The sequence below is a fragment of the Mucilaginibacter dorajii genome, assembly GCF_024808255.1.
Lineage (GTDB): Bacteria > Bacteroidota > Bacteroidia > Sphingobacteriales > Sphingobacteriaceae > Mucilaginibacter > Mucilaginibacter dorajii.
Map to the genome: position 1 here is coordinate 1 of NZ_JANTYS010000038.1, position 43,426 is coordinate 43,426.

Annotated in this window: 43 protein-coding genes and 1 pseudogene; 25 read left to right on the top strand and 19 right to left on the bottom strand. The window is 42.0% G+C overall.

The annotated features are described in order from the left end of the window. Both FHS10_RS28210 and FHS10_RS28215 read right to left on the bottom strand, forming a co-directional pair. The coding region (locus FHS10_RS28210; protein ID WP_259097485.1) for a hypothetical protein at positions 1-250 on the bottom strand (250 nt) is incomplete at its 3' end. An 806-nt stretch (positions 251-1,056) separates the two neighbouring features. Continuing rightward, positions 1,057-2,271, bottom strand: a complete 1,215-nt coding sequence (locus tag FHS10_RS28215) for an IS4 family transposase (protein WP_259097487.1) — start codon at positions 2,269-2,271, stop codon at positions 1,057-1,059. A 554-nt stretch (positions 2,272-2,825) separates the two neighbouring features. On the opposite strand from FHS10_RS28215, the gene FHS10_RS28220 reads away from it, so the two are divergent. The 7 genes and pseudogenes from FHS10_RS28220 to FHS10_RS29365 form a co-directional block, all read left to right on the top strand. After that, positions 2,826-3,752 (top strand): outer membrane protein assembly factor BamD, encoded by a 927-nt coding sequence (locus FHS10_RS28220; RefSeq protein ID WP_259097488.1) that lies wholly within the window; start codon positions 2,826-2,828, stop codon positions 3,750-3,752. A gap of 39 nt (positions 3,753-3,791) precedes the next feature. Then, complete coding sequence (locus tag FHS10_RS28225) at positions 3,792-4,124, top strand: DNA-directed RNA polymerase subunit omega (protein WP_259097489.1); 333 nt, start codon at positions 3,792-3,794, stop codon at positions 4,122-4,124. Positions 4,125-4,242: 118 nt separating this feature from the next. Further along, positions 4,243-5,445, top strand: a complete 1,203-nt coding sequence (gene coaBC, locus FHS10_RS28230) for a bifunctional phosphopantothenoylcysteine decarboxylase/phosphopantothenate--cysteine ligase CoaBC (RefSeq protein ID WP_259097491.1) — start codon at positions 4,243-4,245, stop codon at positions 5,443-5,445. Next, on the top strand, positions 5,442-6,332 hold the full coding sequence (porD, locus tag FHS10_RS28235; protein ID WP_259097494.1) for a type IX secretion system protein PorD: 891 nt from the start codon (positions 5,442-5,444) through the stop codon (positions 6,330-6,332). Before coaBC ends, porD begins: the two co-directional genes overlap by 4 nt. A 447-nt stretch (positions 6,333-6,779) precedes the next feature. Beyond that, positions 6,780-7,157 (top strand): BlaI/MecI/CopY family transcriptional regulator, encoded by a 378-nt coding sequence (locus FHS10_RS28240; RefSeq protein ID WP_259097495.1) that lies wholly within the window; start codon positions 6,780-6,782, stop codon positions 7,155-7,157. Positions 7,158-7,163: 6 nt separating this feature from the next. Continuing rightward, on the top strand, positions 7,164-9,143 hold the full coding sequence (locus FHS10_RS28245; protein WP_259097496.1) for a M56 family metallopeptidase: 1,980 nt from the start codon (positions 7,164-7,166) through the stop codon (positions 9,141-9,143). A 443-nt stretch (positions 9,144-9,586) separates the two neighbouring features. Beyond that, positions 9,587-9,738 (top strand): annotated as a pseudogene (locus FHS10_RS29365) (Rpn family recombination-promoting nuclease/putative transposase); the annotation flags it as partial. On the opposite strand, the gene FHS10_RS28250 reads toward FHS10_RS29365, so the two are convergent. Continuing rightward, positions 9,735-10,130 carry a (R)-mandelonitrile lyase gene (locus FHS10_RS28250; RefSeq protein WP_259097498.1) on the bottom strand — a complete coding sequence of 132 codons (396 nt, stop codon included), beginning with the start codon at positions 10,128-10,130 and terminating at the stop codon, positions 9,735-9,737. The pseudogene FHS10_RS29365 and the gene FHS10_RS28250 overlap by 4 nt on opposite strands. A 53-nt stretch (positions 10,131-10,183) precedes the next feature. Here FHS10_RS28250 and FHS10_RS28255 point away from each other — a divergent pair, with 53 nt between their 5' ends. Next, a complete protein-coding gene (locus tag FHS10_RS28255) occupies positions 10,184-10,336 on the top strand; it encodes a hypothetical protein (protein WP_259097499.1) in 153 nt (50 codons plus the stop codon). Between the two features lie 345 nt (positions 10,337-10,681). After that, a complete protein-coding gene (locus tag FHS10_RS28260) occupies positions 10,682-10,906 on the top strand; it encodes a hypothetical protein (protein ID WP_259097501.1) in 225 nt (74 codons plus the stop codon). Positions 10,907-10,919: 13 nt separating this feature from the next. On the opposite strand, the gene FHS10_RS28265 is transcribed toward FHS10_RS28260, so the two are convergent. Then, positions 10,920-11,363 carry a DoxX family membrane protein gene (locus FHS10_RS28265; protein ID WP_259097502.1) on the bottom strand — a complete coding sequence of 148 codons (444 nt, stop codon included), beginning with the start codon at positions 11,361-11,363 and terminating at the stop codon, positions 10,920-10,922. A 105-nt stretch (positions 11,364-11,468) separates the two neighbouring features. Beyond that, positions 11,469-12,113 (bottom strand): uracil phosphoribosyltransferase, encoded by a 645-nt coding sequence (gene upp, locus FHS10_RS28270; RefSeq protein ID WP_259097504.1) that lies wholly within the window; start codon positions 12,111-12,113, stop codon positions 11,469-11,471. Between the two features lie 132 nt (positions 12,114-12,245). Here upp and FHS10_RS28275 point away from each other — a divergent pair, with 132 nt between their 5' ends. From FHS10_RS28275 to FHS10_RS28305, 7 genes are all read left to right on the top strand, one after another. Beyond that, positions 12,246-12,743: a GNAT family N-acetyltransferase gene (locus FHS10_RS28275; protein WP_259097505.1), complete on the top strand. Its 498-nt coding sequence runs from the start codon at positions 12,246-12,248 to the stop codon at positions 12,741-12,743. Positions 12,744-12,746: 3 nt separating this feature from the next. Further along, the gene (locus FHS10_RS28280) at positions 12,747-13,235 is read left to right on the top strand and encodes a MarR family transcriptional regulator (RefSeq protein ID WP_259097506.1); all 489 of its coding nucleotides are present in this window, start codon (positions 12,747-12,749) and stop codon (positions 13,233-13,235) included. Between the two features lie 398 nt (positions 13,236-13,633). Further along, positions 13,634-15,658 carry an excinuclease ABC subunit UvrB gene (gene uvrB / locus FHS10_RS28285; protein WP_259097507.1) on the top strand — a complete coding sequence of 675 codons (2,025 nt, stop codon included), beginning with the start codon at positions 13,634-13,636 and terminating at the stop codon, positions 15,656-15,658. A 148-nt stretch (positions 15,659-15,806) separates the two neighbouring features. After that, the gene (locus FHS10_RS28290) at positions 15,807-16,067 is read left to right on the top strand and encodes a DUF4834 family protein (RefSeq protein ID WP_259097509.1); all 261 of its coding nucleotides are present in this window, start codon (positions 15,807-15,809) and stop codon (positions 16,065-16,067) included. A gap of 6 nt (positions 16,068-16,073) precedes the next feature. Beyond that, positions 16,074-16,361, top strand: coding sequence for a hypothetical protein (locus tag FHS10_RS28295; RefSeq protein ID WP_259097510.1), 288 nt, complete (start codon positions 16,074-16,076; stop codon positions 16,359-16,361). A gap of 91 nt (positions 16,362-16,452) precedes the next feature. Continuing rightward, the gene (locus tag FHS10_RS28300; protein ID WP_259097513.1) at positions 16,453-18,942 is read left to right on the top strand and encodes a YfhO family protein; all 2,490 of its coding nucleotides are present in this window, start codon (positions 16,453-16,455) and stop codon (positions 18,940-18,942) included. A 111-nt stretch (positions 18,943-19,053) separates the two neighbouring features. Next, positions 19,054-19,224 carry a DUF433 domain-containing protein gene (locus FHS10_RS28305; protein WP_259097514.1) on the top strand — a complete coding sequence of 57 codons (171 nt, stop codon included), beginning with the start codon at positions 19,054-19,056 and terminating at the stop codon, positions 19,222-19,224. Positions 19,225-19,387: 163 nt separating this feature from the next. Here FHS10_RS28305 and FHS10_RS28310 read toward each other — a convergent pair whose 3' ends face one another. From FHS10_RS28310 to FHS10_RS28335, 6 genes are read right to left on the bottom strand one after another with little or no spacing between them, the layout of a single operon-like run. Beyond that, positions 19,388-20,140: a glycosyltransferase family 2 protein gene (locus tag FHS10_RS28310; protein ID WP_259097515.1), complete on the bottom strand. Its 753-nt coding sequence runs from the start codon at positions 20,138-20,140 to the stop codon at positions 19,388-19,390. Next, complete coding sequence (locus FHS10_RS28315; RefSeq protein ID WP_259097517.1) at positions 20,133-21,416, bottom strand: glycosyltransferase family 4 protein; 1,284 nt, start codon at positions 21,414-21,416, stop codon at positions 20,133-20,135. The genes FHS10_RS28310 and FHS10_RS28315 overlap by 8 nt, the downstream gene beginning before the upstream one ends. 43 nt (positions 21,417-21,459) lie before the next feature. Continuing rightward, positions 21,460-22,359, bottom strand: a complete 900-nt coding sequence (locus FHS10_RS28320) for a glycosyltransferase family protein (RefSeq protein WP_259097518.1) — start codon at positions 22,357-22,359, stop codon at positions 21,460-21,462. A 13-nt stretch (positions 22,360-22,372) separates the two neighbouring features. Continuing rightward, positions 22,373-23,146 (bottom strand): class I SAM-dependent methyltransferase, encoded by a 774-nt coding sequence (locus FHS10_RS28325; RefSeq protein WP_259097519.1) that lies wholly within the window; start codon positions 23,144-23,146, stop codon positions 22,373-22,375. Then, on the bottom strand, positions 23,146-23,889 hold the full coding sequence (locus tag FHS10_RS28330; RefSeq protein WP_259097520.1) for a class I SAM-dependent methyltransferase: 744 nt from the start codon (positions 23,887-23,889) through the stop codon (positions 23,146-23,148). Before FHS10_RS28330 ends, FHS10_RS28325 begins: the two co-directional genes overlap by 1 nt. Continuing rightward, positions 23,886-24,899, bottom strand: a complete 1,014-nt coding sequence (locus FHS10_RS28335; protein WP_259097521.1) for a glycosyltransferase — start codon at positions 24,897-24,899, stop codon at positions 23,886-23,888. The genes FHS10_RS28330 and FHS10_RS28335 overlap by 4 nt, the downstream gene beginning before the upstream one ends. Positions 24,900-24,953: 54 nt before the next feature. Between FHS10_RS28335 and FHS10_RS28340 the strand changes: the two genes are divergently transcribed. Further along, positions 24,954-26,429, top strand: a complete 1,476-nt coding sequence (locus FHS10_RS28340) for a lipopolysaccharide biosynthesis protein (protein ID WP_259097522.1) — start codon at positions 24,954-24,956, stop codon at positions 26,427-26,429. An 84-nt stretch (positions 26,430-26,513) separates the two neighbouring features. Here the strand turns inward: FHS10_RS28340 and FHS10_RS28345 are convergent, their stop codons facing one another. From FHS10_RS28345 to FHS10_RS28370, 6 genes are all read right to left on the bottom strand, one after another. Then, positions 26,514-27,494 carry a PLL family lectin gene (locus tag FHS10_RS28345; RefSeq protein WP_259097524.1) on the bottom strand — a complete coding sequence of 327 codons (981 nt, stop codon included), beginning with the start codon at positions 27,492-27,494 and terminating at the stop codon, positions 26,514-26,516. A gap of 176 nt (positions 27,495-27,670) precedes the next feature. Next, on the bottom strand, positions 27,671-28,681 hold the full coding sequence (locus tag FHS10_RS28350) for a LamG-like jellyroll fold domain-containing protein (RefSeq protein ID WP_259097526.1): 1,011 nt from the start codon (positions 28,679-28,681) through the stop codon (positions 27,671-27,673). 134 nt (positions 28,682-28,815) lie between these two features. Then, positions 28,816-30,627, bottom strand: a complete 1,812-nt coding sequence (typA, locus tag FHS10_RS28355) for a translational GTPase TypA (protein ID WP_259097528.1) — start codon at positions 30,625-30,627, stop codon at positions 28,816-28,818. Positions 30,628-30,720: 93 nt separating this feature from the next. Then, a complete protein-coding gene (locus FHS10_RS28360; RefSeq protein WP_259097530.1) occupies positions 30,721-31,104 on the bottom strand; it encodes a type II toxin-antitoxin system VapC family toxin in 384 nt (127 codons plus the stop codon). After that, positions 31,104-31,319 (bottom strand): DUF2281 domain-containing protein, encoded by a 216-nt coding sequence (locus FHS10_RS28365; RefSeq protein ID WP_259097531.1) that lies wholly within the window; start codon positions 31,317-31,319, stop codon positions 31,104-31,106. The genes FHS10_RS28360 and FHS10_RS28365 overlap by 1 nt, the downstream gene beginning before the upstream one ends. Before the next feature lie 40 nt (positions 31,320-31,359). After that, positions 31,360-32,148, bottom strand: coding sequence for an alpha/beta hydrolase (locus FHS10_RS28370; protein ID WP_259097532.1), 789 nt, complete (start codon positions 32,146-32,148; stop codon positions 31,360-31,362). A 161-nt stretch (positions 32,149-32,309) separates the two neighbouring features. Here FHS10_RS28370 and FHS10_RS28375 point away from each other — a divergent pair, with 161 nt between their 5' ends. From FHS10_RS28375 to FHS10_RS28390, 4 genes are all read left to right on the top strand, one after another. Continuing rightward, on the top strand, positions 32,310-33,017 hold the full coding sequence (locus tag FHS10_RS28375; RefSeq protein WP_259097533.1) for an alpha/beta fold hydrolase: 708 nt from the start codon (positions 32,310-32,312) through the stop codon (positions 33,015-33,017). Between the two features lie 113 nt (positions 33,018-33,130). Continuing rightward, on the top strand, positions 33,131-34,222 hold the full coding sequence (locus FHS10_RS28380) for an ATP-grasp domain-containing protein (RefSeq protein ID WP_259097534.1): 1,092 nt from the start codon (positions 33,131-33,133) through the stop codon (positions 34,220-34,222). A 206-nt stretch (positions 34,223-34,428) separates the two neighbouring features. Further along, a complete protein-coding gene (locus FHS10_RS28385; protein WP_259097535.1) occupies positions 34,429-35,526 on the top strand; it encodes a carboxylate-amine ligase in 1,098 nt (365 codons plus the stop codon). Positions 35,527-35,623: 97 nt separating this feature from the next. After that, the gene (locus FHS10_RS28390; RefSeq protein ID WP_259097536.1) at positions 35,624-36,448 is read left to right on the top strand and encodes a type 1 glutamine amidotransferase; all 825 of its coding nucleotides are present in this window, start codon (positions 35,624-35,626) and stop codon (positions 36,446-36,448) included. A gap of 147 nt (positions 36,449-36,595) precedes the next feature. Here FHS10_RS28390 and FHS10_RS28395 read toward each other — a convergent pair whose 3' ends face one another. Further along, positions 36,596-37,939, bottom strand: a complete 1,344-nt coding sequence (locus FHS10_RS28395) for an efflux RND transporter periplasmic adaptor subunit (protein ID WP_259097537.1) — start codon at positions 37,937-37,939, stop codon at positions 36,596-36,598. 43 nt (positions 37,940-37,982) lie between these two features. Further along, positions 37,983-39,431, bottom strand: coding sequence for a TolC family protein (locus tag FHS10_RS28400; protein ID WP_259097538.1), 1,449 nt, complete (start codon positions 39,429-39,431; stop codon positions 37,983-37,985). Between the two features lie 97 nt (positions 39,432-39,528). Between FHS10_RS28400 and FHS10_RS28405 the strand changes: the two genes are divergently transcribed. The 4 genes from FHS10_RS28405 to FHS10_RS28420 all read left to right on the top strand — a co-directional run bounded on the left by FHS10_RS28405 (position 39,529) and on the right by FHS10_RS28420 (position 43,287). Continuing rightward, positions 39,529-40,155: a polysaccharide deacetylase family protein gene (locus FHS10_RS28405; RefSeq protein WP_259097539.1), complete on the top strand. Its 627-nt coding sequence runs from the start codon at positions 39,529-39,531 to the stop codon at positions 40,153-40,155. Between the two features lie 68 nt (positions 40,156-40,223). After that, positions 40,224-40,433, top strand: coding sequence for a hypothetical protein (locus FHS10_RS28410; RefSeq protein WP_259097540.1), 210 nt, complete (start codon positions 40,224-40,226; stop codon positions 40,431-40,433). Beyond that, on the top strand, positions 40,424-40,813 hold the full coding sequence (locus tag FHS10_RS28415; protein ID WP_259097541.1) for a type II toxin-antitoxin system VapC family toxin: 390 nt from the start codon (positions 40,424-40,426) through the stop codon (positions 40,811-40,813). Before FHS10_RS28410 ends, FHS10_RS28415 begins: the two co-directional genes overlap by 10 nt. Positions 40,814-41,019: 206 nt before the next feature. Beyond that, complete coding sequence (locus FHS10_RS28420; RefSeq protein WP_259097542.1) at positions 41,020-43,287, top strand: aconitate hydratase; 2,268 nt, start codon at positions 41,020-41,022, stop codon at positions 43,285-43,287. Positions 43,288-43,426: the final 139 nt, after the last annotated feature.

Consider the following 43,426-nt stretch of genomic DNA (forward strand, 5'->3'; position numbering starts at 1 on the left):
ACTTAACTTCTTTCGCTCTCTCAAGCACCCTTCCGTTTGGGTCTGCAAAGGTAGCAATCCTTTCCATCTTTCCAAAACTTTTTTTTATTTTTATTCTTTCGAATTTTTTAAGTTTTGAACCCGTTTCCTGCAAGACTTTCGTCCTCCGTAGCGGGCTGCAAAGGTAGCAACCTTTTTCTATTTCCGAAATTTTATTTGAAGTTTTTTTCGTGGCTTTCGTTTTGCTTTCTCTCCTATTCCCTCTCTGCAAAAACCCCTTACTTCAATAACCTTTCTAAGAACAATCCCCGCGCTTCCTCGTTTGCGGGCTGCAAAGGTAACTACTTTTCGCATTCCTCCAAACTATCTTTAACTATTTCTTAACACTAACTCACAAATCGCTTAATATCAAAGAGAAAAAATGAAAACAGAGGAGAAGAATAACGATAACATAGTCCCAAAGCAGTGTTTTGGGAGCATTTTATAGGCACGCATGATAACTGCCCCGCTAAATCATGATATACCTTTATTAAAGGAATCTGGGATTTACCTTATCAAAGAAGCGTATCGCCTTTCAAATCCCGATAACTTTAATGGTTAAGAATAGGTAGCCGCTATGCGGCATGGTGTGTGGGGCATTGCTTTTGGCTACAAATAGGTAACCGCTATGCGGCAATAACCCACCTGAGCAAATAAGCTTACGCAGTATAACACCTATAATAAGATGGCTGGATGCGACATAACACACCTAACCCGATAATTATGCAGCATACTCATACCTATAATAGAATGCCCCTACACGGGATTATATAATAGGTAACATTATAAACAACAAAAGGCCCCAACATTCCTTTTGCTCCATAGCAGCTACCTTTGCCTGCATCAACCGAAAACGCTACCCTGGCTGCTTACCCCTAAGTTGTTGGGTTAACAAATCGCGTAAGGGATAGTAACGGATACCGGCCAAAGCGCGCAAGGCCCAATGTCATTAAGTTAAGATATATTTACAAAGCATCTCGTTGATTTTTAGTGACTTTTGGTTTGGTTTTATATCGATATTTTTCGACATTTCGAGGATTAGTGCGTCCCCCCCCTAATTGGAATAGTATGTTTCAGGAATAAGCCTTCCAACTCTTGATATATATCATCTAACGGTGCTTTCTGACAGAGCAAGTCAATTATTCTGTTTTTCAATAGTCCATAGGATACATTAGTGTTTACTTTATAATTGAGTTTCCGCTTTTCATTGATAACCTCAAGTTCATCATCAAGCCCGTTAACAATAACAGATTGAAGGTTGCTGATAAAAACGGCACAGAAGAGATCCTGGCGGACGGAGGTATCCGAATAGCCGGAGAAGTACTCGACCTTTAGCTTATTTTTAAGTTCATCATAAAAAGTCTCCACACCCCATCTCATGAAATAAAGCTTCATGAACATTTTGGCAGGATATTTACGGCTATCTAATAGGCTCGTTATCAGAATCTCTATTTCATTTCCGGGCAACTCGACGCGAATTAAGCGTACTGGAATGGTGTGTTTTCTCGTGTAAGGTTTCCCCTTGAACGATTTATCCTGATCAGGACGCATTAATGTTATTTCAGACTTTTTACCGCTGTCTACAAATGTTTTTATAAGTTCCGAGTGGCCTTTTTTTACTCTCATCAAGTAATCGATGCCGGCCTGAACATGTTCATTTATAAATCCGAAAGATGGGTAGCCCCTGTCGTAAATAATTAAGTCGTTAGTTTGCCAATAGCTTCGGTGTCGCAATGCCAGACTGCGTTCACAAAAGCGTGACTTATCTAAATCTATATCTAATACCAATTCGTTTAATACATCATACAGAACAGATATTTTAGCTTGAGCAACATCTAATGTGTTAACATTTTTAACCACCCCGTATCGTTCTTTAAATTCCTTGGTAAAGGGTAGTGTAATAGCCGAAGAATCGCAGGCCAGTATGCGAAATCCTTGTAATAGCTTTAATTCATCATTATCTTTTGTATAAAAATTTTTAATTATAACATCAGTTAAATGCTTAAAAACATCGGGATTGATCTTCTTCCTGTTTTGGATAAAGGCACTTGAAGTGAAATGTGATATTCCTGCAGAAAATCTACCATTGAAATAACGAACAAAGCCATCTATTTCAATAGCCAGACTCTTTCTTAATTGATTAATCATCAAAAGTAGAGCGGACAGAAACGGTTGCTTTCTGTTACGGGTAAAATCCTGCTTTTCCATTTTAAACTTAGCTATCAGTTCTTCCCCTAACAGCGTTTCCCTCAATTTTTCTACGATAAAATATGAGGTTTTTTTTCCAATTTAACTAATTGATTATGAGTTTAATATACGAAAAATAAATCGATTTTTCAAGTAAATAATTGATTGTCAGATATTTATATCTTAACTTAATGACATTGGCGCAAGGCCTGCAGGCGTATGAGTGAATAGCCCGCCCCCGGCTTCTACCGGCCGAGATACGCCATGGGGAAGAATCAAGAAGTAAGAGTCAAGAATTAAGACAAAAAGTAGTGTTGAGAAAAGACTCATCAACAAAGTTCAAGAAAAGCACAGCACATGTTATTATATAGTATATATACATTGCCTGCTAAACAGCACGAAAACCGGCACCTCTTAAAGAACAAAGCACCTGTGCGGCACACCTGATGCAGAAAGCACAAATCTGAAAAAGCACTTATGCTGTAAATACCTATTTAAAACCGCCAATAGTTAAAAGATGTTAAATGCTATACTATATATATAAGGAGCCGGAAACACGTTATATATTAGCACCCAAATAAATAATTGACTGATTTATAATAATCACCTATCTTTGCAAAATGTTTAAAAAACAACTAACGTTATTTACCTGTGTTTTAGCCCTGTTAATTATTACACTGGGAAGTTGTAAAAGCAAATACGAAAAGTTAAGAGCGAGTAACGATTACGCCAAAAAATACCAGGAAGCCATTAAGTACTATAATAAACAGGACTATGAAAAAGCCCTTGGTTTATTTGACGTATTGGTTGAACGCTATCGCGGCCGGAGTGCTGCCGAAGACCTGTTTTATTACTACGCCTTTACCAACTATAAATTAAAGGACTATACATCGGCAAGGTTTCACTTTAAAACGTTTGCAGATACTTATCCATCAAGCCCAAGGGCCGAGGAATGCCGTTTCTTCTCGGCTTATTGCTACTACCTGGATTCGCCAACTTACTCGCTTGACCAGGAGAATACTTTAAAGGCTATTGAAACATTACAGTTGTTTATTAACCTTTACCCTAAAAGCGACCGTGTTACCGAGGCCAGCAAGCTGATTCAGAACCTGCGCGATAAGTTGGAACAAAAAGCTTACGAAAACGCTAAGCTGTACCTGATTATTGGCGACTTTCAGTCGGCCGTTATTGCATTTAATAACGTACTGCGCGATTACCCCGATACCAAATACGGCGAAGAGGTTGAATACTTAACTGTAAAGGCACAATACCAATATGCCAGCCGTAGCTTTGAAACCAAACAGGTTGAGCGCTTTGAGCAGGATATTACTTATGCCGATCAGTTTAACGATAAATTCCCTAACAGCAAATACGGCAGGGAAGTTAAAGGTTATGCTAAAGACAGCCACAACGGCATAGCCGAGGCTAACCGTGTATTGGCAGAGGCTTTAACGGATAGAAAACTGGCAGAAAAATTAGCAAAAAAAGATACGGTTAAAACACAGCCATCATCTGAAAAAAACCAGAGTCAAAAAATTCCTCAATAGATAATATCCATAGTATATATAATAGTAAAAAATTAAGATATGACAGCAAATAACACCAACAAACCAGCAGTTGCCAGCAGCACTGTAACCCGCGATTTACGCGAGCTGGATGTAAAAACAAACAACATATATGAGTCGCTTGTGATCATGTCAAAAAGAGCGAACCAGATATCAAACAATATTAAAGAAGAGTTACACCAAAAACTATCTGAGTTTGCATCATCGAACGATAACCTTGAAGAGGTTTTTGAAAACCGTGAGCAAATTGAGATCTCTAAATACTACGAAAAATTGCCTAAACCATCATTGGTTGCAGTTCAGGAGTTTTTAGACGACAAGGTTTACTACCGTAACCCGGCTAAAGAAGCGTAAGCCCCCGGCCCCTAAAGGGGGAGCTAAGGTTAAAGAATTAAAAACTCCCTATTGGGAGTTTTTTTGTTTATTTTTAAATTTTCATCTAACATTTCCCCTTTAGGGGGGTAGGGGGCTTATGCTTGAAGGTAAAAACATTGTATTAGGGGTTTGTGGCAGTATTGCTGCTTATAAATCGGCATTGCTGGTTAGGTTATTGGTTAAAGCCGGCGCCAACGTGCAGGTGGTGATGACTAAAGATGCCACCAGCTTTATTACCCCCCTTACCCTATCAACCCTATCAAAAAAGCCGGCGCTGGTTGATTACTTTAAAGCCGAAACCGGCGAATGGAATAACCATGTGGAGCTTGGCCTTTGGGCCGATATGCTGGTGATAGCCCCCGCCACTGCCAATACCCTGGCAAAAATGGCCAATGGCCTTTGCGATAATTTGCTGACCGCGGTTTACCTATCGGCCAAATGCAAGGTTTATTTTGCCCCGGCTATGGACCTGGATATGTGGCTGCACCCGGCAACACGCCAAAACGTTGGCCGGCTACAGTCATTCGGTAATGTAATGATCTCGCCGGGTAGCGGTGAACTGGCCAGTGGTCTTTATGGAGAGGGCCGGTTGGCCGAGCCTGAGGAAATCATAGCGTTTTTAGCGGCCGCGTTAAAAAAAAAACATCTTTTAGCTGATCAAAAGATCATAGTAACCGCCGGGCCTACTTATGAGGCTATTGACCCGGTGCGCTTTATTGGCAACCATTCATCAGGTAAAATGGGCTTTGCCATTGCCGATGAACTGGCTGCCATGGGGGCCGGTGTTACCCTTATTACCGGCCCAACCGCGCAGGTAAGCAAGCAACAAAACATTAAACGGATTGATGTTACATCGGCAGCCGAAATGCTGGATGCGTGTTTAACGCATTACGAAACCGCCAAAGCCTGCATTATGAGCGCTGCCGTTGCCGACTATACGCCTGTTCATGTTGCCGGACAAAAGATCAAGAAAAAAGAAGCCAGCCTAAACATCGAACTTAAAAGCACTACCGATATCCTGAAAACCCTTGGCGACCATAAAGCTAATGGTCAGATCCTGGTTGGCTTTGCCCTGGAGACCAACGATGAAGAAATGAATGCAATAACCAAGTTGCAAAAGAAAAATTTGGATTTTATTGTGTTAAATTCGCTGAATGATGCCGGGGCCGGTTTTAAAAAGGATACCAACAAGATAACGATTATTGACCGCCGGCTGCAAAAAACAACCTTTGAATTGAAAAGTAAAGATGAAGTGGCCAAAGATATTTGCCTTAAAGTTGCTGAACTCATAAACGGATGAAGAAACTACTCCTTTTTATATTACTCGCTTTGCCTGGCTTTTACGCATCGGCACAGGATTTGAATGCCCGTGTATCGGTAGTATCGCCCAAGATACAGGTGAGCAATAAGCGCATTTTCCAAACTTTGGAAACCGCCATGAAGGATTTTTTGAACGGCCGCAAATGGAGTGCCGACCCGATATTACCCCAGGAACGTATAGATTGTAATTTTGTATTAAATATCACCAACTGGGATGGCGGCAGCACTTTTAGCGGCGAGCTCCAGGTACAGTCATCACGACCGGTTTATGGATCATCTTACAGTTCAACACTGATTAATATTAACGACCGCGATGTTGACTTTACCTATAACGAAGGACAAACGGTTGATTATACCGACCAAAGTTTCCAGGGAAACCTAAGTTCGGTAATGGCATTTTATGCCTATATTATAGTAGGTATGGATTATGATACCTTTTCGCGCTATGGTGGCAGCCCCTATTTTGCGGCCGCGCAAACGGTAGTTAATAATGCCCAAACCGGATCATACAAGGGCTGGAAAGCTTTTGACGGTAATATTAACCGTTACTGGCTATCCGAAAACCTTAACAACAAAATTTACGATCCCCTGCGTGGTTTCATGTATGATTATCACCGTGGCGGCCTTGATATTATGGCCGATAACGCCAGCAAAGGCCGCAGGTTCATTACCTCGCTGCTGCCAACGCTGCAACAGGTGGATAGGCAACGGGTAGGATCGATGTTCCCGCTGATATTTTATACAGCCAAAAGCGACGAGTTTGTATCGCTATACGGCAAGGCCGATCCGCAGGAGCGCGTCCAGGCCATGAACCTGCTCATGCAAACCGATCCATCTAACGGAAATAAATATCAGGCTTTGAAATAACAGGGGAGGAAGAATCAAGAGTCAAGACTTTTTTGAATGTGTTAATCTAATCCTTCTTAAATATATCCTTCCAATAGTCCTGGAATCCGACAGTCATAAAGTCTGCCAGTCCAAAAGTCCCCCATTCCGCCAGTCCAAAAGTCCTTACTCCCTGCTCCCAATAATGGTGTTGCCTGCGGCCCGGGCTTTACGCTTATACTGCACAGGCATTAGGCGCGGGGCCGGTATCCGCTGCAATCCCTAACACGTTGTCTGAAACCGAGATTTTTCGGATTAAGGGATTGATCAATCTGTTCAATCCCGGTTCAGACAAATCATCTGCACATCTGAAATCTGCATATCTGCACATCAAAAAATCTTGATACTAAAATAATTTTCGCATTTCATTTGGATATACGAAATCTATCGTAGATATTTGTACGAAGAAATTCGTATAACAAATTTAAGATGGATATCAAACCAACAGAAAGCGAGCTGGAAATTTTACAGGTGATTTGGAAAATGGGGCAATGTACCGTGCGCGATGTGCATGAGGAGCTTACCAAAACCAAAGATGCCGGCTACACCACTACCCTTAAACTGATGCAGATAATGCACGATAAAGGTTTGGTTGAACGCGATACCACCGCGAAAACGCATTTATATAAAGCTTTATTTAGCCAGGAGCAGGCGCAAAGCAACGCTTTGAATAAAATATTGTCTACTGTATTTAAAGGCTCAACATCCGATCTGGTGATCCAGGCCCTTGGTCAACACCGGGCGTCGGCCGATGAGATAGATGCTATTAAGAACTTCCTCAATCAATTTGATCAGCATAAAAAATAAAACATTATGGAAAGTGTGTTCTATAATATAAGCCAGGTTTTGGGCATCGCCATTATCCACTCGTTATGGCAGGGTTTGTTGGTTTGGTTTGCATTACGCGTGTTGCTTATTTGCGCGCCATCGCTCTCGTCCATTAAAAAGCATAACGCGGCCATGACGGCCATACTACTTATAGGCACCTTGTTTATTTACACTTTTGTAAACCAGGTACAGGCACACACCTGGGTAAATTTAGCCGCGGCCAATACCAAAGCTTTATTACCAGATATCAACTTTCCGCTGGTTAACATCCATTATACCGCTCAAAATAATTATTACTATTATGTAATTGAAGGCTATCTGCCTTATATATCGGCCATTTACTTTGTTGGCCTGGCATTCAATATTTTAAGGATGGGTTTAAACTGGCAAAAAATAGCCCATATTAAACGCAGCATGATCCCTGCCGATACACTGCAGGATTATGTAGATACGCTATGCCAACAATTAAAGATCAACAAATATGTAAGCGTAAACATCAGCCGCTTTGTTGATGTACCCTGCATGATTGGCTTTATCAGCCCCATCATATTACTACCCATTACTTTATCAACCCAGTTATCAGCCGAGGAAGTAAAAGCGATTTTACTGCACGAATTAACGCATATTAAGCGTAACGACTACCTGCTAAACCTGGTGCAGCAGTTTATAAGCATACTGCTTTTCTTTAATCCCTTTGCCCAGTTAATTAACAGGATAATAAACCAGGAACGCGAAAACCGGTGCGACGACCTGGTAGTACAAACAACCGCCCAACCCTTAGTGTATGCGCATGCACTATTAAAGCTGGAGCAAACAAGGCAGGTACGCCTACAAATGGCACTTGCGGCCACCGGTAAAAAATATCATTTATTAAACAGAATTGAACGTATCATGAAAACTCAGAAACCAATAGGCAACATGCGCCATTTTTTAGTGGCCGTTGCAATAATGGCTGCAGGCATCAGCAGCATAGCCTGGCTTAACCCTACCATTGCCAATGGTAAAATAGCCATTAAAAAAGTAAAGATCACCTACCCCGCCGTACTAACACACCTGCTTAACGATACTACCCACAAAAAAGCGGTAAAAGCTCAAAAGAGCGTAGCCGCGGTAAAAGCTGCCAAAAGCACAAAAGCCATCAAAGCAAAAAGAGCGGCCGAAGCCATTTACTCCTCAAATTTTAACGATGCCGAACTGAACAAGTTAACGGCCGAAGTAGAAAAATACTCGAACGAGGTTGGCAAATATTACCAAAGCGATGACTTTTTGAAACAGCAAAAACTGCTGGAAGAAAAGGGCGAAGCGATGCAGGAGTTTTACAACCGCCCGGAGCTGAAAAAAATGCAGGAGGAACAACAACAAATGAGTGAAGACTTCCAGAAAAACTGGGGCTCAACTACTGAAACTACCAAAATGGGCGAAGATATGGGCAAAATAGGCGAAAAGATAGGCGCTTATTATAATAGTCCGGATTTTAAACGCATGAATGAGGAGCTCAAAAAAAAGTATGGCATTAAAAGCGAATATCACGACGACCGCAAGGACGAGAATTACCAAAAATACCAGGATGAGCTACAAAGTAAAATACCAGGCGAGATAAAAGAGCAAACCGAGCAATTGAAAAAAATAGGCCAGGAAATGCGTAGCCATTTCAACTCACCGGAGTTTATTAAAAAACGCGATGAGTTGAGGATGATGAGCGATAGCATGAGAAAAGCCTATCATAACCCTGCCATAGAACAGCAAAAGGAGGAAATGAGAAAGCTAAGCCAGCAAATGCGTAGCTTTAGCAACAATCCTGAGTTGAAAAAAGCACAGGCCAACTTACGCCAGGCCAGCAAAAGGCTTAGGGAATATACCCAAAGCCCCGAGTTTAAAAAACGCATGGCCGAAGTACGCAGGCAGATTGAAGTAGCAGACGAAAGCGCTACCGAGGCTGATAAAAACACCGATAGCGCCAATTAAATAATTCAGCAACCGGCCATTAAATTTTAATTTAACGTGAGTTCGATATAAGAACTCCCAAATGTCATTTCGACGAACGGCGGATGGCTGAGCGGAGGGTGAGGAGAAACTATCTCTTGAGCGTAGCGAAAAATCTTATACGATATGCAATCCATCATAACATATCGTATAAGATTTCTCTTTCGCACAACCGCTCAATCCCGCCCTTGCTCAATCGAAATGACATCCTTTTTTTGATTTACGGATTTCCCTTTCTTATATCGAACTCACGTTAAGTTAAATAACCTTAATTCAAAATGTAGTATCCTTAATAAAATAAAGGATACTTTTTTTATGCAAAAAAGCGTTGTTGCAATCTGAGGGCATTCAAGTCCTGAACCCTTGCATATGTTTGCCCCGTCGTTGCGTAAAGCAATAAAACATTATATTTGGTTATTCCCAATATGAATCCACCCGTTCCCGGGAAATACATCGACCCTTTAGTAGACTTTTCCTTAAAAAAAACTTAGGAAACGAGCCGAATAAAGACCTGCCCATCGCTTTTTTAAACGAGGTTTTCAGGAGACAAAAACTTATTGTGGATTTAGTTTATCACTTCCCGTACTGCTCATCGGTTACCTGCTCCATCCAATCAACCGGCGAACCGTTTAATTTTTCCTGGATGGCAATATGGCTCATAGCCGTGGTTGCGGTGGCACCATGCCAGTGCCTTTCGCCGGGAGCAAACCACACTACATCGCCTTGTCTTATTTCCCGTATGTCCTCCCCTTCGCGTTGTGCCCAGCCAAAGCCTGCGGTTACAATAAGGGTTTGACCAAGCGGATGGGTATGCCAGGCCGTGCGGGCACCCGGCTCAAAAGTTACCAGCGCCATAGCCACACGGGCCGGATTCGGCGGCGCAAAAAGCGGATCTATCCGTACCGTCCCTGTAAAATATTCTGCCGGACCTTTGCCCGATGGCTGCGAGCCGTTGCGTTTAATTTCCATAGTTGTTGGGTTTGATAACAAGATACCAACGCTCCAATATACCACTGTGTTTTATGGAAAAGCTATTTCTTTTAATCATGATGGCATTCCCGCCGATAGAAGCGGGCCGCGCTTTCCGTTCATACGCGCACACGGCCTTAGGCGCGGGCCGGTATCCACTTCAATCGCTAATGCGGGGAGGCGGGGGAAGCAGCCTTACCGTTTAAAATGAACTTAAAAAGCGAGATTACAAGGTTAACATAACTTAACACTTTAAAAATACAACAAATTGATTATTAGATATTTATATCTATTTTTATATAAAAAGTGTTAACCCAATATTAGATTGAGATATAGTGTAACTGCTTACAGGATGAAACAACGTAGTTTTGATATATAAACATTCGCAAAATCCCAAGTCATCCGGCAGGTGGGGCAGTTGCACAAGACCTGCACCAGGGTGAGCTAAGTAGGCACCTCTAAACGTCATCATTTTAGCGGCTGAACCTTTTCCAGGTGACGATGCCAAACGTACCAAACTGTGTGTACCGGTACAGGTGATACACCTTGATATGACAAGGTATACCCTGGTACTGGGTGATACGCCCATAAATCTAACACTTAGATATAACAATACCTGTGATAACTTTTTTCAAGATTATGGCATTCCCGCCGATAGAAGCGGGCCGCGCTTTCCGTTCATACACGCACAGGGCCTTAGGCGCAGGCCGGTATCCACTTCAATCGCTAATGCGGGGAGTTTTGGGAAGGCACCCGACCGTTGGGTATGGGATTAAGTTTTTGAAGATGTCATGACGTTTTGCGGCTTAAGTTATCTATGCTCCACCTATAATACGGCAGCCCGGCCAATAAAAAAGCCGCTGCACTTGCGGCAAATACCGAGTAATTAAACGGCGCTTTCCATCCCGAAGCAAAAACCATGGCGAGCGCAAAAGTCAAGGTGAGTAAGCCACTGCCAATTGCTGTGAGTTTGGTTTTATAACCAATAATGAGTAACAGGCCAAATAAAGCTTCGGCTATGGTAGCCAGCCAGCCCATCACATCTGATAAAGGTTTTGATAAAAACGGGAGCAGCACTTGGGTATAACTTAAAAATGAAGCCCAATTGCCCCAGGCAATGTTTGGCTGCCCGACCTGGCCAACCAGGCCCAATCTATCTAACACGGCTGCAATAAAGCCTAAGCCAAGTGCAAGGCGTAAATATAACTGGCTGTAAGTGCTGTAATTTTTCATTGTTGATAGAGGTGATGAAGGCCAAATTTACTTAAAATCCTAAACCCTAATTCCGAAATTATAAATGCTAAAATTATAATTCCGAAATCCCAATCCCAAATCCCCCTACACTTTCTCCCCAAACGCCAGATCCCCGGCGTCGCCCAAACCCGGTACAATGTAAGCTTTGCTGGTCATTTCGTCGTCCACCGCGCAAACCCAAAGTTTGGCATGGGGCAGGTTGGCGCGTACATGGGCAATGCCTACGGTGCTGGCTATTACCGATGCAATGTGCAGTTCTTTGATGTTGTATTGCGCCATCAGTTCCTTGCAAACCGATACCAGGCTTTGGCCACTGGCCAGCATGGTATCGCAAAGGATGAGAATTTGCCCGTCAAGATTCGGGGTCGAGATATGATCAACCTGGATCATGAACGCGCCTCCCCTTTTAACCTTGCGGTAAGCGGTAATAAATGCGGAGTCGGACTGATCAAAATAATTCATAAATCCCTGGTGAAAGGGCAGGCCGGCGCGCAGAATAGTCCCCAACACCGGTCTGTCGGCGGGTATGTTGATATTGGCTATGCCTAAGGGTGTTTGCACCTCTATCGGCTCATATTGCAATGTTTTGCTCAACTCGTAGGCTAATATCTCGCCTAACTTTTCCTGGTTCCGCCTAAAACGTGCCTTATCCTGCTGAATGACAGCATCACGCAGTTCGGCCAAAAATTTATTGGCAATAGTATTGGTTTTGTTGAGGACGAAAATCATGCTTAAAATTAAAGTTTTTAAGTAAATGTGTCTATTTTATTTTTTGCCTCAAAAACACAAATTTGTCAAAAACAGATCTTTATTTGGATTATATGTAGTTAACTACGTAGATTTGTACATAAATAAAATATTATGAATACTACAATCCAAATAACCCCCTTAAACAACAGCTATTGCCAGCAGATAATTGACATCATTCTTCCTATACAACAAATAGAATTTAACGTACCCGTAACCCTTGAAGGCCAGCCCGACCTGCTGGATATTGAAAGCAATTACCACCAAACCGGCGGCAATTTTCTGGGCGCTTTCCATAACGGCGAACTGGTTGGTACCATAGCCATCATTGCCATAGGCGATAATGCCGGGGCGTTGCGTAAAATGTTTGTACGTAAAGAATACCGGGGCAAAGAACTGGGCATAGCGCAATTATTATTAGACACGCTGATAGTGTATTGCAAACAAAATGAGATAAACGCCATTTATTTAGGTACTGTTGATTTACTGAAAGCCGCCCACCGCTTTTATGAAAAAAATGGATTCACCCAATTGCTCAAAACAGACCTGCCCAAATCATTCCCGCTGATGGGTGCCGATAATATTTTTTATGAGTTACATTTGGGCAATTAACCAATGCAGCTGATGAACGTTATTGACGAATCGGGAATTTTAGCGATATCAACAAGGCTGCAACGCCTTGCCGATACGCTTCGCAAGGATGGGGTGCTTATTTACAAAGCCAATAATATCGACTTTGAACCCAAATGGTTCCCGGTTATTTACACCCTGCATTTTAAACCCGTTTTAAGCGTGGTTGAAATAGCCAACGAAATTGGTTATACGCATCCATCTACCATTAGTCTGCTTAAAGAACTGGAGAAAGAAAAGCTTATCCGTTCAAAAAAAGATAAAGCAGATGAACGCAAGCGACTCATTATGCTAACTGCCAAAGGCCAGGAACTGGTTGAGCGCATGAAACCCGTTTGGGAAATAATCAAAAGTGCCGCTGCCGAGCTCACCAACACTCAAAACAACCTCATGAAAGCCATTGCCGAGGTAGAGGAACAAATTAGCGAACAAAGCTTTTTTGCAAGGGCGCAACGGTTGAAGGCTGGGAGGTAAAAATAGTGATGGGTTCCGGATTTACTCACCTAACTAACGGAAAATGTCATTTCGATAGAGCGAAGGAGGGGTATGAGTGGGGTGCGAAAGAGAAATCTTCGACACCTTGCATAGCCGAATGTCCGCTTTTAAAAGATTTCTCCTCACCTACGGCGCACAATCCCTCCCCGGTTCGTTCGAAATGACATCGTTTTGGTTAGTGATAAGATTTCAAAAAATATGTGTACATGGTAGCCCGTTGGGAGGTCCCCCCCCCATCGAACATCCCCTCCCCTCCCTGTTGTAATTAAATATAAAAGATCTGCATTAAACCATTGTTGACATACTGTTGTCATTATCATTGGCTTATTTTGATCTGTGAACCCTATTGCAGGATTATTTGTATTTTTACATTACACATGGATTTTAATTTAACATCTCAATATTCTCCCACCGGCGATCAGCCTGAAGCCATCAGGCAGTTGGTTGAAGGTGTAAACAATGGCGATCCGTTTCAAACGCTTTTGGGTGTTACCGGATCTGGCAAAACCTTTACGGTGGCCAATGTTATCGCCCAAACACAAAAGCCCACGCTGATACTGAGCCATAACAAAACCCTTGCGGCACAACTTTACGGCGAGTTTAAGCAATTCTTCCCCGAAAACGCGGTGAACTACTTTGTGTCCTACTACGATTATTATCAGCCCGAGGCATTTATACCTACCACCAATACCTATATAGAAAAGGATCTGCAGATTAACGAAGAGATAGAAAAGCTTCGTTTGCGTACTACCTCTGCCCTCATGTCGGGCCGCAGGGATGTCATTGTGGTATCGTCTATCTCCTGCATTTATGGTATGGGTAATCCCGAGGATTTCGCCCAATCGGTATTTAAATTCGCGGTAGGTACCCGCATCAGCAGGAACGCGTTTTTACATCGACTGGTAGAGATCCTGTACTCACGCACCACTGCCGATTTTAAGCGCGGTACCTTCAGAGTAAAAGGCGACACGGTTGATATTTTCCCAGCCTATATGGACCATGCCTACCGCATTTCTTTTTTTGGCGATGACATTGAAGAGTTAAGCGCTTTTGATGTAGGCACGGGCAAAACAGTTGAGAAAATGACCCACATGGTGTTGTACCCGGCAAACCTTTACGTAGCCCCGCGCGAGCGTTTCCTGCAATCTATCTGGGCTATCCAGGAAGAATTAGAAACCCGCAAAAAGCAATTTATAGGCGATGGTCGTTTCCTGGAAGCCAAGCGCCTGGAGGAAAGGGTTAACTACGACCTGGAAATGATTCGCGAACTGGGCTATTGCTCTGGTATCGAAAACTACTCCCGGTTTTTTGATGGGAGGTTACCAGGCGCCCGCCCCTTCTGTTTGCTGGATTATTTCCCGGATGATTACCTGATGGTGATTGATGAAAGCCACGTAACGGTACCGCAGATCAGGGCGATGTACGGTGGCGACAGGTCGCGCAAAATGTCGTTGGTTGATTATGGTTTCCGTTTACCGGCAGCTTTAGATAACCGGCCGCTTAATTTCCAGGAGTTTGAAAAACTGGCCCCGCAAACGGTGTACGTGAGCGCTACACCCGGCGATTTTGAACTGGAAAAATCGGAAGGTGTGGTGGTTCAGCAGGTGATCAGGCCTACGGGCTTGCTTGATCCGGTTATTGAAATTCGCCCGGTAATAAACCAGGTGGATGACCTGTTAGATGAGGTAGACCGCACCATTAAAATGGGCGACCGTATATTAGTAACCACCCTCACCAAACGCATGGCCGAAGAACTGGCCAAATACATGGACCGCCTGGGCATCAAATGCCGCTACATTCACTCGGAAGTAAAAACCCTGCAAAGGGTAGAAATTTTGAGGGGTTTACGTTTGGGTGAGTTTGACGTACTGATAGGCATCAACCTGTTGCGCGAGGGCCTGGATTTACCCGAGGTATCTTTAGTAGCCATACTTGATGCTGATAAGGAGGGTTTCCTGAGGTCGGAGCGTTCATTGATTCAGACTATTGGTCGCGCCGCCCGTAATGACCGCGGCAGGGTAATTATGTATGCCGATAAAATTACCGATTCGATGCAGATCACGATGGATGAAACCAACCGTCGCCGGGAAATTCAGATTGCACACAATACGCTTCATGGCATTGTACCTACCACAGTAGGCAAATCGCGCGAGGAAATTATGGAACAAACATCCGTGGTTGATTTCCAGGGTGGTGTACAAAAAGCTTATGTAGAACCCGATTTTGCAACGCTTGCTGCCGACCCGATAGTACAATACATGACCAAACCCGATCTGAAAAAGTCTATCGACAATACCAAAAAAGAAATGCTTGCCGCCGCCAAAAACATGGACTTTTTATTAGCCGCCAAGCTGCGTGATGAAATGTTTGCGCTGGAAAAAATGATGGAGGAGAAATTTTGATTTGAAAATTTGATGATTTGAAAATTTGAAAATGGTACGTCACCACATCTTCAAATTTTCAAATTGCTTCATCTTCAAATCCCTAAACAATCATATTCAAACATTTTTACCGTTATATGCTTATATTTGTAAGCTTAAAATTAATCAGATGTTACTAATTCGTTTCCTGATCATATCAATTTGTGTTTTGTACATTATCCGCAGTTTAATGCGGTACCTGATACCTGCTTTATTTCAAAGTGTTATTAACAAAGCGCAACAGCAGGCACAGCAACAGCAAAATAATTACCAGCGTCAGCAAAACAGGCCCGATGGCGCTGTTAAGGTAGACTATATACCCGAAGGCAGTAAAAAAGGTAAACTCCCCGATACCGAAGGCGAGTTTGTTGATTATGAAGAAGTAAAATAAACCCATATGCTGCCAGACCAGGTATATAAACGTCGCCCTAACCACAACAACACCCCCGAATCAATCACGCTGATCATTGCGAACTTTATTGTATTTGCGGCGGCTACACAGCTGTTTGTTACCTGCAATAAAATCAGTACACCTTTTTGGGTCATTGTTGGCGCGCTGGCGGTTTATAACTTCTTCAACGTTCGCAAATACCGCGAAGACTATGGAAAAGGCCAAATCATAGCCTATGTTTTAAGCCTGGTTATTATGGTCATTTTCTTTTTTGTGATGCGTAGCCGGTGCTAAAAAGGCCGTGTAATTCCTTTGTAACTTATAATTCCTATTCTCAACCAATTTTCTATTTTTGAGGATTATATTATCCATTCAAAAAACTTAAATGAATAACTGGTTCAAGCGTAATAGTGTTCACCTCATTATTGTAGCAATTTTAGTAGCAATTTCCTTTGCCTACTTTTTCAGCCCCCTGATACAAGGAAAAGCCCTAATACAAAGTGATGTATTACAGGCTCAATCCATGCAAAAAGAGATCAACGATGTTAAAGCAGCAACCGGCCATGCCCCATTGTGGACAAACCAGATGTTTGGCGGTATGCCCGCCTACCAGATCTGGGCAGCATTTCCCTCAAACATCACATCGCATGTCATCAATATTTTAAAGGCGGTTTTCCCTAATCCGGTTGATACGGTTTTACTGTATCTGCTTGGCGCATATCTGTTGTTCAACGTATTAAAGTTAAAACCCTGGCTGGCGGCAGCGGGTGCTATCGCTTTCGCTTTTTCATCGTATAACTTTATTTACATTACCGCCGGCCACGCTAACCAGGCATATGCCATTGCTTTTTTTGCGCCTATACTTGCAGGTATCATTTTAACCTTAAGGGGCAAATACCTGCTTGGTGGCTCTATAACAGCTTTTGCGCTTGCTATGGAGATCAGGAGCAACCACGTACAAATGACGTATTACCTGCTGCTGGCTATCGCTATTTTATTGGGTATCGAGCTTTATCATGCTATAAAAGATAAACAAACCAAGCCGTTCCTTAAAGCCAGCGCTTACCTGGTTGGCGCTGTTTTATTGGCCATAGCAGTAAATGCCAGCATACTTTGGACCACCTTTGAATATAGCCAGTACACCATACGTGGCAAAGCAAACTTAACCTCAAAAGGCAGTACTGCCGGGCCAAACCACGGTTTAGATAAAGATTATGCCTATACCTGGAGCCAAAGTGTAGGCGAATGCCTTACCTTCCTGATCCCGAATGCTTACGGCGGTGGCACAAGCACCGTAGTTGGCGACGATTCAAAAGCAGTAAAAATCCTTACAGATGCCGGTGTTGACGCAGGGCAGGCTAATGGCTTCGTATCGCAGCAATTATACTTCGGCAATAAGCCAAGCACGTTTGGGCCATGGTACTTTGGCGCGGCGGTATTTTTCCTGTTTGTGTTAGGCTTATTGATTGTTAAAAACCGCATAAAATGGTGGTTGTTAAGCGCTGTTATACTAAGCATGCTGTTATCCTTCGGTAAAAACCTGCCCTTCCTGTCTGATTTCTTTTTCAACTACGTGCCTATGTACAACAAGTTCAGGGCGGTTGAATCAACGTTAGTTATAGCGGCTTTTTGCTTCCCTATACTGGCTTTACTTGCCGTAAACGAAGTTATTACCAACACCGATAAAGCATTAATGTTTAAACGTGGTAAAATAGCCTTCTTTATAACGGGCGGCTTGTTATTGATTATGATAGCCATCCCCGATGTTATTTTAAGCTTTAAAACAGACGATAACTTAGGCTTTATCAACAACCTTACCCAAATGTTTAAGGGCAACAGCGATCTTGCCAATAAAGTGGCCGGTTCATTGATAGAAGACAGGATAAGTCTTGAACGTGCTGATGCCATCCGCTCATTGATATTTGTATTATTAACTACAGGCTTACTGTGGTTAGTTATCAAAGAAAAGATCAAAGCAAACATGGCAGCATGGATTTTGGCAGCTATTATTTTGTTTGATATGTGGGGCGTTGATAAACGTTACTTAAAAGACGGCAACTTTGTAGATAAATCAGAATTAGCGCAGCAATACACCCCGCGCGAAGTTGATGAATTTATCATGAAAGATAATGACCCTAACTTCAGGGTGTTTGACATGACCGGCGGCGATCCTTTTCATGATTCACATTCATCTTATTTTTATAAAACCGTTGGTGGTTTCCACTCGGCCAGGTTAAGAAGGTTTGATGAACTGATTGAAAATCAGTTCATCAAAAGTGTAAACCAGGATGTATTGGATATGCTGAACACCAAATACATCATTACTGCCGATCCTAAAACAGGCAACGCAGGCATGCGCACCAACCAAACCGCCTGCGGTAATGCATGGTTTGTAAAAAGCGTAAAATTTGCAGATAATGCCGACCAGGAAATGCAGGCAATCAGCAGCTTTTCCCCAAAAGACGAAGCCATTGTTGATAAGCAATATAAAAGCTTTACTGATGGCCAGTCTATCGGATCGGATCCGACATCGACAATTAAATTAACAAGCTACGCTCCTGAACACCTTGTATACCAAAGCGGGTCAACCTCAACGCAAATTGCCGTATTCTCTGAGATCTACTACGATAAAGGCTGGACAATGACCATCGACGGTAAGGAATCACCATACTTCCGTGCAGACTATCTGTTACGCGCAGCAGTGATTCCGGTTGGTAACCACACTATAAAGTTTGATTTCCACCCGACATCGTATTATGCCGGCGAAAATATTTCTTTAGCAGGATCACTTTTATTGGTGCTTGCCCTTGGCGGCGCGGTTTATACCGAAACCAAAAAGAAGCCGTCAGTTAAACCGGCGGGTAAAAAATCTTAAAAATTCCTCTTAATATAAGAAAGGCGATGGGTTGTTACTCATCGCCTTTTTTTGTGGCCGCTTGTAGCTTAAGTAACAAGTATTATGTAAATTTACATATGAGCAATTTACTTGAACGAATTACGGTTGATTCAAACGTATGGCAAGGCTTGCATTCGTCATATGCGCTGGCCTGTTGAGGTGATCATCGATTTGATTGCTTCGGGTATGTCATTTGACGAAATTATAAGCGATCACCCGGAATTAGAGAAAGAGGACATACTGGCATCGCTTTCCTACTAAAGCATGTGCCTGTGGTCGGTGTTTTCACCGCACCACTCCTAATATAGTACATACGTAAGGCCTGTGTAGTAGCGACAGCATTGCCGTGGTGCGGTGAAAACACCGACCACAAGCTTAATATCGAGATTAGTAGGAAGAGGATTACTTATGACGATTATGACACTTAATCATTAGTACGCCTGTTTTTTAGCCAATACCATCCCAGGTTAAAGGCGATTACAAAATGGTTGAAGACAGTGGGCACCAAACCGTAATTTTCCTTCATGATGTTAAACCGCTCCTGCAGGCTTTGGCGATGTTTGGTTTTTGACATGCCGCCCACCAGGTATTTGGCAACGTAGCGGTTTACGTTCACAATAGTTTTAGCTTTCTTTGCCGCGCGGATGATCCAGTCGATATCGGCACTTAAATGGTACCTGCTATCATAAGGTTCTGCTAAAGTGCGCCTGATATATATAGCCTGGTGGCTGATGCTCATGCCATATTTAAAACCACGCCAAGTAAATTGTTGAGGAGCTTTATGCCTGCGCTGCCCAAGGCTCTCGCCTGCATCATTCATCATTTCGGTTTCACCGTAATAAATATCGGCATCAGCAGTCGTGGCAAAAACATATTTCACAGTATCGGCATCGTAAAACCCATCGCCCGAGTTCATGAAGATCACATAATCGCCGGTGGCTATGGCAAGCCCTTTGTTCATGGCGTCATAAATCCCCTTATCTTTTTCACTGATGAATTTGCTAACGCGATCTTTATATTTTTCAATTACCTGTAAAGTACCATCGTTTGATAGCCCGTCTACAATAATATATTCAATGTTGTTATAGGTTTGGTTTAAAACCGAAAGCATGGTACGCTCAATATCGAGCACGTTATTGTACACAATGGTGATAACGCTTAGCCTGGGATTAAACATCGGCACCTCCGGCTGGTTTAAGCAGGCTTCTATAAAGATCGATATGTTTTTGGGCAATAACCGTTTCGCTAAAAGTATCCATTACCGTTTGGCGGGCCTGTTGCTGCAATTGTTTATGATCAGCATGATTAATAACCCACTCCATACCCTCTGTAAAGCTCTCTGACGAACGATAGGTGGCCAGGTATCCATTATATCTATGTTGTACCATATCCGGGATACCGCCCGTTGTAAAGGCTATAACTGGGGTACCACAGGCCAGGCTTTCCATTACGGTGTAGGGCAGGTTATCTTCCAGCGATGGAATTAAAAATGCATCCGCGGCAGCATAGTGCAGGGCCAGTTGCTCATCATTATTAATAGTACCCAAAAAACTGGTCTTAAATGGAAATTCGGGTACGCCTTCGGTACCACGGTTACCAAAAACCACCAGCTCAACTTTATCCGCATCGGCACCTAAACGCTGCTTCAACAATTCCATACTTTCCAATAAGTATTGGGTGCCTTTATGCAAATCTTTACGCGATGGCATAAAACCACTCAGGAAGATGAATTTATCTACCGGCAAACCGGCCTTTTCTTTTGCAAGCTTTTTGTCGATCGGTTTAAAGATGTCTGTTTCTAAAGTGTTGGGGATTTGATGCACAGCTTTGTGTTTCATGAGGCTACTGGCCTCAACCGATCTCTTCATCCATGAACTCGGAGCAGCTATGGCAAAATCCAAAGCCTGGTAAGCCTTATTTTTTTGTTGCCAGATGGTGTGCGAAATATCATCATCTGACGACTTGATGAGCAAGGGGCAATTACCGCATTCTCTCATAAAATGATCGCAGGTGTAACGCACATGGCAGCCACCGGTAAACGCGTTGCTATCGTGAAAGGTCCAAACCACCGGCTTGTTTAATTTAGCGATTTCGGCTATGTGTTTGGGATCGAGAAAGCCATGATTGATCCAGTGTAAATGGATCACATCGGCATTTATCACATCGGGGTGGTGAATAACCGAGCGGCCAAACCAGGCAAAGGAAAAAGGGGTACGCAAGGGTTTCAGAAAACGCCTGGCAAAAACACGCTCCAGTATGATCTTAAAAGCAGCAACTGATTTTTGAACCTTGTTAGCGTTGAAGGTGCCTATCTGCGGGTTGGTGCCGAATTTATAATGAACAATCATTTTAGAATCGACCCCACTATTAAGCAACGCACGGTTCAAACGCATACAACCACGGCCTGCCCCACCATTACCATCATAAGTATTCAGATGCACTACTTTTAACATGCCTCAAAAATACATTTATTCATATTAACCTATACGATGCAAATTATCCTACCCGCTGTTTTACAAACCTGACAGCCCGTTGCAATAAACTGCCTTTACGGTGTGCCAGGAAATGTTTTATGGCGTGATAAGCTTTTTCATTCTCCTCAACTACATTAGGATATGTTTTTACGGGTTGTTGCGAGATGTGCACTTCATACATGTTTTCTTTATTGCTATGTACGCCGGTGCCATCGTGCCCTATGTTGTTGATTAACGAGCGGGCCGGGTTTAGCGTTAACCCACCCTTCAAAAATATAGAAGCATACCAGCGAATGGCCCATGAGTTATTTTTGCCTGCTTTAAACTCCTGGATCTGTTTCCAGAAATTCATTTTACCCTCTATAGAAAACCTAAGAATCTTCAGCGGATCAAATTGCGCTATCAGCTTATCAATATCAGGTTCAAAACTATCCCAGGCACGTGCCCAGGTTGCCCAGCCCCAGCTGCTGGCTGCACGGTAAAAAAAAGTTTCGGGAAGGTCTTTTTCTTTAAGGTTATACATGTAGGCCCCGATATGCATCACCTTATCCTGGTTGGCATAGCGGGTTAAAGCCTCATTGAAGTATTGAAGGGTGTAAGGCGACGAAAGCAAATCATCCTCAAAAACAATCACCTTACCATATTCATAAACCAATTGGGTAACCCCGCTAATTATGGATTCGGCCAGGCCGAGATTATGATCGCGCAGGATAACTTTTACAGCTTTAAAACCTGTGGTTTCTTTGGCAACCTGCCTTACCTGTTCAACTGCACTTCGGTCGGTCTCTGTTTTGGGGGCATCGCAAAATATATACAGTCGCGATTCATCTGCCAGTACATTTTTTTGCAAATGAATAATGGTACGGCGCATATGATCGGGCCGGTTGTATACAAACAGGGCAATAGGGGCAAGTTTTTGCATTGATCAAAAAAAATCAGAATAACTCGGGTTGCTTTTCGGCTTTATTACACAAAACGGTATAAGCGTTTGCAAATTGTTCGCTTATCTTTTTTCCCATCACTTTGCTCAACAACTGCTTTACGCCAAACTCGGCAGCAATGCGTAAATCTTTCAAAACGCTCTTTGCCTTTTTCTGATTAACGTAGCTGTTAAATTTAGTTACCTCGGGCTCAATCATCGAAGTAAGATCGTTTTCAACCACAAAGCCTTCTGTGCTCAGCAGGTAGCGTAACGATGTTGGCGTATACACATTGATGTGCCCATAAGCCAAAAAGTGTTTTATACGGGTATCCACACCTGTTTTATAATCACGGGGCACTTCAATTACGCAGCGTTTGGCTACGCGCTTTATTTCGCGCAGCAAAATACGTTCATGCTCTACATGCTCCAATACGTGGGATAGGATGATCAGATCAAAACTATCATCCTCAAAAGGCAGTTTATAGCCATCAAATACCTGTACCGATTTTAAATTTTTGATAGACCTTGACTGGATGTATTGCACACCACTTTCAGAGATCTCAACGGCGCTATACTCGGGGGCAAAATTATGATCGGATAGTATCTTCAGGATACTGCCATCTCCCGCGCCCACTTCAAGCACCGCGTTAAAAGTTAAGCCTTTGCATACATCAATAATATGCTGTGCTTTATATTTTGCGCCAAGCATGCGCCAGGCTTCATCGTGTTTTTGATAAAATTGATCGTACGCGGTCTTATAATCGCCGCCTATAATTGAATCCTGCATTATTTAAACTCCTTCTCCAACTCCTTAACAAAAGAAGCAAATGTTTCGGGCGATTTAAGATTCAAATAAGTTTCGCGGTTGTTATCAAGGTCGGCGTAGGTTAGTTTATCCATATCCCCTTCTTCAAAAGAAAATGCCTTTTCGGGTACGCCGGGCCTGATGATGCCAACACCATGATCACTGTTGATTACGGTTATATTAAGATCTTTTCTTTCTGACCGAAGCTTTACAATAGCTTTCCAAACGTCGCCATTCCATTGGTTGATCCATTGCGGATGCGAACCCACCAATACCGCGGCTTCTTCCGAAGTGTAGGCCCTTACAGCGGCAGGCTCTGATAAAGGGTTACAATCATGAACCAGTATCACCCCGCCTTTATTTAAATACTTAAGCGAGTTTTCAATATCCTTAACCACCTGCTCATATAAATGCAGGCCGTCAATAAATATCACATCAATACCACCAATTTTTTTGATATAATCGCTTTTTTGCTCAAAAAAATCATCACTGGTAAGCTCAAAAAAGCGGTTATTGAAATTAGATAAGTTTCGGTAATATGCTTTTACCTTTTTGGTGATCTTGATTATAAAATTAGGGTCTATCGCAACTTTCCGTTCGGCTTTGATCTTAAAAAAACAAAAACCGGTTTGTACCCCAATTTCAAAATAATTAACTTTTTTCTTCTTTTTTTTGATCACATCGATACAAGCCTGTATCATGTGGTACCTCTGTAATTCACTCATTGAAATTTTTCCGCGTTTGCTTTTCCCAGCTTTCCGTTAATGCCATCATTAACTGCCGATACCAGCATTTTATATTGTTGTGTTTTTGAAGTCGACAAACTTACTATAAATAAATAGCCTAAATATAGCCCTTTATTTATTTTGAACATTAATTTATTTGAAACCGCTACTCTGGTATAAAAATACATCCTGTTTCTTACCGAGTAGTAGGTACGAAAGCTCCACTCATCAAGTAAATGAGAATGAAAAGGCTTGCTTTTGTAGCCTATTCCCTGCGATTGATCAACATCACTTATCCTGCAGGAAGGCACCAGCCATATAGCCCCGCCATTTTGAGTAATGCGATAAGTGTATTCAGAATCGTCTACATAAACAAAGAAATCCTCATTGGGTAAACCTATCACATCAACCATCGATTTGTGAAACAATAACCCGCCGTAAGGCACATAAGGCATTTGCACGTACTTTTTGAGCTCTCTTTGATCCCTGCGTTTATCGCGCAGCTTATAGTATTGATTAAGGAAGATCCGGGATATACTAAAACCCATAAAATTATCCTTTACCAGGTAATACCTGTAGGGGTCTTCGCCTTTTGCAATCCTGAGGTGAACTGCCCTATCCGGCCGGAGGCAAAACAATGCCTTTTTATTATCCTCTCCGGTTATTTCGTCCCACATGTGCAGTAAGCCCTGTAATGCGCTTTCCCCGGGTACGTTATCATCATCAAGTAGCCAGATAAAATCGGCATCTATATTTTTGTACGCATAATCAATAGCCTGTTTATAACCACCGGCCGAGCCCACATTTTCCTCGTTATTTAAAACAATGATCCTATCATCGGTCAGTTGGGCAACTTGGCTGCTTACATTATAAACCGATGCGTTATTAACAACCACAACCCGGGCTACCTGTGCTAAACCCAGCACCCGTTTCAATACCTGGTTTAAAAATTGCCCCCTATTTGCGTAGGTAACCGTTAACACACACACTTTATATTTTATATTTGCCATGTACAGTTCAAAATTATCATTTTACTTCATACAACACAGCGGTTAAATAACTGAATGGGCATAATAAAGCAACAAACCATTAAAGGTTCTATCTACTCCTACCTTGGTATATTAATTGGTTTTCTTACGGTAAGTATCATTCAACCCCACGCCCTTTCAACCGAGGGAATTGGCCTCATTACCCTGTTAGGCTCGTTATCGCTCATGTTTGCGCAGTTTTCCATATTAGGTTTTAACGGAACAGCCAGGTATTTTCCCTATTTCAGAAACGAAGAGAAGAAACATAACGGTTACTTATTTTTATCATGCGCGATTTCGGCTGTGGGCAGCTTACTGTTTATAATAATTGCGTATGTATATAAAGACGAGTTAGTTGGCCGTAATCAAAAAAGCGTCCTTTTTGAGCAGTACTATTGGTACCTGGTACCGCTTACCATCTTCACCCTGTTTTTTAACGTATTTGACTTGTACGCCCGTATGCTATATAACATGACAACCGGGCTTATACTCAGGGAATTTACTAAAAGGATCTTTGTACTCGTCACAGTGCTGCTTGTCTATTTTAAACTGGTAAGCTTCAATACCTTTATGGTACTTTGGTTTTTTGCCAACATCATACCAACAGGGCTAATCATTATCCGGCTAATTAAAGACAAACAATTTTCACTTAAACCCAACCTTCATTTTTTGGATAAGGAAATGGTGCGCAAGTTGGTAGGTATTTGTTTTTTTACCATACTGACAGGTGCATCGCCATTAATTATTCAGAATATAGATAACATTCTTATTACCAAAAAACTGGGGTTGGACCATACCGGCGTGTACTCACTGGCGTTTAACTTCGGTATAATTATTTCATTACCTTCCCGGGCATTATACAGCATTGCATATACTGTTATAGCAGAATCATGGCGAAAAAACGATTTGGCCAATATCAGATCTGTTTATGAAAAAAGCTGCGTAAACCAGCTCATCAGCGCGTTGTTTTTGTTTGTGCTGATCTGGGCAAATGTTGATAATATCTTTGCAATGCTTCCACCGGAATTTAAAGCCGGGAAATACGCCATATTCTTTGTTAGTCTTGGATTTTTTATCGACTCGGCTACGGGTATTAATTTGGTAATATTAGCCACCTCTAAATATTTTAAATACGACTCTTTATTTAACGTACTGTTGGTTGGTGTAATAGTTATCGCCAATTTAATATTGATTCCCATATATGGCATTACAGGAGCTGCCATAGCTTCAGCGCTTACTTTTTTTATTTTTAATCTTTTCAGGTATTTATTTATTCTGATAAAATTCAAAATGCAGCCTTTCAAAATTCAAAGCCTGCTGGCTATTATAAGTGGTGTAATAGTTTATTATTTTTCGGTGTGGATAATCCCGCATATCGATAATTTTATTATGGATACCATAGTGCGAAGCGCATTCATCACCCTTATTTATATCCCGGCAGTTTACTTTTTAAAGCTATCTGACGATATCAACATCATCATAGACAACCTTATCGGTAAGTTAAAAAGATAGAAAGGCGATTAAGTTGAAGTCATAAAAAAAGCAGGGAGTCATTTAAACTTCCCTGCTTTTTTTATGGCTTAAATACAAGCAAGCTTATTGAGGCATGTTAAACCATGAAGTCCATCCGCCGGCTGAAGTCCAGTAAATTTGCTGCAATGTGCCATTTGATAAAGCAAATATATTGATGGCATCTACCGAACGAGCATCGGCCGCAGGTGCTGTAGTAATGCTACCACCAAGATCTATCCATGCCGACCAGTTGCCGCTAAGCGTCCAGTATATTTGCATTAGCTGACCTGATGCGCCTTTTGCGTAAACATTGATATCATTTTGTGTGCGGGTTACAGCAGTAGGTGCCGAAGTAATGCTTCCGCCCAGGTCTGTCCATGCCGACCAGGTACCGCTTGTGTAATAAATTTGCGCAAGTGTATTAGTTGCGCTTTTTGCATAAACATTAATAGTTGTAGCACTCCTTGAGATTGCCGCAGGTGCCGATGTAATATTGCCACCATGGTCAATCCATGACCCCCAGCCACTACCAGAAGTCCAGGTAAGCTCTATCAGGTTATTATTGGTCCCCTTGGCAAAAACCGACAGATCGTTGGTTGTTTTTGATGCAGCAGTAGGTGCAGAAGTAATTGTACCACCAAGATCAATCCACTGCGACCAGCCCTGTCCATCTACCCAATAAATTTGCATTAAATGGCCATTTGATCCCTGCGCATAAACATTTATAACATTTGAGCTTCTTGAAGTTGCTGCCGGTGCAGATACAATGCTGCCACCAAGGTCTTCCCAGGCTGTCCATCCGGCGGCACTGGTCCAGCTTTTGTGCAACAAGGTATTGGTTGTGCTTCTGCCAAATAAATCAATAGTGTTGGTTCCTTTTTTACTTGCAGTACCTACTTCTACCGCTGTTAATGTAGTCAGAGAATTGGTTTTCAGATTTGCTGCCGACAAGTTTTTTAGGGTAGGGTCAAGATTCTTGTCGTTGTTTTTTTGACATGAGGCAAAGCTGCCAACCATCAGCATGCCAACTACAGCATGTGTAACGTTTTTCTTTAAGGTTTTCATTTTTTATATAGGTTTTTATATATTGCATATATACATATATTATATTTAATATATGTTATTTTTACATTAAAATAAATACCAGCCTATATAACATATAAAAAAATACATAAAAAAGCCTCCTGAGACAATCTCAGAGGCTTTTTTATGTATACCAAGGATTTAATTTATAATTTTAACTAATAGGATAACTTATAAAGTTTTGTTATTTCATGCGAAGGTATAATGTGATTATATATCCTGATATCATCCATTTTTCCTTTAATATAATATGCCGGCGTTAAGCCAGAGGGATCTATATAGCTATTTTTACCTATGAAAAGATTAACAGCGGTGTTTGGATTTGGGGTAGGTATACCACCTGTTGCATGATCAAATACACCATTAATGTAAAAGCTTATCTGTTGTTGGGCCAGGTTATAGGTAATAGTAACCATTGTCCATTTACCTAAGCCAATAACCGTATTACCAAAGGCGTGAGGATCATCGCCGCCTGATACGTTATAAAAAGCATTGCCGATACCGGTATTTGTTGTGCCTAAACCGGTAACAGAACAATTCCAACCATTTTGATACGGACCATTACCTTTCGCCAATAAAGCGCTTCCGGATGAGCTGTTATATCCATCAAGGTTCATCCACATATTTAGCGTAAAATCTGTATTATTTAAACGCAATACCTGCTTATCCTGCACTACAATATAGCTGCTTGTACCGTTGAAGCCATAGGCCGAGTTAGGCTTTCCAAACCTATCGGCAGCGCTTGTTAAATCGGTACCTATACCATTGTAACCATGCCCCGTGGCATCAATCGCGCTGTTATTAAATGGATAATAAGCGATTAAACCTATGCTCAAACTATCTTTAACAGTAACCGCGCAGCTAACCGACTTGGTTTTATCGGCATTACTCACCGAAACTACAGAGGTACCCGGATTTTTCGCGGTGATCTGGCCTCTATTGGTAACAGCAATAACCGAAGTATCTGATGAACCCCAAATAAACTTTGTAGTATCAAATGATGCCGGTTTTACTTGTATATCCAGGCTTACAACATTACCTGTATACAGGGTAAGGGTGTCTCTTAACGAAATTGATTGAAGGGTATCAGGTGAAGGATCGGCTATTTTATTGCAGGAGCAATACACCAATGCTGCTAACGCCACAAAAAGCGAGTAGTATTTATTCATAATAAGGTTTAGTAAATATTAAATCAATTAAGTTAATTTCTTGTTATAAATATCATTATAATTTGCCAAAATCACAACAATAAAAAAGCCCTCCGAGATACTCGGAGGGCTTCATATTTTAATTTACCAGACTATTATTGGCTTGTAAATTTTTTAGCGTTGATTCGGCGTTCGTTTTCGTTAAGGAAAATTTTACGTAAACGGATACTTTGTGGTGTTACCTCAATGTACTCATCTGCCTGGATATACTCCATTGATTCTTCTAACGAGAATTTGATAGCAGGTGCAATCCTAACGTTGGTATCGCTACCTGATGCACGCATGTTGGTTAACTGCTTGCCCTTGGTTAAGTTGATAACCAAATCATTATCGCGGATGTGCTCGCCTAATACCTGTCCTTCGTAAACATCAACTCCCGGATCAATGTGGAACCTGCCACGATCCTGTAATTTATCAATCGCGAAAGCCGTGGTTTTACCAGTATCCATAGATACCAATACACCATTTAAACGACCAGGGATAGTACCTTTCCAAGGCTCGTATGCTTTAAAGCGGTGAGCCATGATAGCCTCGCCACCTGTAGCGGTTAATACGTTGTTACGCAAGCCTATGATACCACGTGCAGGGATATCAAATTCTAAGTGTTGCAAGTCGCCTTTTGGCTCCATGATCAACAGATCGCCTTTACGTTGTGTAACCAGCTCAATTACTTTACCTGCAACATCACCCGGTACGTCAACAATAAGGGTTTCAACCGGCTCACATTTAACACCGTCAATTTCTTTAACGATAACCTGTGGCTGACCAACCTGCAATTCATAACCTTCACGACGCATGGTTTCAATCAATACCGATAAATGGAGAATACCACGACCATACACCAGGTATGAATCAGGCGATTCGGTTTCAACAACCTTAAGCGCCAGGTTTTTTTCCATCTCTTTGTATAAACGATCACGTAAGTGACGTGAGGTAACAAATTTACCTTCTTTACCAAAGAAAGGAGAAGTATTGATAGTGAACAACATGTTCATTGTTGGCTCGTCAATTTTGATAACCGCCAATTGTTCTGGTTTTTCAAAATCGGCAATAGTATCGCCAATATCAAAACCTTCAATACCAACTACAGCACAGATATCGCCCGAGCTAACTTCAGTAGCACGTACTTTACCTAAACCTTCAAAAGTATACAATTCTTTGATCCTTGATTTTTGGATAGTGCCATCGCGTTTTACCAAAGATACCGGTTGGTTTTCTTTAATAGTACCGCGGGCAACACGACCGATAGCGATACGACCTACAAATGAAGAATAATCTAAAGAGGTGATCTGCATTTGTAAAGTACCTTCGGCTATAGGTGCAGGAGGGATGTTAGCTAATATAGCATCCATTAACGGGAAAATATCCTCGGTAGGTTTTTGCCAGTCGGTGCTCATCCAGCCTTGTTTTGATGAACCGTAGATAACCGGGAAATCCAGCTGGTCTTCAGTTGCTTCAAGGTTGAAGAATAATTCGAAGATCTGTTCGTAAACTTCTTCCGGGCGACAGTTTTCCTTATCTACCTTGTTTACAACCACAATTGGTTTTAAGCCTAAAGCCAAAGCCTTTTGGGTTACAAAGCGGGTTTGAGGCATGGCGCCTTCAAATGCATCGCAAAGTAATAATACACCATCTGCCATTTTCAACACACGCTCAACCTCGCCACCAAAATCGGCGTGACCAGGAGTATCAATAATGTTGATCTTAACGTCTTTATACATTACCGAAACGTTTTTTGATACGATGGTTATACCTCGCTCACGTTCCAGGTCATTGTTATCCAATATTAATTCACCAGTTTCCTGACCATCACGAAAGATGGCGCAACTGTGTAAAATTTTGTCAACCAAAGTAGTCTTACCGTGGTCAACGTGAGCGATAATCGCTATGTTTCTTATTTTTTGCATGAAAATGCGCCTCTAAATTTTGCGCAAAGGTACGTTTAATATATGAGAACTTAAAGCTTTGTCAAGTTATACGCAAAGATTTATGCAATTAGATTACCAAAGGGTATGTACGGTATAAGCCTTAAAGTGCTGATCAGCCGAAATAATGGTCAAATTTTCGGTGATAGCTTGTGAAATGATGAGACGATCAAATGGGTCGCCATGATGATGAGGCAAGCTAATGATCTTATTAAGATGAGATTGATTAATATCCAAAATATCAAACCGACTTGCTCTTAAATAATCATGCAAATTTTCATAGCCTATTTCAATTTGCAGTTTATTTAAGGCCACTTTAATTGCCATCTCCCACATTGACGCGATACTAACGTAGCATCGATTATTAGGGTCGTCTATTAACTGTTTAGCTTGTTTTGATAATCTATCATCTGACGCCTGAAACCAAAGAATTGCCTGCGTATCTATAAGCAATTGCATTACATATAGTCTTTAAAAGACTCCAACGACTCATCAAAATCGTCAGACATCCAGATTTTATCCTTTAAAGATCCATATCCTCTAACTGAAGTTTTATTGTCAACCAATTTAAGTTCAGATTCTTCTTTTAACCATACATCAATCTCCTTCTCAATTTTATTTTGTTGAGCGAGCGATAATTTCTCCAGCTTCTTTTTAAGTGCTACGCTAATCATACCCTTAAATTTTACATTAGCTAATTTACAAAAACAAATCCTATCTCCCAAACGCCCAACATAAAAACTTACCCATCACCTTGCCCCAGGTTTCTGTATTGTGGCTACCACCAACTACCTCTACATATTGAATGTCTGCTGGGCGGGTGTACCCTTTGGCCTCTAATTCTTTGATCAGGTCAATGGTATCATCAATGGCATCTATAATGCCATTTTTATTACGGTCGCTGGTTTCATCTTTAGTACCGGTTTGCAGCCAGAATTTCAGATCGGGTTTACCGCGGGTTTCTCTTACTACAGCATGGGCTATTCTATCATTATCGGTGTAGCCCCTGGCCAGATCTTTACTTCTCCACCAAAACGAACCCGAGAATACCCCCACCTTATTAAACACATCGGCATTGTTCCAGGCGATATCAAAAGCAGATAATCCGCCTAATGAAAAACCAGCGTAAGCTGTAGTTTCAAATTCAGTAATACCTATTTCCTGCTTAATATATGGTAACAGTTCTGTTGTAATAAATTGTGTGTAGACATCGGCCTTCGCACCGCGTTTTTTAAAATCGGGCTTACCTGCAACACCGTATTCCTGCAGGCGGTCTTCACCGGCATTTATAGCAACTACCAATATTGGTTTTATGCGGTTATGATTGTATAACTGTTCAAGTGTTTGTGTCAAAGCAAGGTTTTCCAGCTCTTGACCATCGTTCAGCAGAAGCAAGTTTAGCGGCTCAGCAAGCGTATCTTCATCCGGCATTAAAAAGGTGCACGTCACCTCCCTTTCAAGCAAGGCAGAATTTATAGTTATATTTTTTTCGATTATCGTCATCTCAGTTTCAGCCCAGCCCAAATACATCTTTTGTTAAATTTTAAGGGCACAAAAGTACGCTATGTTTTCTATTTATTAAGCTTATGTATTAATTTATCAGTTAGTTGTCTTTTTCACACAAACCACTTAACTTACAACTTTGAAAACATAAACCATTCATTTTGACAGAAAAATATCATCGTTGGTACTCGCCAAATTTGAACGTTCACCTCGAAATGTTGGTATTTGGCGATAGGGGGTTTCCCCTTATCCTTTTCCCTACAACCAAGGGGCGATACCACCAAAACAAAGATTTTGGGCTGATAGACAGCGTGAAATGGTTTATTGATGAAGGCCTTGTAAAAATATACTGCCCCGATACACTTGACCACCGCACCTGGTACGATAAAGGGATCTCCCCGGCCGACCGCGCCCGTAACTATAGCTGGTACGATAAGATGCTGTTAAACGAGCTTGCGCCCTGGGCCATACATGAAACCGGCGTAGGGAAAGTTGCCGTAGCGGGCTGTAGTTTCGGCGGCTACCATGCGGCCAACTTCGCCCTTAAACATCCCGAAAAAGTGGCCCACCTGTTTACCATGGGTGGCGCATTTGATATTAAAATGTTTACGGATGGCTTTTACAACGATGATATATTTTACAACAACCCGGTGGACTACCTGCCGGGAGACAATAAGAGCGAATTATGGCAAATGAATATCATCCTGGGTACCTCTGAACATGATATTTGTAAGGATTATAATATCCAGCTATCAAACATTTTAGCACAAAAAAATATTAATCACTGGTTGGATATCCGCCCGAATGCCAATCACGACTGGCCTATCTGGAAAGAAATGTTCCCGCATTATTTATCAACCATAAAATAGAATCAAGAATTAAGAGTCAGGAATCAAGACAGAAAAAATATCTACACCCAATATAAAAACAACTGGAGCCCGGCACTGCGAACCCCGCAACTGGCACCTCAAACAAAACTACTATGAAAAAAATAGGCATCTTATTTGGACAGGAGAATTCATTTCCGCAGGCATTTGTGGATAGGATAAATCAAAAGGCCGAAAAAAATATAACTGCCGAGTTTGTACGTATTGACAAAGTAATGCAGGCCGAACCTTTGGACTACGCGGTAATTGTTGACAGGATCTCGCAGGATGTCCCGTTCTATCGTGCGGCATTAAAAAACGCGGCTATCTGTGGTACCGCCGTAATTAACAACCCCTTTTGGTGGAGCGCCGATGAAAAGTTTTTTAATAACGCTTTGGCTGTTAAACTTGGGGTACCGGTGCCCAAAACCGTGATCCTACCGTCGAAAGAACTGCCCGATGACACTACCGATCGCTCCTTCCGTAACCTGGCCTACCCATTGGATTGGGATGGTATCTTTAATTATGTGGGCTTCCCGGCCTATATGAAACCCTTTGATGGCGGGGGCTGGAAAGAAGTATATCAGCTACACAACAAGGGAGATTTTTTTGATAAATACGATAAAACCAAGCAATATGTAATGATGCTACAGGAAGAAGTTATTTTTGACGACTATTTCCGCTGTTATTGCATTGGCGGCAAGCATGTACGCATTATGCAGTACGAGCCGCGCAACCCGCATCACCTGCGTTATGAACATGGCAAGGCACCGGCGTCAAAAAAGATCTTAGATAAAGTTAAAGAATACGTAATTAAACTTAACCAATACCTGGGTTATGATTTCAATACCGTTGAGTTTGCCATCCGCGATGGCATCCCCTATGCTATTGATTTTTGCAACCCGGCCCCCGATGCCGAAGTAACCAGCGTTGGCCAGGAAAACTTTGAATGGGTAGTTGAAACCGCTGCCGATTACGCCATCGAACGCGCCAAAAAACAGAAAGATGGTTTAGATAACCTTACCTGGGGCGAATATGTAAAAACATCGGCAGCAAAAACACCGTTGGTGAACGCAAAAGCTAAACCTGCAAAGGCAGATGTATCCGTTGGCGTTGTTGATCATGCTATTGAGACCGAGGGGAAAGTGAAGAGAGAGAAGGTGGTAAAGGCGAAGAAAGTTGAAGAACCGAAAAAAGCCAAAAAATAAACAAATGTCATTTCGAACGAGGTACGAGGAGAAATCTTATGCGACGTGCTAAGACAGCTTTGTATGTTGCAGAAATGGCGTACAAGATTTCTCCTCACGCCTGCGCTCATAACCAGCCCTGGCTCGTTCGAAATGACAATTGTTATTAATGCACATAGAAATATTCGAGATGGGAACTGAATGTACTTAATATAACCTAACCAATTATGAACGAGTTTACCTTAGGTGTTGAAGAAGAATTTATGGTGATTGACCCTGTAACCAGGGAACTAAAATCGCATGAGCAAAAAATTGTGGATAGCGCCCAAAAGATCCATGAAGACCAGGTGAAGGCCGAAATGCACCAGGCCGTGGTTGAGGTAGGCACCCATATTTGCAAAAATACCGGCGAAGCGCGTAAGGAAGTAAGCAAGCTCCGAACAACAGTTGCCATGTTGGCCGGCGATATCGGCCTCCGCATAGGCGCTGCGGGAACGCACCCGTTTTCGCATTGGCAGCATCAATTGATTACCGATCATCCAAGGTATTTTGAAATTGTGGATGAGATGCAGGAGGCTGCCCGCTCTAACCTCATATTTGGCTTGCATGTTCACGTAGGCATTCAATCGCGTGATATGGCTATTCATATAGCCAACCAGGTACGTTATTTTTTGCCACACGTTTACGCTTTATCTACCAATTCGCCTTTTTGGGAAGGGCGCAATACCGGGTTTAAATCGTTCCGTACCAAGGTGTTTGATAAGTTTCCGCGCACCGGTATCCCCGATTATTTCAGCAGTATTGAGGAGTACGATAATTATATAAAACTGCTGGTAAAAACCAACTGTATAGATAATGCCAAGAAGATCTGGTGGGATATCAGGGTACACCCCTTCTTTGAAACCATCGAGTTCCGCATTTGCGACTGCCCGATGCTGGTTGATGAAACCATTGCCTTTGCAGCTCTATTCCAGGCGCTGTGCGCCAAGCTATACAAGCTAAGGCTGCAGAACATGAATTTCATCACCTACTCCCGTGCCCTGATCAATGAAAACAAATGGCGTGCTGCCCGCTATGGCATTGACGGCAAAATGATTGATTTTGGTAAAGAGATGGAAGTAAACACGAGATCATTGGTGTTGGAGCTTTTGGATTTCGTTGATGACGTGGTTGATAACCTTGGATCCCGTGATGACCTGCAATACGTACACAAAATATTAGAAACCGGTACCGGTGCCGACAGACAGCTGGCCGTTTACCAGCAAAATAATAACTTTGCAGATGTGGTTGATTACATTACATCACAAACGTTGAAGGGGCTATAAGCCCCACCCAAACCCTCCCCGGTAGGGAGGGCTTTATAAAACTAAAAAAACAGAAGTCTCCCCTACCGGGGGAGATTTAGAGGGGGCCAATGGGTTTATGAAACCGGAAATAAAAGTAGCCATACTTGATTTGTACAATGGGATAGCAAACGAGGGTATGCGTGGTTTCCAGGAGATTTTAAACAGGTATAAAACACATCACAATTTAAATATTACCTATAAAATTTTTGATGTACGCCGGGGCGGTGAAGTCCCCGGCCTCGATTTTGACATTTACTTATCAAGCGGCGGGCCCGGTAGTCCGCTGGATGAGGGTACAGAGTGGGAAAAGAAATATTTCAGATTGACAGATAGACTGGAAGACCATAACTTATCAAACACTACCGATAAAAAGCACGCGTTTTTTGTATGCCATTCTTTTCAGTTGATGTGCCGCAAATACGAGTTGGGCGATATCAATACCCGCCGGTCGGCATCCTTTGGCGTTTTGCCGGTTAATAAAACAGAGGCTGGCTTTACGGAGTCGTTATTTGAGGGCCTTGCCGAACCTTTTTACGCCGTTGATTCGCGCAGCTGGCAAGTGATCAACCCAAATGAAAAACGCTTTAAGGAATTGAATATGCAGTTGGTAGCTATCGAAAAGGAGCGACCGCATATTGACCTCCCCCGGGCCTTGATGGCTATCCGTTTTAACGATTACTTTTTCTCAACCCAGTTTCACCCCGAAGCCGACGCCAATGGCATGCGTAACCTGCTGCTTAAAGAAGAAAAGAAAGATGAAGTAATAAGTGAGCACGGCGATGTTAAATACAAAGAAATGCTCACGCGCCTTGCCGATCCGGATATGATAACCCTTACCCAGGCAACCTTGATCCCTAACTTTTTGGATCAGGCTGTGATGAGTTTGCAGGGCGTACAGTGAAGAGAAGGAAGACTTACGAAGTTTTAAAAACTTCGTAAGTCTGGGTCTGCAATTTGCCAGGGGCATTAGAAACAACAAAGCCGCAACCTTTAACAGACTGCGGCTTTGTCATTATAAAATATCTTCTATTTAGTTACCCTTATTTATTTAGTTACCCTTATTATTATCGGTATTAAACAATTTCGATTTATCAACTTTTTCAACCACCATTCCATCAGCTAATGTTTTTGAGATAGCTGCATAAGGTGCCGATACCACTTCGTCTCCACTTTTCAGTCCGCTTAATACCTGGATGTAGCTATCGTTCTGGATGCCCGTAGTAACCTGTACTTGCTTCAGTTTGTTGCCATTTAGCACAAATACATATTCTTTTGTGGGTTGGCTAATTGCCGGCTTGCTTTTATCGTCATCCTTTTTTGGCGGGCCGTTCTGATCTTTTTTCTCTTCGCGGGTAGTTACAGATTGAATAGGTACCGATAATGATTTCACCTGGTTAGTGCTGATATCAACCGTAGCGGTCAATCCCGGGCGGAACGGTGAAGGATTATCGGCCGATTTTTTAAGTAAGGCCATGTATGATTCAGCATTGATCCTTACTTTAACGGTAAAGTTAGTAACCTGGTCGGCAGTGGTACCTACAACATTGGCCGAGCTTCCGATTTCAGAAACCACACCTGTAAATTTCTTGCCTAAAAACGCGTCGACCTCAATGTTTGATGAATCGCCCAAAGCTATACGGTTAATATCGTTTTCGTTTACATCAACGTTAACATCCAATTTGCTCAGGTCAGATATGGTCATGATCTCGGTACCTGCAAACTGCTGGGTTCCTAAAACACGTTCGCCTAACTCTATCGATAGTTTAGACACCACACCATCAACAGGCGAATAAATGGTAGTTTTAGCCAGGTTATCCTGCGCTTCCTTTACCGAAGCCTGTGTTTGTACCAAACCGTATTGCGAACCGATAACATTTTGTTTGGCGGCTTCTAACGATGCTTTGGCACCTTCATAAGCGGCCCTTGCGTTTTCATATTCAGATACCGTAAGTACCTTACTTTTGTAAAGCGCTTCGCTACGTTTAAAAATACCAGCCTGGTTATCAAAAGTAGCCTGGGCTTGCCTCAACAGCTGACCAGAATTGCCTACGCTTGCTTTTTGGGTATTATACGATGCAACAGCACGGTCATAGCCAGATTTTAAAATATCGGGCCTGATCTTACAAAGCAACTGGCCTTTTTTTACCACATCACCTTCTTTAATTGGTAGTTCAACAACCTCGCCAGATACCTCGGGGCTAATTTTAACCTCAATATGTGGTTTTATTTTGCCGCTGGCAGATACGGTTTCGTTAATTACGCGTACATCAGCCTTTTCAGTAGCAACCTGTGTAAGCGGCGGTTTGCCAATCAAACCCGTTGCTTTGGCAATGATCAGCAGAACGATCAATGCGCCAAGACCTATCAGAATATATTTAGTAGTTTTTCCCATGATTATGAGTTTGTATATTTTACGGTTTTAGATTGTTTTATGCTTAAAGTGTTATAGGGTTGCCCAGGTAATAATCAATCACTTTGGCCCTGAATATAACCATATATTGTGCTTCGATCATATCAAACTGCGATTTGTTCAAGTTGGTTAACGAGGTATTATAATCCAAAGAGTTAACCAGTCCTACCGTATAGCGCTGTTGTATAATATTAAAGGCGTCCTTGTTAGCCAGGTAGGTTTGCGTTGATGACAGGTATGATTTCTCGGCCGATTTTACATCCAACACCGCCTGGTAAATAATTTTGCTTAGGTTATTGCGGGCCAGCTGCGAGGTCACCTTGGCATTTTCATACTGTATTTTAGCCTTGCGTACAGATGTACGGGCGCTGAACCTGCCGAATATCGGGATCTGTAAACTCACCCCTACAGATTGGTTAAAGTTGTCGCTTAACTGATTAAAAAATGGATACTTATTAAATACAGCGCTGTATACCGGCGTTGTTACTGGTTGGCTGGTATTACCATTTACGTAACCTATAGTTTGACTCCCCCCGGTTGCGACAGCGCCGCCGGATAATTCACGTGCATCTGAATAGTTTGAACCTAACTGGCCAAATAGCACCAGGCTTGGGTAATAATTACCCTGCGCTACTTTAATACCTTGCTGGGTAGCTTTTTCGCGTTGCTCGGCCAATAACACGTCCGGGTTAACAGCTACCGCTGTTTTAAGCACATCTTCGGCATTGTACAAAGTGTTGATATCGGTTAACTTGCTGATATCCGGTTTTTCTACCGCTATGTTGGTAGCCGGACTCATTTCCATATACTGCTTTAAAGTCAATAAAGACAACTCATATGAATTTTCGGCATTGGTATAATTCAAATCGGCAGTTGAAACAGATGCTTTAGCTTGCGACAGATCGGCCAGGGTTTGATTACCTACATCAAAGTTCTTTTGCGCCCTATCCAATGTTATTTTCGAGATATCTATTTGCTGCTGTGCCGCTTTCACCAAATCCTGGTTGGTTAATACCTGCAGGTAAGTGGTAACCACGTTTAATATCAGGTCGTTTTTAACTTTAGCCGTAGCAGTTTTATCAGCATCGAGCAATAACCTGTTTTGAATAATAGTGTTGCGCAACTGCCCGCCCTGAAACAATGTGATCTGGGTTTGGATAGTTCCGTTCAAGGCAAAAATACGCTGATTAATGAACTGATTGGTTGAAGGGTCGATATTACGGCCAAAGTTGAATGACGCCTGCGGTCCGGCGGTAAGGTTTGGCAATATATTGTATTTTGATTGCTTTAAGCTTTCATCATCCAAAGCCTCCGTAAACTGCGATTGTTTGATAGTTAGGTTGCGGTCAAGCGCCAGATCAACAGCCTTTTGTAATGATATTACCTCCTGCGCATGAGCATTAAAGGTAACCGCCGAAAACAGGATGCTGCAAATAACAGTTGCTTTAAATGATAGTATTAATTTTAGTTTCATAAGGTTTTTCTATACAATGGTAAGCAACTGATGATTACATTGCGACGTTGTTTTCTATCTGTCGGAAAATTTAATAACATTTATCTTTAGTTTGAATATGTACCTGGTTAAAACTCCCTGGCTGCTTAAAAAGCTTTATCCCGAGCTGATTTGGAATGTAAATCAAACTAACCGTTGCATTTATCTCACTTTTGACGATGGACCCATACCTATTGTTACACCATTTGTTTTAAATATTTTAAAACAGTACAATGCTAAAGCCACCTTCTTTTGCATCGGCGACAATGTAGGCAAACATCCTGATATATTCCGGCAGGTGGTAGATGCCGGGCATGCTATAGGCAACCACACTTATAATCACCTTAAAGGTTGGAAAACAGAAAATAAAACCTACCTGGATAATTTTTTGCTGGCTGATAAAATTTTAGACACAGAATTGTTCAGACCTCCTTACGGGCGAATCAAAAAACAGCAGGTAAAAGACCTAAAATCTGCGAGGCCAGATATCAAAATCATTATGTGGAATGTGCTTAGCGGCGATTTTGATATCAACCTAAAACCAGAAGATTGCCTAAAGAACGTTATGAAATATACCGAAGCAGGTTCAATGGTGGTGTTTCATGATAGTTTGAAGGCTTTTGACAGGCTGGAATATGTTTTGCCACGGGCGATGGAGACTTGGAGTAAGGAGGGATACTCTTTTAATTCGCTAAATGCTCGATAAAGTCAGCATTAATAAATGAGCTTTATTAGGGAAATTATTTTTCTTAACTTTACGTAAATACATTTAAAATGAGAACAGTAACGCTCGATATCCTTAAAGATGAAGCTTATGACTTGTTGAAAGATCTTGAGATGCTAAAAGTAATCCGTATACAAAATGATACCGGTGAAAAACAAGTAGCTAAAAATTTATCTGCAAAATATAACGGGGCAATGTCTAAACAATCTGCCGAAGAAATAGATAGGCAATTTAATGAGCTTCGTGACGAATGGAACTAAAATATCTTTGGGATACGAACACTGTTATTTATTATCTCCAAAAACAGTTCCCGGAAACCAACGAAATATTAATGAATGATATCATTAATAACTATCAACCAGCAATATCTGCCATTACCGAGATTGAACTTTTATGTTGGAAAACAGCAAACGAAAATGATCTCGACGTTTTAAAAAGCTTCATTTCTGATAGTATTGTATTTGAATTAGAAAACGAAGTAAAAGTACAAACGATTGAAATACGTAGGTTATTCAATCTTAAACTACCTGATGCCATAATTGCCGCCACGGCTATTACTTCAAAATTGATATTGATAAGCAATGATAGAGATGGTTTTACCAAAATACCATCCTTAAAGCTGATTAACCCTTTCAAGTGATAATGGTAAGCTTGGTTAGCTTCACCAATTTGAAGAAGTGCCCGCCCCACAATCACCTACCCACTTATTTAGAACATATCCAAATAAGAATTGACGAAACCTTGATTATTAAATAGATGTTATATTTTGTAAATTCGCCGCACTAAGTTTCTGACAATTAATTTAGTGTCAATTTCTTTTACTTTTCACCTAAAAATCAAATACAAATGGCTTTTGATTTAGATATGATCAAAAAGGTTTACGACCGCTACAGCACCCGTGTGGATGCTGCCCGTAAAGCGACTGGTAAACACCTTACTTTAACTGAGAAAATTTTATACGCCCACCTTTCTGAAGGTGATGCCCAAACTGCATTTGGCCGTGGTGTTGACTATGTTGATTTTGCACCAGACCGCGTGGCCATGCAGGACGCAACAGCGCAAATGGCTTTATTACAGTTTATGCAAGCTGGCCGGCCGCAGGTTGCAGTTCCTTCTACAGTACATTGCGATCACTTGATACAAGCAAAAGTTGGCGCCGTTGCCGATTTAAATACAGCTATTGACATTAACCGCGAGGTTTATGACTTCCTGGCTTCCGTATCTGATAAATATGGTATTGGTTTCTGGAAAGCCGGTGCAGGTATCATCCACCAGGTTGTTTTAGAAAACTACGCCTTCCCGGGCGGTATGATGATCGGTACCGATTCACATACGCCGAACGCCGGTGGTTTAGGTATGATTGCTATTGGTGTTGGCGGTGCTGATGCCTGCGACGTTATGGCTGGCTTACCTTGGGAACTAAAATTCCCAAAACTGATAGGTGTTAAGTTAACCGGTAAATTATCTGGCTGGTCATCTGCAAAAGACGTTATTTTAAAAGTGGCTGGTATCCTTACCGTAAAAGGTGGTACCGGTGCTATTGTTGAATATTTTGGCGAAGGCGCGCGTTCATTATCTGCAACAGGTAAAGGAACCATCTGTAACATGGGTGCCGAAATTGGTGCTACCACTTCTGTATTTGGTTACGACGAAAAAATCGCTACCTATTTAACAGGAACCAAACGCGGCGACATTGCCGAATTGGCTAACGCTATTGCCGAACACTTAACCGGCGACGAAGAGGTTTACGCTAATCCTGAGCAATACTTTGACCAGGTTATCGAGATCAACCTATCTGAATTAGAGCCGCACATTAATGGCCCTTTCACACCCGATTTGGCCTGGCCTATCTCTAAATTTGCTACCGCTGTTAAAGAAAACAACTGGCCTGCAAAATTAGAAGTTGGCTTAATTGGTTCATGTACCAACTCATCATACGAGGATATTACCCGTTCTGCTTCTATAGCAAAACAGGCTATCGACAAACACCTTACTACCAAGGCTGAGTTTACCATTACACCAGGATCTGAACTGGTACGCTATACGGTTGACCGTGATGGCTACCTGGATACCTTTGCTCAAATGGGTGGTGTGGTATTGGCTAACGCTTGCGGACCATGTATTGGTCAGTGGGCACGTCATACAGACGATCCTACCCGTAAAAACTCTATCATCACATCGTTTAACCGCAACTTTGCAAAACGCCAGGATGGTAACCCAAATACACACGCGTTTGTAGCATCGCCAGAAATTGTAACTGCTTTAGCTATTGCAGGTGATTTAACTTTTAACCCATTAACTGATACATTAACCAACTTAAATGGCGAACAGGTAAAACTTGACGAACCATTGGGTATTGAAATGCCGGTTAAAGGTTATGCTGTTGAAGATGCCGGTTACCAGGCCCCTGCCGAAGATGGCAGCCAGGTACAGGTATTGGTTGATCCAAAATCGTCACGTTTGCAATTACTGGAGCCATTTACCGCGTGGGAAGGCACCGATATTAAAGGTTTGAAATTGCTGATCAAAGCAAAAGGCAAGTGTACTACCGATCATATTTCAATGGCTGGTCCATGGTTAAAGTTCCGTGGCCACTTAGATAACATATCAAACAATATGTTGATTGGTGCCATCAACTATTTTAACAACACTGCCGATAGCGTTAAAAATGAACTGACCGGCGAATACGGACCAGTACCGGCTACACAACGTGATTACAAAGCTAACGGCATTGGATCAATAGTAGTAGGCGACGAAAACTATGGCGAAGGTTCATCACGTGAGCACGCTGCTATGGAGCCACGTCACTTAGGCGTACGTGCCATATTGGTAAAATCATTTGCCCGTATCCACGAAACCAACCTTAAAAAACAAGGCATGTTGGGTATCACTTTTGCCGATAACAACGATTACGATAAAATCCAGGAAGATGATATCATCGACATCACCGGCTTGACAGAATTTGCCCCAGGCAAACAGTTAACTGTTGTATTAAACCACAAAGATGGCTCGGTTGAATCATTCCCGGTTAACCATACTTATAACGCTCAGCAAATTGAGTGGTTTAAAGCAGGTGGTGCATTAAACATCATTCGCAAACAAATGACCTCTTAATTTCGGAAGTCGGATTTTCGATTTCGGATTTAGCTATTATTTTTGAAAGAGGCTGTATCATAAATCATGATCAGCCTCTTTTTTATTACTAATGTTTTATTGCTGTAAATTCAAATATCTATTTATTGTTTAATTTGTT

Bases quoted from the DNA above. Each gene is read 5' to 3' on its own strand.
- FHS10_RS28220 (WP_259097488.1), top strand. From the start codon at position 2,826: ATGTTTAAAAAACAACTAACGTTATTTACCTGTGTTTTAGCCCTGTTA.
- FHS10_RS28225 (WP_259097489.1), top strand. From the start codon at position 3,792: ATGACAGCAAATAACACCAACAAACCAGCAGTTGCCAGCAGCACTGTA.
- coaBC (WP_259097491.1), top strand. From the start codon at position 4,243: ATGCTTGAAGGTAAAAACATTGTATTAGGGGTTTGTGGCAGTATTGCT.
- porD (WP_259097494.1), top strand. From the start codon at position 5,442: ATGAAGAAACTACTCCTTTTTATATTACTCGCTTTGCCTGGCTTTTAC.
- FHS10_RS28240 (WP_259097495.1), top strand. From the start codon at position 6,780: ATGGATATCAAACCAACAGAAAGCGAGCTGGAAATTTTACAGGTGATT.
- FHS10_RS28245 (WP_259097496.1), top strand. From the start codon at position 7,164: ATGGAAAGTGTGTTCTATAATATAAGCCAGGTTTTGGGCATCGCCATT.
- FHS10_RS28250 (WP_259097498.1), bottom strand. From the start codon at position 10,130: ATGGAAATTAAACGCAACGGCTCGCAGCCATCGGGCAAAGGTCCGGCA.
- FHS10_RS28255 (WP_259097499.1), top strand. From the start codon at position 10,184: ATGGAAAAGCTATTTCTTTTAATCATGATGGCATTCCCGCCGATAGAA.
- FHS10_RS28260 (WP_259097501.1), top strand. From the start codon at position 10,682: ATGACAAGGTATACCCTGGTACTGGGTGATACGCCCATAAATCTAACA.
- FHS10_RS28265 (WP_259097502.1), bottom strand. From the start codon at position 11,363: ATGAAAAATTACAGCACTTACAGCCAGTTATATTTACGCCTTGCACTT.
- upp (WP_259097504.1), bottom strand. From the start codon at position 12,113: ATGATTTTCGTCCTCAACAAAACCAATACTATTGCCAATAAATTTTTG.
- FHS10_RS28275 (WP_259097505.1), top strand. From the start codon at position 12,246: ATGAATACTACAATCCAAATAACCCCCTTAAACAACAGCTATTGCCAG.
- FHS10_RS28280 (WP_259097506.1), top strand. From the start codon at position 12,747: ATGCAGCTGATGAACGTTATTGACGAATCGGGAATTTTAGCGATATCA.
- uvrB (WP_259097507.1), top strand. From the start codon at position 13,634: ATGGATTTTAATTTAACATCTCAATATTCTCCCACCGGCGATCAGCCT.
- FHS10_RS28290 (WP_259097509.1), top strand. From the start codon at position 15,807: ATGTTACTAATTCGTTTCCTGATCATATCAATTTGTGTTTTGTACATT.
- FHS10_RS28295 (WP_259097510.1), top strand. From the start codon at position 16,074: ATGCTGCCAGACCAGGTATATAAACGTCGCCCTAACCACAACAACACC.
- FHS10_RS28300 (WP_259097513.1), top strand. From the start codon at position 16,453: ATGAATAACTGGTTCAAGCGTAATAGTGTTCACCTCATTATTGTAGCA.
- FHS10_RS28310 (WP_259097515.1), bottom strand. From the start codon at position 20,140: ATGTTTAATCCCAGGCTAAGCGTTATCACCATTGTGTACAATAACGTG.
- FHS10_RS28315 (WP_259097517.1), bottom strand. From the start codon at position 21,416: ATGTTAAAAGTAGTGCATCTGAATACTTATGATGGTAATGGTGGGGCA.
- FHS10_RS28320 (WP_259097518.1), bottom strand. From the start codon at position 22,359: ATGCAAAAACTTGCCCCTATTGCCCTGTTTGTATACAACCGGCCCGAT.
- FHS10_RS28325 (WP_259097519.1), bottom strand. From the start codon at position 23,146: ATGCAGGATTCAATTATAGGCGGCGATTATAAGACCGCGTACGATCAA.
- FHS10_RS28330 (WP_259097520.1), bottom strand. From the start codon at position 23,889: ATGAGTGAATTACAGAGGTACCACATGATACAGGCTTGTATCGATGTG.
- FHS10_RS28335 (WP_259097521.1), bottom strand. From the start codon at position 24,899: ATGGCAAATATAAAATATAAAGTGTGTGTGTTAACGGTTACCTACGCA.
- FHS10_RS28340 (WP_259097522.1), top strand. From the start codon at position 24,954: ATGGGCATAATAAAGCAACAAACCATTAAAGGTTCTATCTACTCCTAC.
- FHS10_RS28345 (WP_259097524.1), bottom strand. From the start codon at position 27,494: ATGAAAACCTTAAAGAAAAACGTTACACATGCTGTAGTTGGCATGCTG.
- FHS10_RS28350 (WP_259097526.1), bottom strand. From the start codon at position 28,681: ATGAATAAATACTACTCGCTTTTTGTGGCGTTAGCAGCATTGGTGTAT.
- typA (WP_259097528.1), bottom strand. From the start codon at position 30,627: ATGCAAAAAATAAGAAACATAGCGATTATCGCTCACGTTGACCACGGT.
- FHS10_RS28360 (WP_259097530.1), bottom strand. From the start codon at position 31,104: ATGCAATTGCTTATAGATACGCAGGCAATTCTTTGGTTTCAGGCGTCA.
- FHS10_RS28365 (WP_259097531.1), bottom strand. From the start codon at position 31,319: ATGATTAGCGTAGCACTTAAAAAGAAGCTGGAGAAATTATCGCTCGCT.
- FHS10_RS28370 (WP_259097532.1), bottom strand. From the start codon at position 32,148: ATGACGATAATCGAAAAAAATATAACTATAAATTCTGCCTTGCTTGAA.
- FHS10_RS28380 (WP_259097534.1), top strand. From the start codon at position 33,131: ATGAAAAAAATAGGCATCTTATTTGGACAGGAGAATTCATTTCCGCAG.
- FHS10_RS28385 (WP_259097535.1), top strand. From the start codon at position 34,429: ATGAACGAGTTTACCTTAGGTGTTGAAGAAGAATTTATGGTGATTGAC.
- FHS10_RS28390 (WP_259097536.1), top strand. From the start codon at position 35,624: ATGAAACCGGAAATAAAAGTAGCCATACTTGATTTGTACAATGGGATA.
- FHS10_RS28395 (WP_259097537.1), bottom strand. From the start codon at position 37,939: ATGGGAAAAACTACTAAATATATTCTGATAGGTCTTGGCGCATTGATC.
- FHS10_RS28400 (WP_259097538.1), bottom strand. From the start codon at position 39,431: ATGAAACTAAAATTAATACTATCATTTAAAGCAACTGTTATTTGCAGC.
- FHS10_RS28405 (WP_259097539.1), top strand. From the start codon at position 39,529: ATGTACCTGGTTAAAACTCCCTGGCTGCTTAAAAAGCTTTATCCCGAG.
- FHS10_RS28410 (WP_259097540.1), top strand. From the start codon at position 40,224: ATGAGAACAGTAACGCTCGATATCCTTAAAGATGAAGCTTATGACTTG.
- FHS10_RS28415 (WP_259097541.1), top strand. From the start codon at position 40,424: ATGGAACTAAAATATCTTTGGGATACGAACACTGTTATTTATTATCTC.
- FHS10_RS28420 (WP_259097542.1), top strand. From the start codon at position 41,020: ATGGCTTTTGATTTAGATATGATCAAAAAGGTTTACGACCGCTACAGC.